General features: G+C 41.3%; 38 protein-coding genes (2 of these 38 only partly in view). 32 read left to right on the forward strand and 6 right to left on the reverse strand.

Annotation, left to right across the window (positions count from 1 at the left end; genetic code table 11):
* The 16 genes from AC07NA_RS00910 to AC07NA_RS00985 all read left to right on the forward strand — a co-directional run.
* Nucleotides 1-1,494, forward strand: partial view of a RagB/SusD family nutrient uptake outer membrane protein gene (locus AC07NA_RS00910; protein ID WP_494894863.1) — the 3' portion only. 9 nt of this gene lie to the left of the window's left edge; the window shows 1,494 of its 1,503 coding nt (coding positions 10-1,503); the start codon falls outside the window, past its left edge; its stop codon occupies nucleotides 1,492-1,494.
* A 13-nt stretch (nucleotides 1,495-1,507) separates the two neighbouring features.
* On the forward strand, nucleotides 1,508-2,617 hold the full coding sequence (locus AC07NA_RS00915) for a discoidin domain-containing protein (RefSeq protein ID WP_494894864.1): 1,110 nt from the start codon (nucleotides 1,508-1,510) through the stop codon (nucleotides 2,615-2,617).
* 36 nt (nucleotides 2,618-2,653) lie between these two features.
* A complete protein-coding gene (locus AC07NA_RS00920; RefSeq protein ID WP_494894866.1) occupies nucleotides 2,654-3,745 on the forward strand; it encodes a DUF5007 domain-containing protein in 1,092 nt (363 codons plus the stop codon).
* Nucleotides 3,746-3,766: 21 nt separating this feature from the next.
* The gene (locus AC07NA_RS00925) at nucleotides 3,767-6,919 is read left to right on the forward strand and encodes a SusC/RagA family TonB-linked outer membrane protein (protein WP_494894867.1); all 3,153 of its coding nucleotides are present in this window, start codon (nucleotides 3,767-3,769) and stop codon (nucleotides 6,917-6,919) included.
* Nucleotides 6,920-6,930: 11 nt separating this feature from the next.
* Nucleotides 6,931-8,454, forward strand: a complete 1,524-nt coding sequence (locus AC07NA_RS00930) for a RagB/SusD family nutrient uptake outer membrane protein (protein ID WP_494894869.1) — start codon at nucleotides 6,931-6,933, stop codon at nucleotides 8,452-8,454.
* 35 nt (nucleotides 8,455-8,489) lie between these two features.
* A complete protein-coding gene (locus AC07NA_RS00935) occupies nucleotides 8,490-9,212 on the forward strand; it encodes a hypothetical protein (RefSeq protein WP_494894871.1) in 723 nt (240 codons plus the stop codon).
* Between the two features lie 38 nt (nucleotides 9,213-9,250).
* Nucleotides 9,251-10,864, forward strand: coding sequence for a DUF5008 domain-containing protein (locus AC07NA_RS00940; RefSeq protein ID WP_494894873.1), 1,614 nt, complete (start codon nucleotides 9,251-9,253; stop codon nucleotides 10,862-10,864).
* A 41-nt stretch (nucleotides 10,865-10,905) separates the two neighbouring features.
* Nucleotides 10,906-12,606, forward strand: coding sequence for an alkaline phosphatase family protein (locus tag AC07NA_RS00945; RefSeq protein ID WP_494894874.1), 1,701 nt, complete (start codon nucleotides 10,906-10,908; stop codon nucleotides 12,604-12,606).
* Between the two features lie 30 nt (nucleotides 12,607-12,636).
* A complete protein-coding gene (locus tag AC07NA_RS00950) occupies nucleotides 12,637-14,073 on the forward strand; it encodes a PA14 domain-containing protein (protein ID WP_494894876.1) in 1,437 nt (478 codons plus the stop codon).
* Between the two features lie 25 nt (nucleotides 14,074-14,098).
* Nucleotides 14,099-14,929, forward strand: a complete 831-nt coding sequence (locus AC07NA_RS00955) for a PKD domain-containing protein (protein WP_494894878.1) — start codon at nucleotides 14,099-14,101, stop codon at nucleotides 14,927-14,929.
* 348 nt (nucleotides 14,930-15,277) lie between these two features.
* Nucleotides 15,278-18,394: a SusC/RagA family TonB-linked outer membrane protein gene (locus tag AC07NA_RS00960; protein WP_494895994.1), complete on the forward strand. Its 3,117-nt coding sequence runs from the start codon at nucleotides 15,278-15,280 to the stop codon at nucleotides 18,392-18,394.
* Between the two features lie 10 nt (nucleotides 18,395-18,404).
* Complete coding sequence (locus tag AC07NA_RS00965) at nucleotides 18,405-20,285, forward strand: RagB/SusD family nutrient uptake outer membrane protein (protein WP_494894880.1); 1,881 nt, start codon at nucleotides 18,405-18,407, stop codon at nucleotides 20,283-20,285.
* 19 nt (nucleotides 20,286-20,304) lie between these two features.
* Entirely contained in the window at nucleotides 20,305-21,003 is a 699-nt protein-coding gene (locus AC07NA_RS00970; RefSeq protein WP_494894882.1) for a DUF3823 domain-containing protein, read from the forward strand.
* Nucleotides 21,004-21,077: 74 nt separating this feature from the next.
* Entirely contained in the window at nucleotides 21,078-22,919 is a 1,842-nt protein-coding gene (locus AC07NA_RS00975) for a glycoside hydrolase family 2 protein (protein WP_494894884.1), read from the forward strand.
* A 32-nt stretch (nucleotides 22,920-22,951) separates the two neighbouring features.
* Nucleotides 22,952-23,935, forward strand: coding sequence for a glycosyl hydrolase (locus AC07NA_RS00980; RefSeq protein WP_494894886.1), 984 nt, complete (start codon nucleotides 22,952-22,954; stop codon nucleotides 23,933-23,935).
* 129 nt (nucleotides 23,936-24,064) lie between these two features.
* Nucleotides 24,065-24,526 (forward strand): DUF4268 domain-containing protein, encoded by a 462-nt coding sequence (locus AC07NA_RS00985; RefSeq protein WP_494894888.1) that lies wholly within the window; start codon nucleotides 24,065-24,067, stop codon nucleotides 24,524-24,526.
* 23 nt (nucleotides 24,527-24,549) lie between these two features.
* On the opposite strand, the gene AC07NA_RS00990 is transcribed toward AC07NA_RS00985, so the two are convergent.
* Nucleotides 24,550-25,230 carry a metal-dependent hydrolase gene (locus tag AC07NA_RS00990; protein ID WP_494894890.1) on the reverse strand — a complete coding sequence of 227 codons (681 nt, stop codon included), beginning with the start codon at nucleotides 25,228-25,230 and terminating at the stop codon, nucleotides 24,550-24,552.
* A gap of 133 nt (nucleotides 25,231-25,363) precedes the next feature.
* Here AC07NA_RS00990 and AC07NA_RS00995 point away from each other — a divergent pair, with 133 nt between their 5' ends.
* The 9 genes from AC07NA_RS00995 to AC07NA_RS01035 all read left to right on the forward strand — a co-directional run bounded on the left by AC07NA_RS00995 (nucleotide 25,364) and on the right by AC07NA_RS01035 (nucleotide 40,106).
* Nucleotides 25,364-26,146 (forward strand): HipA family kinase, encoded by a 783-nt coding sequence (locus AC07NA_RS00995; RefSeq protein WP_494894891.1) that lies wholly within the window; start codon nucleotides 25,364-25,366, stop codon nucleotides 26,144-26,146.
* On the forward strand, nucleotides 26,136-26,519 hold the full coding sequence (locus AC07NA_RS01000; RefSeq protein WP_345208943.1) for a DUF3037 domain-containing protein: 384 nt from the start codon (nucleotides 26,136-26,138) through the stop codon (nucleotides 26,517-26,519). Before AC07NA_RS00995 ends, AC07NA_RS01000 begins: the two co-directional genes overlap by 11 nt.
* Nucleotides 26,520-26,740: 221 nt before the next feature.
* Nucleotides 26,741-27,967 (forward strand): Pycsar system effector family protein, encoded by a 1,227-nt coding sequence (locus tag AC07NA_RS01005; protein ID WP_494894893.1) that lies wholly within the window; start codon nucleotides 26,741-26,743, stop codon nucleotides 27,965-27,967.
* A complete protein-coding gene (gene ppk1, locus AC07NA_RS01010) occupies nucleotides 27,954-29,990 on the forward strand; it encodes a polyphosphate kinase 1 (RefSeq protein WP_494894895.1) in 2,037 nt (678 codons plus the stop codon). The genes AC07NA_RS01005 and ppk1 overlap by 14 nt, the downstream gene beginning before the upstream one ends.
* The gene (locus AC07NA_RS01015) at nucleotides 29,987-30,877 is read left to right on the forward strand and encodes an SdiA-regulated domain-containing protein (RefSeq protein ID WP_494894897.1); all 891 of its coding nucleotides are present in this window, start codon (nucleotides 29,987-29,989) and stop codon (nucleotides 30,875-30,877) included. The genes ppk1 and AC07NA_RS01015 overlap by 4 nt, the downstream gene beginning before the upstream one ends.
* A gap of 9 nt (nucleotides 30,878-30,886) precedes the next feature.
* Nucleotides 30,887-31,519, forward strand: a complete 633-nt coding sequence (locus AC07NA_RS01020; protein WP_345208947.1) for a phosphatase PAP2 family protein — start codon at nucleotides 30,887-30,889, stop codon at nucleotides 31,517-31,519.
* A complete protein-coding gene (locus tag AC07NA_RS01025; protein ID WP_494894899.1) occupies nucleotides 31,509-35,120 on the forward strand; it encodes a BamA/TamA family outer membrane protein in 3,612 nt (1,203 codons plus the stop codon). The genes AC07NA_RS01020 and AC07NA_RS01025 overlap by 11 nt, the downstream gene beginning before the upstream one ends.
* A gap of 14 nt (nucleotides 35,121-35,134) precedes the next feature.
* Nucleotides 35,135-37,474, forward strand: coding sequence for a hypothetical protein (locus tag AC07NA_RS01030; RefSeq protein ID WP_494894901.1), 2,340 nt, complete (start codon nucleotides 35,135-35,137; stop codon nucleotides 37,472-37,474).
* Nucleotides 37,475-37,508: 34 nt separating this feature from the next.
* Complete coding sequence (locus AC07NA_RS01035; protein WP_494894903.1) at nucleotides 37,509-40,106, forward strand: BamA/TamA family outer membrane protein; 2,598 nt, start codon at nucleotides 37,509-37,511, stop codon at nucleotides 40,104-40,106.
* A 73-nt stretch (nucleotides 40,107-40,179) separates the two neighbouring features.
* Here the strand turns inward: AC07NA_RS01035 and AC07NA_RS01040 are convergent, their stop codons facing one another.
* Both AC07NA_RS01040 and AC07NA_RS01045 read right to left on the reverse strand, forming a co-directional pair.
* Entirely contained in the window at nucleotides 40,180-40,692 is a 513-nt protein-coding gene (locus tag AC07NA_RS01040) for a hypothetical protein (RefSeq protein ID WP_494894905.1), read from the reverse strand.
* A gap of 73 nt (nucleotides 40,693-40,765) precedes the next feature.
* Nucleotides 40,766-41,725: a glycoside hydrolase family 43 protein gene (locus AC07NA_RS01045; protein WP_494894907.1), complete on the reverse strand. Its 960-nt coding sequence runs from the start codon at nucleotides 41,723-41,725 to the stop codon at nucleotides 40,766-40,768.
* 217 nt (nucleotides 41,726-41,942) lie between these two features.
* Between AC07NA_RS01045 and AC07NA_RS01050 the strand changes: the two genes are divergently transcribed.
* Nucleotides 41,943-45,107: a ligand-binding sensor domain-containing protein gene (locus AC07NA_RS01050; RefSeq protein WP_494894909.1), complete on the forward strand. Its 3,165-nt coding sequence runs from the start codon at nucleotides 41,943-41,945 to the stop codon at nucleotides 45,105-45,107.
* The gene (locus AC07NA_RS01055) at nucleotides 45,092-45,910 is read left to right on the forward strand and encodes a response regulator transcription factor (RefSeq protein ID WP_345208953.1); all 819 of its coding nucleotides are present in this window, start codon (nucleotides 45,092-45,094) and stop codon (nucleotides 45,908-45,910) included. Before AC07NA_RS01050 ends, AC07NA_RS01055 begins: the two co-directional genes overlap by 16 nt.
* 85 nt (nucleotides 45,911-45,995) lie before the next feature.
* Here the strand turns inward: AC07NA_RS01055 and AC07NA_RS01060 are convergent, their stop codons facing one another.
* The 3 genes from AC07NA_RS01060 to AC07NA_RS01070 form a co-directional block, all read right to left on the reverse strand.
* Complete coding sequence (locus AC07NA_RS01060; protein WP_494894912.1) at nucleotides 45,996-48,203, reverse strand: alpha-galactosidase; 2,208 nt, start codon at nucleotides 48,201-48,203, stop codon at nucleotides 45,996-45,998.
* A gap of 199 nt (nucleotides 48,204-48,402) precedes the next feature.
* The gene (locus AC07NA_RS01065; protein ID WP_494894914.1) at nucleotides 48,403-50,367 is read right to left on the reverse strand and encodes a glycoside hydrolase family 97 protein; all 1,965 of its coding nucleotides are present in this window, start codon (nucleotides 50,365-50,367) and stop codon (nucleotides 48,403-48,405) included.
* Nucleotides 50,364-51,380, reverse strand: coding sequence for an aldose epimerase family protein (locus AC07NA_RS01070; RefSeq protein ID WP_494894916.1), 1,017 nt, complete (start codon nucleotides 51,378-51,380; stop codon nucleotides 50,364-50,366). Before AC07NA_RS01070 ends, AC07NA_RS01065 begins: the two co-directional genes overlap by 4 nt.
* Nucleotides 51,381-51,905: 525 nt before the next feature.
* Here AC07NA_RS01070 and AC07NA_RS01075 point away from each other — a divergent pair.
* The 5 genes from AC07NA_RS01075 to AC07NA_RS01095 all read left to right on the forward strand — a co-directional run.
* Complete coding sequence (locus AC07NA_RS01075; protein ID WP_494894918.1) at nucleotides 51,906-52,679, forward strand: SDR family NAD(P)-dependent oxidoreductase; 774 nt, start codon at nucleotides 51,906-51,908, stop codon at nucleotides 52,677-52,679.
* A 23-nt stretch (nucleotides 52,680-52,702) separates the two neighbouring features.
* Nucleotides 52,703-53,923 carry an enolase C-terminal domain-like protein gene (locus AC07NA_RS01080; RefSeq protein WP_494894920.1) on the forward strand — a complete coding sequence of 407 codons (1,221 nt, stop codon included), beginning with the start codon at nucleotides 52,703-52,705 and terminating at the stop codon, nucleotides 53,921-53,923.
* 18 nt (nucleotides 53,924-53,941) lie between these two features.
* Nucleotides 53,942-55,597 (forward strand): sodium:solute symporter, encoded by a 1,656-nt coding sequence (locus tag AC07NA_RS01085; protein ID WP_494894922.1) that lies wholly within the window; start codon nucleotides 53,942-53,944, stop codon nucleotides 55,595-55,597.
* A gap of 5 nt (nucleotides 55,598-55,602) precedes the next feature.
* Nucleotides 55,603-56,049 (forward strand): L-rhamnose mutarotase, encoded by a 447-nt coding sequence (locus AC07NA_RS01090; RefSeq protein WP_494894924.1) that lies wholly within the window; start codon nucleotides 55,603-55,605, stop codon nucleotides 56,047-56,049.
* A gap of 386 nt (nucleotides 56,050-56,435) precedes the next feature.
* Nucleotides 56,436-57,671, forward strand: partial view of a SusC/RagA family TonB-linked outer membrane protein gene (locus tag AC07NA_RS01095; RefSeq protein ID WP_494894926.1) — the start only. The gene runs 2,025 nt beyond the window's last position; the window shows 1,236 of its 3,261 coding nt (coding positions 1-1,236); the start codon lies at nucleotides 56,436-56,438; its stop codon lies off the right edge, out of view.

Genomic DNA, 57,671 nt, shown 5'->3' on the forward strand with positions numbered 1-57,671 from the left:
ATACTATATATAACCCTGATGTCGCTGGTAGTTTTTACCGGTTGCAATAAGGTGCTTGATAAAGAGTCGGTGAGGGTAGTGGCTGAGCCTAATATGTGGAACACCGTAGAAGATGCCCGCGCAGGTATTATGGGTGTTTACGCGCTTACCCGTGCAGCACTTTCAGATAATAACAGCCACTGGATATACGGTGATGTGCGTACCGGTGAGTTTATGAGCCCAAACAGACAAGATCTGAAAGCTGTACGCACTAATACACTAAATGCATCATACCCTGTAGTTGAAGCACTATCTGACTGGACAAGGTATTACGCCGTTGTTAATGGTGCAAATATTTTTCTTGAGCGTATTGCCGAGGTTAGAGCAAAAGACAAACGCTATACTGAAAATAACATGACTGTGGATATTGCACAGGTACGTTTTTTAAGAGCGTTTACTTATTTCTACATGGTACGTATATGGGGTGATGTGCCATTTATAACCGCTTCGCACGATGGGCAATTTGAAGATAAACCACGTGAGGACAGGAACAAAATACTTACATGGGCTGAGCAGGAAATGCTAAAAGCCGCAGCTGATTTGCCTTTTGCCTACAGTAGTAATGATATTCAACAACAAGGCGACTATTATAATGAAAGTAATGGCAGATGGGGTGGTGCATTGGCTACAAAAAATACAGCCTATGCAGTATTAGCCCATTTAGCAGCATGGCAGGGTGATTATTCGAACGTGGCTACCTATGCAAAGTTTGTAGAAGATAATTATGGCAGAAGCGGTGGTGGTTATACAGGTACCGCTGACCTTACCAACTCAAATGGTTTCTTCTTCAATAAAAACACTCGTCAAATGTTTGGCTTTAACTCAGATTGGGGCCATATCGATGGTTCGGTAACCGGTCACCTTGAGGAGCTTACATTGGCAGAGCCGCTTACAACCAAAAAAGTTCCGGATATCTTTATGCCTAAAGATACCATATTGAAAATATTCGATCAGGTTAATGACGAACGCTTTAGTATAGATACTTTGGGCCAGGCCCGCTTTGAGCGCTATTTTACAAACTTTAATGGTAAGTATCCTATTTTCAGTAAGTTGAAAGTAATACAAGGGGGCACTAATGACCCTAACTTCAGGTATTTTACCAGCGCGCTCATTTTTACCAGGCTTGAAGATATAGTACTGCTTCGCGCAGAGGCATTGGCTGTATTAGGTGACCAAAATGGTGCATTGAATGAATTGGTAAATGTAATGTCCAGAAGAGGCATAACCACAATTAATATAGGCGATAAGGAATTGGTAGATGTGATATTTGAAGAACGTCATCGCGAATTATTGGGCGAAGGGCAAAGGTGGTATGATATAATACGCTATAATAAAATCAAGCAAAATAACCCGGGTTTCCTTAATCTGATAAATTCAGGTGGTATTTACTGGCCGGTGTCGCGTAAGCTCCTTACACAAAATAAATTGCTAACCCAAAATCCTTATTGGAAATAAACCAAGCATATATATGAAAATGAGAACACGATATATGAGAACTTTAAAACTATTATTGGTTTTATCGGTGATGGTATCTGCCTGTAAGAAGGATGGCGGGTATTTCAATTCTACTGATGGTGATAGGAAATTTAACGGTACAACATTACAGTATTTGCAAAGTAAACCGGGGGTTTATGATTCATTACTTTCTGTTGTAAAGAGAATGAACCTGGAAGAAACACTTGCAGATAGTAACGTTACACTTTTTGCAGTTACCAATCCAAGCTTTCAGTTAGCGCTTACCAACTTAAACACTTTAAGACGCCAGTCAGATAAAGATCCTTTGTTTCTATCAAACATTGATGGAATACACTTGGATACAATGGCATCTTATTACATAATAAGAGGTAAAAAAACATCAGATTCATTGGTATTGCAAGATGGTTTGGATCTGTCGAGCGTTAGGTATGCTTACCCAATGCACGCTAAAGTTACCAGGGCATCAGCTTCGGGTTATACTGATGGCGGCCCAGAGGTTATCGAATTCAGCAACACTAAAAAAAGTAAGTTTATTCGTTTCTGGTCAACCACAACAACTGGTTCAAACAATATTCAAACTAATAATGGTATAGTTCACGTAGTGAGCCCCGATCACATCTTTGGTTTCGATGAGTTTGTGAAACGTTTAACATTCGTTCCGCCACCACCAAATTTAATCACATTAATAGGTGGTAAACTTAAAGTATTGCGTGATAACCCCGCTGGTGCTGACAATGGTGAGGGATCTAAGAAAGTTATTGACGGTGATGATCATACTAAATTCCTTGCCGAGTTACAAGGCCGTTTATGGATACAGTTTGAGTTAAATACCCCTGAAGTATCAGGTGTTTATACTCTTACATCAGCAAATGATGCCCCTGAGCGTGACCCGAGAGCGTGGACTTACGAAGGTTCACAAGATGGTGTTGATTGGACAGAGCTTGACAGAAGAAGTAATTTCTTTTTTGAAGAAAGGTACCAAACCAAAGTATTCAGATGTCCTAACACCACAGCGTACAAATTTTATCGTATAGATATAACAGAGTTAAGAAACGGCGGACTTTTCCAACTGGCTGAGTGGAGTATTAATAAAGCTAAATAAGCAATGGAATATCAAAAAATTAAAACAATTCGAAATATGCGAACATATTTTAAAAAAGAGTTTATCTGTCTCTTGTTTGCTATAGTTGCTATAAGTAGCGGCTGTAAAAAGATATTCAATTTACCTGACGAAAAGGATTACTTAAGTTCAAATGTTAACTTCAATAATAAAATTCTTGAACCGATAATAGGGCGTGCTAACCTAATGGGAGGGTTTAACGGTGATAACTCAACATCACCTATTACTTTCGAAATTATAAATGCACGTTATGGTGATGGTCGTCCGGTTACTGATATTTTCACTAAACAGCAAACTTATGTGTGGACGGCTGCTTATACAGGTTTGGAAACAAGTATTGCTGAAATTGAAGCGAAAAGAAAACTTGAAGAGCATTCTATTTTTGAAATAAGATCGTCAGGAGAATTCATTTTGTGGCCATCGGCAACTAATGAACTGTTAACGCCAAGGCCTACAGATAGTACTAACTTTCCTCAGGATACGCGCTTTTTTGATGTGAAAATCACCAATACAGGCGGTAGCACAGTTATTCGCGATCTGCAATTACGCCCTTACAGGGAGCGCCCTTACGAACCATCAAATGATTTCAATGCTTTTACCGGTGGTATAGCTCCTGATCCTAAAGCGCCTAATAATAAGAACGGACGTGATTATATAAGGCCATTTCTTAACAACGTAATAGGTGAGGTTACCGATAGGGCCCTTGTAAGTAATGATGATAGAAAAGATGTGGTGGTGTATATACGCCCTTTTACAGGCGGTACGGGCAATTCATTACGTTTCAAATTTCTCGATAAAGATTCTGTAGCTATAAACCCATCACGGTTTGGCGAAACACGATGGGATAAAATTGTGCATGGTTTTAATATACAACAAACAGATGAATATGTGCAGTATGATGTAGCTTACCCTATTCCCCTTGTTGAAATATCAACAGTTTATGCACCCGGTGGTTCAAGGGACCACGCCGAGTTCAGGTATTCGAGGATAGGGTTTGGTGGGCTTAGGTCAACATCAACGTTCGGGATAGATTTTGCCATATACAAAAAGGGCGACTGGGAAATTGTATTCCATTTTAAAACAGACAATCCAAAATTCAAGGACGAATAAGAGACTATTAAAGCCAACACAATGAGAAGACATATACTATATTATGCAATGCTTATTGTTTGCATGATCTGCTGCACAGATCTGTATTCGCAAGCACAAAACGTCACTGTTACCGGTTCTGTTATTGATAAAGCAACAAATACAGAGTTTCCGGGCGTAACGGTAGTGATGGAAAAGCCATACAAGGCACTAACCCAAACAGATGCAAAGGGTAAATTTACGGTTACTGCACCGGTAAATTCAACACTTGTATTCACGTTTATCGGTTATGTTTCGCAAAAGGTAAAGGTTGAAGCCAACATGAAGCCACAAACCATCTTTTTATCAGAAGATAGAAAGGCATTGGAGGAGGTTGTTATTGTAGCCTATCAAAACAGGCAAAAAGAAACAACAACAGGTTCGGCTGTTACTATCAGAAGTAAAGATATTCAGGATATTCCGGTATCAAACGTGGAGCAATTACTACAAGGTAAGGTTGCGGGTTTGAATATTCAAAACAACACGGGTGCTCCGGGTTTCAGGGGATCGGTTCAAATACGTGGTTTATCAACCTTAAGTATTACAGGTAGTGGTAACGAGTCATTTCTGCAACCAACTTCACCATTATATATTATTGATGGTGTACCACTGGATGCTGATAAGGCCGCAGAGTTTGGTTTTCAAACCCAAGGTCCGGGCGTTAGTCCGCTATCACTTATACCGCAGGAGGATATTGAAAGTATACAAGTATTAAAAGATGCCCAGGCAACTTCAATGTACGGTTCACGCGGTGCGTATGGTGTAATTATCATCACCACCAAACGTGGTAACTCAAAAGTGCCAAGGGTGAGATATACAGGTAACTACTTTGTTGATCAACCACCAAAATTACGTGAAACATTGGGCGGTAACTCTGAACGCAGAGCTAAAATTTCGCAGATATTGTATAATGCAACAAATATTGATGAGATCAGGAGAATAGGTTTAACATCTTTCCTGTCAGATAGTTTGAATGCTTATTACAATAACTCTACCAACTGGCAAGATGTATTTTTTGCAACTACATACAATCAAAGCCATAACGTTGGTATGGATGGTGGTGATCCTAAATTCAACTATAAAGCCAACGTTGGATATTTCTCTCAAAAAGGGGTTATCAAAAACACAGGCTTTGACAGGTATAGCTTAAACATGAACATGCAGGTTAGGCCAAATGATAAATTTGAGTTTAACGGGTTCTTGTTCGGTTCGGTAGGTAGCCAGGCAAAAGGCGATGGTTTAGGTATATTACAGTCGGGCGTTGCCACAAGTGGTCAGGCATCTTCATTATTGCCTCCTCCATCATTTTATCAGGCTTCAACAGGTGTGTTATCAGCCTTACGTACCGATAACAGCAACAGCACCCGTAACTTAAGAACTAACGTTAGTGGTCGTTACGAATTTATCGCTGGTTTAGCTATTTCTTCGAGTATCAGCTATGACTACACGTCTAATGCCGAATCAACATTTACACCGGCTGCCGCTAACGGCCAGTTTGCAAGAGTTTATGATTATGAAGGCCGCGATTACACATTGTACAATCGTAACGCTATAACATATGCTAAAACATTTGGTACCGATCATAACATTTTCGTTAACACGTTTAACGAAATTTATAAACAAGGCGCTCAGGCAGGCATTATTCGCCAGGAAAGAACACCTAACGATCAGCTGCAAGGCCCTATAGGTTATGACTCTTACTACTCAAGAGGTGGTGGTGTATTATCAACTTACAGAAATGCCACAATTGCTTCGTTTGCAGGTTCATTCTCATACGACTTTAAGAAGAAATATGTTGCTGAGTTATCTTATCGTTTAGATGGTACTTCATCAAATGGTTTAGAAAACCCATACTCTAAAAACCCTTCGGTAGGTTTACGTTGGAACTATAGTAAAGAAGATTGGTTTAAAGATGCGCAATGGTTATCATACGGTGGTTTGAGGTTAACATGGGGTCAAAACATTAACCCATCAGGTAACCTACAGAGTATTTATGGTATCTATAACTTAAACGGTAACTTCAATAACAACCCAACTATAGGTATCAATTACGATATTATACCTAACCCTTTCCTGAAACCTACTACAACCACCCAGTGGAACTTAGGTTTTGATATGGGCTTATGGCAAAGTAAAATCGAGGTTAACTTCGATACTTATTACAAAAAGGTTGATAACATATTGTTTGATAGAGGATTATCTAACATTACCGGTTTTGGTAAATTAGTTAGTAATGGTGTTGCACTTGCCAACTACGGTTACGAGTTAATGGTTACAGCGAGGCCGGTACAAACTAAAGATATCACCTGGAGCATTTCAGTTAACGGTGCTATCAACCGAGATATACTATTGAAATTACCTGCCGAATACAACGGGCAATACATACGTTTTGAAAATGGTAATTACAGACAGCACAATGTGTATCGTGTAGGTACCAACACGCTATCAAATTACCTGCGTATTAATGAAGGTGTGTATTCAAGAGATACCGATGTGCCGGTTGATCCGCTTACAGGTAAAAAATATCAAACCAATGGTAACTTCTTCCAGGGAGGTGACCCTAAGTTTAAAGATGTTAATGGTGATTATATACTTGATGACAGGGATTACGAAATTACAGGAAATTCACAGCCATTACTTACAGGTGGTTTTTCAACCAACTTTGTATATAAAAGCATTGGCTTAAACATCTACGGTACATTTACAGCGAACAGGACAATTTTAAATAATGCCCTTGCCGACCGTATGGCTATCATGAGCGATCCTTATGCTTTAAGAGCTGTTGTGCCATTGGGTAATTACAATATCTGGAGCCAGCCGGGTGATCAGGCAATGTATCCAAACTTGTATGATTATTCAAGATATGGTGCCATACAACCACTTAGGCCAGATCAAACCCTATGGCAGGAAGAAGGTACTTATTTCAAGATCAGTAACGTAACACTGTCATATACCTTTAACCGTAATTTTGTAAAGAGGTTTGGTTTTAATAACGTAAGGGTTTACGGATCAACTAATAACCTTATTACATTCTCTGGTTATTCAGGCCCTAACCCTGAAAACGTAACTACGCTTGGCCGTGATATTTCTAACGGATACCCTGTGCCGCGTACTTACAACTTTGGTTTAAACTTAGAACTTAATACAGGTAAATAAAGCAGAGGATCATGAAAAAAATTGTAATTTACATTTTAGCAATTGCAGGGGGTTTAAGTTTACCTTCTTGTAAAAAGTTTTTAGATATACAGCCCATTGATAAATTAACAGGTAACAACTTTTATCAATCAAAAGATGATGTTACAGCCAACATATACGATATGTCTCGTATCCTGTTTGGCAAGATCAATGAAACCCATTACGCCGGCGCTGTAGGCGAATACCGCTCAGGAGAGGTTTTGTATGAGCCACAGGCAGATGGCGGTGTTTCCCGTTCATATGTTGAGGTATTGGGCAGAAACGATCTCCTTACGTTGTTAAGCGGCGGCAGACCATGGGATTTTTATAATTTTCGTGCTATTACCGATTGGACAGGATATTACAGGGTAATACAAGGCGCTAATATTCTTATGCAGAAATTAGATGGCGGCATACCCGGAGTAAGTGCTAATGACGTAAAGCAGTTTAAAGCCGAGGCAGCCTTTATACGTTCACTATCTTATTTTATGATGGTAAGGCTATATGGCGATGTAGTTTATTATACTGACGCTTTCCATACAGAACCATTGCCACGTGAAAACATGGTATCGGTATTAAATAAATGTATAGCCGACCTTAAGCAATATAAAGATAACGTTCCTTTCAACTATTCCGACCCGGCATTACGAGGAGTAAGGGCAAGCCGTGGCAGCATCATTGCACTGTTGATGGAAATGAACATGTGGAATGCCGGTTTTGACAAGGCACATGCAACTGAATATTATTCTGAAACTGCTGCTTACGGTGTAGAATTAGTTACCAGCAATGCTTATAAGCTACTGCCTATTGAAGATTGGGCAACAGTAATAAAAGGCAGATCAGAAGAAAGTTTATTTGAGTTTTACCGAAGTGTTAACTATGGTGATGAAAATACAAACGTTGCGCCAATTGGCGATATGTTTTTGCACTACCCATATAAAAGACCCGAATATACCCACCGTGTAAGTTTTGCTTATTTCAGAGGTGAATACATGCAAATGCTATATCCCGGAAATGGTGATAAAAGAGCATCAATATGGTACAACGAGGATATATTTGCCGACAACGGTAGATTTATGATGACAAAATTTGCCGTTAATGCCTTTGCTACCGGTGAGGAAGACAGGAACCCTGACAATACATTCATGATTTTCAGGTATGCAGGTGAAATATTGTTAGCAGCAGAGGCAATGGCTGAGTTGACTGACAGGGATGGACAGGCTGCTGAATATTTAAATAAGGTGCGCGACAGGGCAGGTGCTCCTTTGATTAATCTTACCGGACAGGATTTAAAAGATGCTATTTTCCTTGAACGCTCACGTGAATTGATGGGTGAAGGGCATCATTATTTTGATTTGGTACGCACCAAACGGATATTGAGCAGTACCTGGTCTTACAACGTTTTAACGTTAGACAAATTTAACCGCGGTGCATGGACATGGCCAATTAATGGCAATGCAATAACCAATAATCCATTTATGGTTTTGAATACTTATTGGGTTAACGGTGGTAATTAATTAACACATACATTATAGTAGTGATGATAAAAAATATGAAAAATCTGATTATTGTTTGTGCTTGTTTGTTACTGGCGCTCAATAGCTGTAAAAGAGATAGTTATTACGAAGATGGGGGTAAGGCAGATCCAAATTTTAATGGAGATATGCTTGCTTATCTCGAATCAAAACCGGTACCTTTTGATACCATTGCACAGATAGTTAAGCTTGCCGGTTTGGAGCAAACATTTCGTAATGATGACTTTACCTTTTTTGCGCTTGATGATGATGTTATAAAAAGAACCATCGGTGATAAAAATGATTTAGGCTCGTTAAACGGACAATTGTTTTTTGTAGGCAGGGATACCGTGAAAGCGTTATCAGATATTGATTCTTTAATATGGAAGAAGTACCTGCAACGTTATATGTTTACAGGGGTAAACAGGCTTAAAGATTATCCGCAGATAGATCTGAATCTGCAAAGCCTTTATCCGGGTGGTTTATATTATTCATTAGCCGGAACTGTATGTAACATAGGTGCCGAATACGGTGATGTGAATGGTGTTAAATATTTAGGTTACAGAAACTTATCTTTAAGCTTTTTGTATGATTTATCCAACCCCGATAGTAAAAGTATCCCCGTAAGAATATCTTCGTCTGATATAAAACCTAAAAATGGAATTGTACATACATTGTCCTACGCATCAGCGTACTTTGGTTTTAATCGTAATGATTTTATGCTCGAGGTATACAATTCGGGGCTTACAACATCTAATTAAAGCGATGGTATAATTGTTTACATACAATGAATTTGAAGATGAGAAAATTAAAATTTATAATAACCATAGTTGCTTTATCCGCTGTAGCGATACAAGGGTGTAAAAAAGAGCAAACGAATTTTGAAGACCCTTATGCTGACGCTAAATCACCATTAGGTATAGAAATTAACCGCAGTTTGGCACCGGTACCTGCAAATGGTGAATCAGGTACCATAGTTACCTTTCAGGCGAAAGGCTTAAAGCAATATGAAGGCAAGTTAAAATTTATGTTTAATGGTGAAGAAGGTGAAGTTACCGAAGTTACCGAATCAACTATAAAAGTTAAGGTACCTGATGCAGGTAGTACAGGTGTTACTTCTATATCAGTATCTGATCAATTAGTTATCGGGCCCATATTCACCGTAAATGGACTGGTAAATACAGATCCGTCTTTCAGGGCAACAGCGGGTACCAACGGAGTAGTAACCCAGGCATATCCATTGGCTGATGGCAGGTATTTTGTAATAGGCGGTTTTAATAATTACGATAATAAAGGTACTACAACTCCTTTAAACAGAATTGTTAGGGTTTCTGCTGATTTTGAATTTGACCGTACATTCAGAACAGGCAGGGGAGCTAACGGCCAGCTATCAAAAATTATTGAAATCAATAATAAGTATGCTGTTTCCGGAGGTTTCAGCGGTTTCGGTTTCAGGGGTGATAATATTAGTAATATTACCACTTTAAACTTAAACGGAAGTGTAGATACGATGGGTATTAAAACTTACAGAAAACCTGGTTTGGATGATACTACCAAATATTTCCCTCGTTTTAATGGCGGTACTAATGAGTATATATCTAAGATATACAAACATCAGAACAAGATATTGGCAACAGGCTCTTTCAGGTACTATGTAACCAGAACTTATACTGAACCTAGTTACGATTTTCAACGCGACACTGTAATATTGGATAGTACAGAAATCCGTCAAATTCTTCGTTTTAATCTTGATGGCAGCCTTGATAAATCGTTCCGTTTTAACGCAACAACTAATAAAGGTTTACCGGGTGCAAATGGTCCGATAGATTCATATATGCATACATCAGGGGCTTTAAATGAAAAATTGGTTGTTTACGGAAGCTTTACAACTTTTGATTCAAACCCTGCAAACCGCCTGGTACGTTTAAACGTAGATGGAAGTATTGATAATACATTCAATGTAGGGTCAGGAACCGATAACTCAATTAATTATCTAACCTATAATAGCGTTACAAAAAAATATCTTATCACAGGTAACTTTAGGTCGTACAATGGTAAACAGGCTTTAGGTATCGCGTTGATAAATGAAGATGGCAGTCTTGATGAATCATTTCAGGGAAAATCATATGAAGGTGGCTTTTATGGCTTTTCAAAACAGTTAGATAATGGTTGGATAGTTGTAAGTGGCAGCTTCAGAAAATATGATAATGTAACACGTAGTGGCTTCATGATTATAGACAATAAGGGCAATTTTGTTCCAAAGTATAATGCAACTGGTCCGTTTCAGGGTTACCTAACGGATATTGTTGAAACCAAATCAGCCGATGGTAAAAAAGCATTACTGTTATTGGGTGGGTATTATCGCTTTGATAATCTGCCGGTTAATAACATTACCCGAGTAACCATAGAATAATGAGCAGACTGAATAAATCATTAAATTAAGAGATGAGTGATATGAAAAAATTCCAATTATTATTTCTTTTCCTCCTTGGTGCAATACTTACAACTACGATAATATCTTGTAATAAAGATTTTGTAAGAACATTGCCCGGAGATAAGTATCAGGATACAGCTACGGTTAAATATGGTAACCGTAAAGTTTTATACCTGATAGTTGATGGTGCTAGAGGTGTATCGGTACAAAACGCCAATACCCCTGTATTACACGCCTTAACAAAAAATTCAATTTACAGCTGGGTGGGTTTAAGCGATCCGGCTTCAACAGCGCAGGCAACTAATTGGGCCAGTATGTTAACAGGGGTTAAAAAAGAGAAACACCTTGTTACCACTAACGATTTCACAAACAATAACCTGCAAAATTATCCTGTTCTTTTTGAAAGGATAAAGGAGATGAGTCCAAATACGAAAATTGTTTCTTTCGCGTCGGCAGCAGCATTTAAAAATAATCTTACAGGGGGTACCGATGTAAGTGAGCAGGCTAGTACAGATGCAGAGGTTAAAGATGCTATTGTTAACAATCTTAAAACAGATACAGCCGCGTTTATTGTAGGCCAGTTTGATGATGTTAATGCTGCCGGGGCTCAATATGGTTATGATAACTCTTTTGCACCATACAAAAAGGCAATTGAAGATTTTGACGGCTATGTAGGCGAAATACTAACTGCTTTAGAAGGACGTGAAAATTATGATAATGAAGAATGGTTAATTGTAGTGGCATCAAGTGTTGGTGGTAAATTTACCATACCTGCAAATGATAATGATAATACCGTATTCAGCAATACCGAAGCAAATACATTTACTATATATCATAATACTAAGTACAAAACGCGCATTATAGGTAAACCATTTACCGGTAATCGTTATTTAGGTAAAACCGTAAGACTGTATGGTAAAGATGTAAGAGCTGAAATTGACGGTGCTGATGCTGAGATGTTTAATATTGATGATACCACCAAATGTACCATCGAATTAAAAGTTAAAAAGAATGAAGACGAGTTTTATTGGCCAAGTATATTAGGTAAAAGAGGAGAATGGTCGGGAGGACACCCAACAGTTGGCTGGGTAATTTATCTAGAAAACAGATATTGGTATTTTGAATGGAGAGGCACCAAAGATGGTGATTACCGTCAGTGCCGTGGCGGCGATTTAAGACGCGGTATATGGGAAAACGTTTCTGTAAAGTTAGAGCAACGTGGTAATCAACGATTTATACGTACCTACACCAATGGAGTTTTTAACAACGAGCTGGAAATTACAAATTCCGGAAGCCTTGCTAACCATAATAATTTAAAATTAGGTTTCTTAAATGGTAATGGCCATGGTGAACCAAACGTATACGTTAGTGATATCCGTTTCTTTAAATTCCCGGTTCCTGATAATGTTATTGCCAACTATTCTTGCGAAACATCAATTGACGAAAGTCACCCTGATTATAACTTCCTTGCTGCTTACTGGCCTGCAACAGACGGACAAGGCAGTATAATAGCCGATGTTGGCCCACAGGCACGTGATTTTAATTTGCTTGGCAACTATCAGTGGGAGGATTTTAATGATATTATTTGTCCGCCATCGGCAGCTGCTTTGGCAACGTTTGTGCCACAAACGGTGGATATACCGTCTCAGATAATAAACTGGTTTAAAATATCAAATCAGCAAAGATGGGGATTAGACAGTAGGGTTTGGTTAGATCAATAATTAAGGTTTAGAGATATAAATTACTAAATTATGAGAAAGATTAAATATAGCGTGGTTATAGGATTGTTGGCACTATTGGCCGTATCCTGTAAACAAAACAATCTTGACGATGTAAGTGTAATCAAGACGGATTCAAGAAGCGTGTCTGGTGATGGGGTATTGGCAGGTGGAATAACTAAAACCAATGAATCGGTATCTGTGCCATTCAAAATTAAATTATCAGGAGTAGCTACAAAAGCGTTTCAAATTGGCATTGCTTTAAGTGCCGATACAGTTAATCAATTAATTGCTGATGGTACATTAACTAATACTATTCTGATACCGAACGGATCAGTTGACTACCCTAATGTTGTTAATGTTGCTTTCGGGGCAAGCGAGGGTATAGGTACCGCTATTGTACGGTTAAGTGCGCTTGAGCGTAACTATGGTAAAAAACTTGCTTTCGCCTTTAAGCTGGTACTACCGGGTAAAGGGAATACGGTAACCGCTCAGAGTTCAAATATTTTGGTTGTACTTGATACCAAAGAACTTATCAAAGAAGAAGAAATGCATTATTTGTCGTTTGCTAATGCAATTAATGGAAAGCTGAATATTACCTATCAACATGGTTATGAAGTTACGCCGGCAGGTATTACTGTGCCTTTAATAGTAAACCTTGCAGGGCAACCGGCCGGCGCCTTTGATTTAAAAATCAAACTAAATGTAGATACTATTGCTACCCTTATTGCTAATAATCAAATACCTGCAAGCTCAATAAGTTTACGCTCTACAACGGTACCGCCCGAATATACTCTTGATACCGCGATACGTATTCGTACTGGGGGAAGTTCTGGCTTGGTACGTTTAATGATACCGTGGCCTGTATTTGATGCTAACATTGTGCCAAATAAAACTTTTGCCTTCGCATTAAGTATTAGTAACCCAACCAAACACGTTTTGCATCCAACAAATAGCAAAATAATTGTACTGGTTGATCCTGGTGTTGTTAAAGACAATAACTCTTATATCACAGGTAAGGGCACAGGTTTAAAAGCAGAATACTTTAGTAATAATCAAATGCTTGATTTTGACGGTAGGAAAGCAGACTTAATAAGAATAGATGAAACTGTTGATTTTGGCGATGATGCATGGTTAGATGGTATGCGATCTATAAGCCGGGATAATTTTTCAACCAGATGGACAGGCGAATTTCTTGCACCTGTAAATGGCGAGTATACTTTTTATCAAACAAGATGGGATGATGGGGCTCGTTTAATTGTAAATGGAGTTATGTTGGTTGATAAATTTAACACTGAGTGGGATCGTCCGGAACGATTTGGGAAAATTGTACTGGAACGGGGTAAACGTTATAAAATTGAGGCTCACCACCGCGAAAATGTGGGTGGCCAGCAAGCTCGTCTTGAATTTGAAGCTCCCGGTGTTGGCAGACGTATAATACCACGAACTCAATTATTCCCGGCACCATAATTATTAATATATTAATTATAATACAATGAAAAAACTATTTAGCATACTATCAGTACTGTTATTGATAGCAATGATAACAGTACAGTGTAAAAAAGATAAGAAAGTGGTTGTACAGGAACCTGATGAGCCTAAGCCAACTGCCGGTTTTGAATACGTAGTACCTGATACAACTAAGTTTTTAGAGTATCAGTTTACAAGTTCATCTACCAATTACAAAGAGATACTATGGCAGTTTGGTGATGACAGTACATCTGTTGATACTGCCCCTTTTCATAAATACGCGTTTCCGGGTATATATTATGTAACGTTAACAACACGTAACGGGCAAAATTACTCGGCGAGTAAGCAAATAATGCTTAACATTGTTGATCCTACATTTGATCCCAGAAAAGTAGGGCCTAATTACATCAGAACAGTTGGTGGGATATTTACAGTATCACGTGATAATGGCGGTGGTCCTAACGCAGGTGAAGGTTCTCTAAAAGTTATCGATGAAAACAGGGATACTAAATTCTTTCAATCAGGTTTCGCGGGAGACTTGGTTATGAAAATAGCGTTGGATACCCCAAAAGTTGCGGGCGCTTACACATTGACATCGGCTAATGACTCACGTGATCGTGATCCAAGTGCCTGGGTATTTCAAGGATCGGAAGATGATATTAAGTGGATTCCGTTACATGAAATTAAAACGGCTCAATGGGCTGATAATGAAAGAAAAGTGCTCAGGATTTTTCACTTTAATAACAAAGGTTTGGTTGCCTACAAATATTATCGCATACGTATAACACGTAATAATGGTAGCCGCGATTTTCAGTTAGCAGATTGGACGGTAAATCAAAAACAACCTAACAAATAATATAAAGTATATATACTTAACTTAATAAAAAGGGGTAAGGCTGTAAAGGTCTTACCCCTTTTTGCTGCGTATATTTTTAATTAATGTATACTGGCATTTGGTTGGAAAAAAACTATCACTACAGATAACTTGCAGTGCTTCTATTCTCGTAATATGATACTTTTTGTTGAAGTATTGATACGATTTGACTAATAGGCAAAGTGTAAAAACCCCGTAATTTACACACAAACCAAAAGTGTTAATCGTACAGTTAACGCTTTGCCAATTAAATCATTTATGAGAAAAAATCTACTACTGAAAAAGGATGTCCCCTCCTTTTCAAATGGTCTCAAAAGGAAGACCCGGCTTTTGAAAGCCCCCCTCGTTTTTTTTCTTCTTTGTTTACTATTTGCCGTTAGTCCGGCATTTGCGCAAACAAAAGTCACGGGTACCATTGTTGATGAAACAGGGGCGCCACTACCCGGTGTTGCGATGCGAGTTAAAGGTACCGAGGTAGGTACCAGCACTGATGCGCAAGGTAAATTTACCCTTTCGGTGCCTGGCTCTACAAGTGTTTTAGTTATCTCTTTTGTTGGTTATACCACACAAGAGATAACCGTTGGAACTAAAACTATAATTAACGTTAATTTAGAACCCGCAAGTGCGAATTTACAGGAGGTTGTTGTAACAGGTTACACCTCGCAAAAAAAGGAATCATTAACGGCCGCAATTTCATCCGTAACCAGTAAGGATATTGACCGTGTGCATGCCGGCGCTAACGTAAGTAATACCCTTGCCGGTAAAGTACCAGGTGTGTCGTTCAAGGCGGCAGAAGGTCGGCCGGGCGCAAGCGCTGCAATATCTATCCGTAACTATGGCCCGGCATTATATGTAATTGATGGTATTCAGCAAGATGAAGGCCAGTTTAACAACTTAGCGCCTGGTGACATTGAAAGTATTACAGTATTAAAAGATGCATCAGCATCTATTTATGGTGTACGGGCGGCAAATGGTGTTGTGGTAGTAACTACTAAACGCGGTAAGCTGGGCGAAAAAAATTCATTAAACGTTGATGCTTACACAGGCTGGCAAAGCTGGACACGTTTCCCTAATGTATTGACCAATTCATATGATTATATGAGGTATCGTGCAGAGGCAGAGGTTAACGATGTTGATAAGGGCACAACGCCTATAACGCCTGCTGAATTAGAAAAATACAAGGAAGGTACGGCATATGGTTATCAAAGTTTTGATTGGAAAGACTTTATTATTAAAAGTAATGCGCCTATTACAAATATAAATGTAAATGCAACAGGTGGCTCAGATAAGATTAATTATTATCTATCAGGAACACATGTTTTTCAAAATTCAGTATTAGGCCGCGAGTTTCAGTTTAAACGTACCAATATTCAATCAAACCTTGAAGCTAAAATAACCGACCGTATTAAAGTTGGAGTAATGATTAACGGCCGTATTGAAACTCGCGATAACCCTGGTGTACCCGGACAAGATGACTACGGTAACGCAAAATTCGCTATTTTAAGAAACACGCCACTTGAAAGGCCTTTCGCTAATGATAATCCGGAGTATATTAACGATATAAAACATAACGAAACAAACTGGGGTTATTTAACGCTTAAGAATGCCGGTCATTACCGTGAAGATTGGCGTGTGTTACAAACCAATTTTACGCTCGATTACCAGATACCTGGTATAAAAGGCCTTACCGCAAGAGGTAAGTATTCGTATTATATTGCAGATCAGTTACTTAATAATCACGAGTATACCTACAAAACGTATACTTACAATCCTGCAGAGGATACTTATCTTGCTACGGGTGGTAGTACTAACCCTTGGCGCGAACGCAGGCAGCGTAAAGTGATCAATACTACAAAACAAGCTTTATTAGAATACAACAATACTTTTGGCAAACACACAGTTAATGCCTTTTTTGTTGCCGAACGTATTGAAAATAACGATTTGAACAATTGGGTACATGCGGTACCAACTACCAATGTATTGCCATTGATATATTTCCCAACGGTAGATACTTATGATGATGCGCAAACTCAATTTAACCGTACAGGTTACGCGTCGCGTGTGAGTTATAATTACGCTAACAAATATTATTTTGAAGCATCAGCACGTAGAGATGCTTCTTCATTATTCGCGCCCGGTAAAAGGGTAGGCTACTTTCCGTCAGCATCGGTAGGATGGAGAATTACGGAAGAACCTTTTGTTAAAAATTTGCTGGGCGATAAATCTGTATTATCAGATTTGAAATTACGTGCCTCATATGGTGTGCTTGGTGATGATAGGGACGTAGTTGGAGCTTTTGCCTACATACCAGGGTATAATTACAACCAGGGAACAAATATTTTAGATGGCAATGCTATTGTTGGTTCAGCTGATAAAGGCACTATTACTACAAATGTATCATGGACAAGGAGTAAAATTACTGACATTGGTATAGATTATACCATGTTTGGCGGTAAACTTACCGGTGCTATAGATTATTTTTACCGTAAACGTACCGGTTTGGTTGCACCACGAGTTGACGTGTTGGTACCAAGCGAACTCGGCTATACTTTACCGGGCGAAAACTTAAATAGTGATGCTGTATATGGTGGTGAGTTTTCTATTGCCTACAATAACAAAGTTGGCGATCTGGGTTATAATGTAGGTGGTAATGTTGGTATTGCCCGTAATCAAAATCTGATCAGGTATAAAGAAGTTTTCAATAACTCTTTAGACAGATATTTTAACGCACAGGGAAACAGGTATTCTCAAAGATCAACAGGTTATGAAGTGATTGGCCAGTTTACATCACAGGAGCAAATCAATAATTATCCGGTTGATATTGACGGGCAGGGTAACCGCACCGTATTACCAGGCGATTTAATATACAAAGATAATAATGGTGATAAGCGCATTAACGGAGACGATATAAGAACAGTTGGTTATTCTACTGCCGGCTTACCACTAATTAATTTTGGTTTTAATATCACCCTCAACTATAAAGGGTTCAATTTGGCAGCCGATTTTTCAGGTGGTGCAGGCTATACATGGGTGCAGAATTATGAAACAAGATGGGCATTCCAAAACGAAGGTAACTTTAATACCATATTTGAAGACCGCTGGCACCGTACCGATCCATACGACGTAAATAGCGCGTGGATACCCGGTAAATATCCGGCTTTACGTTATAACAGGGGCGATTTGTCAAGCTTTAATAAAAACAGTACTTATTGGGTACACAATGTAAGGTATTTACGTGCCCGTACTATTGAATTGGGCTATTCATTACCTAAAAGTATACTGGATAAGTTAAATGTTAAAGGTTGCCGTGTATATGTAAATGGTTACAACTTATTCTCAATTGATAATCTGAGCGCTTACGGGGTTGATGCGGAGAGTAATGATGACAACGGTCTTCAATACCCGCAAACCAAAATTATAAACGTAGGTGTGAAATTATCCCTGTAAATTATTTATCATGAAAAAGAGATTTTCAATCATATTATTTGCAGCCATGTTAAGTACGTGGAGCTGTAAAGACAATAAATTTTTAGATGTTCAGCCAACTGGTATTTTAACAGTTGATCAGATATTTCAGGATGCCAACCAAACCTTATCTGTAATGGCTAACCTGTATAACAGGTATCTTGATTTTTCAACTGTAAAAGACTGGGCAACAATGGCCGATTTTAACGAGGCTTTCGTGTCAGATGGTGGCGGGTTTACCAAGAATAACAGCTGGGATTATAACAGCTGGTATACATGGGATTATAACTATGTCCGCGATTTAAATCTTTTTATAGAGAGGGCAACAGCATCAACAGGCTTGGCACAAGCTGATAAAGACAGATTTATTGCCGAAGCTCGTTTTTTAAGAGCATCATACTATTTTGAAATTGTGAAACGTGTTGGCGGTGTACCACTAATTTTAAAATCATTAACTTATGATTTTAGCGGTGATCCTACGTATCTGCAATCTCCAAGATCAAAAGAAGCAGAAATTTACGATTTTGTTATAAGCGAGGCAGAAGCCATTAAAACTATATTACCCAAACTACCAGATACTAAATCAAGAGCTACTATGGCTGCTGCATTAGCTATGGAATCGCGGGCTGCTTTGTACGCAGGGTCTATCGCTAAATATGGTGCATCAACCCCAACAGTAAGTTTACCGGGCGAAGAAATAGGTATACCGGCAAGTAAAGCCTCCGGTTATTATACTATTGCATTACGCGCGGCAAAAGAAATAATTGACGGTACTGCCGGTGCGTACTCATTGTATAAAAAGAAAGATGATCTTTCCGAAAACTTCGCCAGCATCTTTTTAGATAAAGCAAGCAATCCTGAAGTAATATTTGTAGATGATTTTAAATTAAAATCGGGTAAGGTACAAGGTTTTACTATAGCTAATCAGCCGCGTTACGGTGCTCAGGAAGAGGAGGGTGGACGTATCAATCCATCACTTAATTTGGTTGAAGAGTTTGAAAAATTAGATAATACCTATGCTCCTATACCTATTACAGATGGTAGTGGCAACCCGATTGTTTATGATAAACAAACTGATCCTTTTGCCGGTCGTGATGCCAGGCTCGCCGGTACAGTATTATTACCGAGTGCTACATTCAGAGGACTTGCTAATGATATATTTGCAGGTGTGCAATTAACCAATGGCACCGTTATAACCGCCGAAGAAAGAGGTAATCAACGAGAAGTACCAGGTAAGGGCCTCATACAGGTTGTTGGTTTCGACGGACCTATTAATGCTAAAGTATTTACCGCACAAAGTGGTTTTTATATTCGCAAATACCTTGATCCAACACCTGGTGCCGGTCAGCGTGGTGTACAAAGTGAGGTATGGTTTGTGCGTTATCGTTATGCCGAAGTATTACTTAATGCTGCTGAAGCATCATTTGAATTGGGTGACCCTACAAATGCCGCAGCATACATGAATCAAGTACGCGCCCGCGCAGGTTTAACCATTCCTTTAACTCCTGCTCAAATAACGTTTGACCGTATTGTTCACGAACGCCGTGTCGAACTCGTATTTGAAGGGCATACCTTATATGATTTAAAACGCTGGAGATTAGCGCACCAGGTATTTGATGGTAACGCCACAACGGTAAATGATTTGCTAAGCAATATAGGTAAAGCTAACAAACGTCGTACGCAACCATATGGCTTATGGCCATATAAATTAATTGATCCGAACGGACCAAATGATGGAAAATGGATTTTCAAAATCGTATTACCAAGTGAAGTACAAGGACGTGACCAATTTTTATTAGGAAATTACTACACCCGTATTAATACCAATGAAATAAGCAATAACCCTAAAATTATCCAGAATCCAAATCAATAATTTTAAATCGCTAAACAAAATGAAAATCAAATATATTTTAAGCTTTGCATTATTGGTATCTGTTTTTGCATCGTGCAAAAAGGATAACTATGATGCGCCGTCTATTACATTTAATGGTCGGGTAGTATATCAGGGAGAACCCATCAATTTAGATCAATCTGATAACTCTACAAAAATTGAACTTTGGCAACCTGGTTTTGGTAAACTTGCACCTATCGATATGTTTTTGTCGCAAGATGGGTCTTTTTCTCAGGCGCTTTTTGCCGGAAACTATAAGCTAACCATGCAACCAGGTAATGGGCCATGGATATGGAAAACTAACTCGGCGGGCAGGCCCGATACGGTATATATAGATCTTAAGGGTAACCAAAGCATGGATATTGAGGTTACACCCTATTACATGATCCGTAATCCACAGTTTACAGTAGCGGGTAGAGTTGTTACCGGTAATTTTAATCTGGAAAAAATTATAACAGATGCTAACGGGCAGGAAATTGAATATGTAAAGTTATATGTTAACAAAACTCAATTCGTATCAAACACCCGTTCAATAGTTGCTTCTGATAATATACCAGTTACAAACTTGAACAACATTAGTTTAAACGTAACGGTACCTAATATTTCACCAACACAAAATTATGTGTTTGCGCGCGTAGCTGTTAAAATTGCAAACGTTAGCAGGTTGCTTTATTCGCCGGTGCAAAAACTAACATTTTAAATAGCTTCAAACGGCCGCCTAATTGGTGGCCGTTTGTTTGAACTATAATTCCGTACTATACTTAATTCTGAACAATGAAAAAACTTTTATCCGGAACAGCTCTCTTTTTGGCCTGTTGCACCGCGAATGCCCAGCAAGGCCAGTGGCATTTAATTAAAGACAAAATTGTATCGCCATGGGCCGAAAAGGTTGACCCTAAAGCACCGCTGCCCGAGTATCCGCGTCCGCAACTGGTGCGTAGTAACAACTGGAAAAACCTGAACGGTTTATGGAGCTACGCCATCACACCCAAAAGCGACAACGCGCCTTCAAAATACGATGGCAGCATTTTAGTGCCTTATGCTGTTGAATCAGCCTTATCAGGTGTTGGTAAAACCGTAGGCAAGGATAGCGTGCTTTGGTATAAAACCACCATCAGCATACCATCTACCATAAAAGGTAAAGATGTATTGCTGCATTTTGGCGCGGTTGACTGGCAAACAGAGGTGTTTGTGAACGGTAAAAGTGCAGGTAAGCACGAAGGCGGTTTTGATCCGTTTTCGTTCAATATTACCTCATTGCTAAAAGGTGGCGCTAAACAGGAGATAACCGTACGTGTTTGGGATCCGACAGATGATGGCCCGCAGCCGCGTGGTAAGCAAGTGAAAAAGCCCGAAGGTATATGGTACACACCGGTTACCGGTATTTGGCAAACTGTTTGGATTGAAGGTGTACAAAAATCATACATCGCCTCAACCAAGCAAACACCTGACATTGATGCTCATACCTTAACGCTTAATGCTGACGTTGCTAACGCGCAGGCAGGTGATAACATTAAGGTAGAAGTGCTTGATGGTAAAACCGTAATAGCACAACAGCAATTTAACGCTAAAGAAACCACGGTTATCAAGTTAAAAAATGAAAAACTGTGGTCAACAACAAGTCCGTTCCTGTACGACCTGCATATTACCCTTGTACGTAACAACAAGGTAATTGATGATGTAAAGAGTTATTTCGCTATGCGCAAAATATCAATGGGACCTGATGCCAATGGTATACAGCGTATGCTGCTAAACGATAAATTCGTATTCCAATACGGTCCGCTTGACCAGGGATGGTGGCCTGATGGTTTATACACCCCGCCAACTGAAGAGGCTATGTTGTACGATATTGATGAGCTTAAAAAGATGGGCTTCAATATGATACGTAAGCACATTAAAGTTGAGCCTGCCCGTTATTACAATTATTGCGATAAAATGGGGATGCTGTTATGGCAGGATATGCCAAGCGGCGATTTAGGTAATGGCTGGGAAAACCGTCCGGGGATATTAGACCATGGCAGCGATAAAGACCGTACACCTGAATCAGAAGGATATTACCGTAAAGAGTGGGCTAAAATTATGGCCGATCTGCACAACTTCCCTTGTATTGTGGTATGGACTCCGTTTAACGAGGCCTGGGGACAGTTTAAAACTGTAGAGATAACCGAATGGACAATGAAAAACGATCCATCACGATTGGTGAACAGCGCCAGCGGTGGTAACTTCTACACAACCGGTCATATTGTTGATTTGCATAATTATCCGCACCCGGCAATGCCTCGTCCTGATGTGTTTGGTAAAAACCAGATATTGGTATTAGGTGAGTTTGGCGGTTTAGGTTTACCGGTAGAAGGGCATACCTGGCAGGTGAAAAACAACTGGGGATATCAGAACTTTAAAAACGCCGATGAGATGTTTAAGAGGTATTCTACCTTCACCGACAGGTTAGCCGAATTGATTCCGCTGGGATTATCTGCCGCTGTATACACTCAAACTACCGATGTTGAAGGAGAGATAAACGGCTTTATTACTTATGATAGAAAGGTTATAAAAATGCCTGCCGATAAATTATTGGAGATCCACAAGAAATTGTACAACCCGGCTTTAGTTAAATAAGTATGCGTTATTTATACAGGTTTTGTGTTCTGTTGAGTGTAATACTGCTAAGTTTTAATGCTTCGGCGCAAGACAAAGCAATACATAAAGCGCCATCGCCATTATTTCGCGACCCGATTTATGATGGCGCTGCCGACCCGATTGTGGTGTATAACCGCGGTGAAAAAGAGTGGACAATGATGTACACTCAACGCAGGGCCAACCTGCCTTTACCCGATGTAGCTTTTTGTTATGGTACAGGCATCGGCATTGCCACCTCAAAAGATCACGGGCAAACATGGGCATACCGTGGCACATTAAACCTGGAATTTGAACACGGTACCAATACCTTTTGGGCACCGGAAGTAATTTACGATAATGGCACTTACCACATGTTTGTTACCTACATTCAAGGTGTGTACAGCCATTGGGGAGGCAATGCCCGTTTGGTGCATTATACCAGCAAAAACCTGTGGGACTGGAGGTTTTTGGGCGATTTAAAACTCACCCAAAACATCATCGACCCAACCCTGATGAAGCTGCCCGATGGTAAATGGCATATATGGTACAAAAACGCCAACAGCAATACGCAAACGGCAGAAAGCAGTGATCTGGAAAACTGGAAGCTTGACCCCAAGGTAGCCATCGGTGGCCAGCCACATGAAGGGCCAAAGATATTCAGGTTTAAAAATTATTACTGGATGATCACCGATGAATGGGTAGGGCAGCGCGTTTACCGCTCAACAGATGCTAAAACCTGGGAAAAACAAGGGATGGTGTTGGATAAACCCGGTCACCGGCCGGAAGATACGCCAACAGGTGCGCATGCTGATGTTGTAGTGACCGACAATCATGCCTATATCGTTTATTTTACACATCCGGGGCGTAAAACCCATCAAGATGATGGCGGGCATGATAAAGATGGCGGCTTTACTTACTCAACCAAGCGCACCTCTATACATGCTGCCGAATTAGAATTTGAGAACGGCACCTTAGTATGCGACAGGGATAAGCCATTTGATTTTTGGTTGCCCTGATTATATTGCCCTAAAAACAATAGTATATCCGGAACGTCTGTAATGTATTTACAGGCGTTTCCTTTTTTAAAGGGCATGTAAGATAAAATGATTTTCTTTGCACTTGAATCAAATAACAAGGGGTAAACATTGTATTCAAAAGACGAAGCATCGCAACTAAAACAAGCTTTCTGGACAACCTTTGGCCAGTACATAGCGCCGCAGCCTTCTGCCGATGGTTTGCGTATTAACTGGGTGAATTATAAAACGAGGATAAAGAACCTGTTTTTCAGGATGCAGGCCGATAACAAAACGGCTATGATCGCTATAGAAATAAAACATCCCGATTTAGATATACAGGAGTTGTTTTTGGAACAGTTTAAAACGCTAAAGCTGGTTTTGGAGGATACCCTTAATGAGGAATGGGATTGGGAACTGCACGTGCCTGATGAAAATTATAAAACCATCAGCCGCATCAGTACCCAAATTAACGGGGTAAGCGTATTCAAAAAAGAAGACTGGCCGCAACTGATATCGTTTTTCAAGCCCCGTATTATAGCGCTCGATGAGTTTTGGAGCACCGCGCAATACAGTTTCGAAATGTTCAAATAACAGAAACAGCCAGTCTCTTTATATTATAATTCTATAGTTTCGTTTATCTGCGGCAATAACAACGTTTTGCCAGATGCTGTAAATTGCTCAACGGCTTTATCGGTATCAATAGTAACTGCCGGGAAGGTATTATAGTGGATACCAACTATCTTATTACATTCCACAAAATCAGCGGCATAGATAGCATCGGTTACATCCATTGTATAGTTACCGCCTATAGGCAATACGGCAAAATCAAGCTTGGCCCATAACGGGATCAGTTTCATATCCATGGTTAAAGCGGTATCACCGGCATAGTAAAAGCTTCCAGACGGAGTAACGAATACAAAGCCAAGCGGGTTACCGGCATACGAACCATCAGGGAACGATGATGAGTGAATAGCATTTACGCCTTTGACTTTACCAAAGGGAAATTCAATAAAACCACCGTGGTTCATGCCATGTACCGATTCAACACCATTGCTTTGCAACCAGCCCGCTATTTCGGCAGAGGCTACACATTTGGCGCCTGTTTTTTTAGCGATGTCTATCAGGTCGCCTACGTGGTCGCCGTGCCCGTGAGAGATGAATATATAATCGGCCTCAATTTTGGCAATCTCAACGTCTTTAGCTAAAGCGTTACCGCTGATGAATGGGTCGAACAGTATTTTTGTTCCTTCTATTTCTATAAGCACGGATGCGTGCCCGTAAAAAGTTAGTTTCATACTATTATAATATGGGTTTGTTGTTCAAACATACATATTGCGTATAGGTTTTAAATGATAAATATTTTTGTTGCTATATACTTTACTGTCGATTGACAATAAAATATACTTTTGTACCTACATCAACGCAATAATGAAATACACCCCGCCCGAATTAAGAACGGTTAACGTGATACGCTATGTAACGCCCTTGCGCGAAGGTGGCTCCATGCCTGCCATAGCCGAGGCCGATGATGAGTTTTTATACGTGCTTAAATTTAGAGGTGCCGGGCAGGGGGTAAGGGCGCTTATTGCCGAGCTGATAGGTGGCGAAATAGCCCGGCTGCTTGGCCTGCGTGTGCCTGAACTGGTATTTGCTAACCTTGACGAAGCCTTTGGCCGCACCGAAGCCGACGAAGAAATACAGGATCTATTAAAATTTAGTGTAGGGCTTAATCTTGCGCTCCATTACCTGTCGGGCTCTATCACATTCGACCCTACGGTAACCACCGTTGAGCCCAAATTGGCGTCGCAAATTGTATGGCTGGATTGCCTGCTGACTAATATGGACCGTACCTGCCGCAATACCAATATGCTGATATGGCATAAAGAACTATGGCTGATAGATCATGGCGCATCGTTATATTTCCATCACTCATGGCAAAACTGGCGCGAGCAGGCGGTGAGGCCTTTCGTGTTGGTTAAAGATCATGTTCTGCTGCCGCAGGCCTCTTTATTGGAAGAAATGGATGCCGAATTCAGGGCGATACTGACACCTGAACGGGTAGAAAATATCATTAATTTAATACCTGATGATTGGCTGGCTACAGATGTATTTGACAGTATTGCAGAACACCGCGCTGCTTACTTAGAGTTTTTGTTGACAAGGATTGCACATTCTGAAATATTTGTAAAGGAAGCACAAAATGCAAGATAGATACCTGTTTGAATACGCCGTTATCCGCATTGTGCCGCAGGTAGAAAGGGAAGAGTTTCTGAATGCCGGTGTAATTATGTATTGCGCTAAACTGAAGTTTTTGCAGGCAAAGTTTAACCTTGATGATGCCCGGCTGCAAATATTCGCCCCCAAAACTGATCTTGATGAAGTAAGGCAAAACCTTTGCGCTATCGAAAAAATATGTATAGGCGGTGCAGATGGCGGGCCGATAGCGAAGTTAGATTTGCCGTCGCGCTTTCGCTGGCTTACCGCAACACGCAGTACGGTGGTACAGCCATCAAAAGTTCATCCCGGCTTTTGTGTTGACGCCGCCGAAACCCTCGAAAGGCTTTACAACCAATTGGTTCTGTAATTAATAAGCACTCTCTTACAGTTATTTGCATATTGCTTCTTTAAGAATATGAAACAATATATGCGCAATGCTTATTTAGCCATATTAATAATATTTGCCGGTAGTAAATGTTAATTACTACATATAAAATGTATGTATTGTCAAAATGATGCACTATTAGCGTTTATTATTTAAATACACGATATTTATATTGATTTTAATACCCGAAAAACAGCCATAAAATGAATTATAAAGAGTTGCTTGATGAAATAAGAGCGTATGTGATCTCATTTTTTTCGAAGCATAATAACCCTAAATTGGTATACCATAATCTCGATCATACAAAGAGTGTGGTGGCCAATACTATACAAATAGCCAATCATTACCAACTAAGCGATGAGGACTTTTTCATCGTGGTAGCGGCAGCCTGGTTTCACGATATAGGTTATCTGGTAGATTGCCATAAACACGAGCAAAGCAGCGCCCAAACAGCTACTGATTTCCTGAAACATAAAGGAGTTGATCCGGCTGTGATAGAAAAGGTAGCGCAAACCATATTGGCAACCCAAATGCCGCAAAAACCGGTTAACTTGTTAGATGAAATACTTTGCGATGCCGATCTGTTCCATTTAGGGAACGATAATTATCGCAAAAAAAGCAAGCAGTTACGCGAGGAATTTTCTTTGCTGCTTGATAAAAAACTGGATAAGGACGAATGGCGCCAAAAATCTATCGACCTGATGCAGGGCCATCGTTATTTTACCGATTACGCGCGTTTATTGCTCGACGATCAGAAAGCGAAAAACTTGCAGGAGTTAAAGAAAAAGCAGGAAGAAGCAGTGGCCGAGCAGCCTGCAACCGAAGCGCCAATTGTACAGGCCGGCACTGTATTGATAGAGCCGCATGAAGATCACGAAAAAAAGAAGAAAGGTGACAGGCCCGAACGTGGTATCGAAACCATGTTCAGGATCAGCTCAACCAATCATCAGCGCCTGAGCGATATGGCCGATAACAAGGCGCATATCATGATCACCGTTAACTCCATTATATTATCTGCTATCATCAGTTTGGTGTTGCGCAAGCTCGATCAGTCGAGCTTTTTGGTGATACCAACCTTTTTGTTGCTGGCAGTTAGCTTGTTAACTATTACTTTCTCTATTTTAGCTACACGGCCGTCTATCCCTTACGGAGAGTTTACTCTGGACGATCTGAAAAAGAGAAATGTGAACTTGCTGTTCTTCGGTAATTTCTACCGCATGTCGTTGGATGATTACAGCAATGGTATGTTCCAGATGATGGAGGATAAAGAGTTTTTGTATGGCACGCTCATTCGCGATAATTACTCGCAGGGCGTGGTTCTTGGCAAAAAATACCGCTTGCTAAGGGTTTCGTACAATATATTTATGTTCGGGTTAATATTATCGGTGATCGCATTCCTCATTGCTTTTATACTAAATGGTCAAGCCTAACAATATATTTAACGATCGCGATCTAAGCTGGCTATCGTTTAACGACCGTGTATTAGCCGAGGCCGAACGTGATACCGTGCCATTGCTGGAGCGTATCAAATTCCTCTCGATATTCTCATCCAATCTCGATGAGTTTTACCGGGTACGTATGCCGGTGCTTAGTGCGTTGCAAAAGATAAAAAGCGATGAATACGGTAATGCCGACAACCTGCAAAAAGCAAGGCAGTTTATAAAACAACAGCAGGAGCGGTTCGGCAAGGTGTTTACAAGCACCATAATTCCGCAGTTGAAGGCAAACGGTATAAAAGTTTTTTACAATGCCAAAATCCCCGAAGGGCTTAAACAAACCATCACCAATTACTTTTATAGCGATGTGCTGGCGTTTTTGCAGCCTGTTTTTTTTAAGGACGATTCAACAGGTTTCTTCCCCGAAAATAATAAGCTGTATTTTTTGGTGACATTGAACAACGCTGACAGTGAAAATCAACAGGCCATAGTAAACATTCCATCGGATAAGCTGCCAAGGTTTTTCTCTACCGAATTTGAGGGCGAAAAGGCTGTTTTGTTTTTAGATGATATCATCAAGGATAACTTAAATATATTATTTCCAAAATATACGTTAACAGGCTGTTATAGCTTTAAAATAACCCGCGACGCGGAGCTTGATCTGAAAGACGAATACCCCGGCGATGTTGCCGAAGAGGTAGAAAAGCAGCTTAATAAACGCGACCAAGGTTTAGCTACGCGCTTTTTGTATCAGCCTGATATTCCTTTGAAGGACCTGCATTTACTGATCAGTCAGTTAGGGCTTATGGATGCAGTTACGGTTGAAGGCGGCAGGTATCATAACCTGAAAGACCTAATCGATTTTCCGGCTAAAATTCCGGCTTTGAGTTACCAGTCGTGGCCGGCCATATTATGGCCATCGGTTCCGCAGCAATCATTGCTTGAGTACCTGGACGATCATGACGTATTACTGAACGTTCCATATCAATCATACCACAATATCCTCCGGTTTTTCAGCGAAGCGGCCAATAATCCGGATGTAGAGGAGATTTATATCACACTGTATCGCGTAGCTAAAGAATCGAAAATTGTGAACGCCCTCATCAGCGCGGCTAAAAACGGTAAAAAGGTTACCGTGATGATTGAGCTGAAAGCTCGTTTTGATGAAGCCAACAATATCAAATGGGCCCGCAAAATGAAGGATGCCGGCGTGAAGATCATCTACAGTATTACTGCTTTAAAGGTGCATGCCAAGGTGGCTTTAGTGAAAAGACGCAGCGAGGACAGGATAAAATATACCGGCCTGCTGGCTACGGGTAATTTTAACGAAAGTACAGCATCGTTCTATACCGATCATATTTTGATGACATCGAACCCCGAGCTTACACGCGAAATGGAGTTGCTGCTCATCTTTCTTACCAAACGCACCAAACCGTCATCGGCAGATCAGATCGTTTTCAAGAACCTGCTGGTATCGCAGTTTAACCTGCAATGGCGCTTTTTAGAGTTGATAGACCGCGAGATCAATAATGCCCGCAATGGCAAACCCGCTTCTATCATTATTAAAATGAATAACCTTGAGGAGCAGGTGCTGATATCAAAACTTTACGAGGCATCGCAAGCGGGGGTTAAAATATCGTTGATTGTGCGCGGTATATGCTGTTTAGTACCGGGCGTGGAGGGAATGAGTGAACACATTACACTTCGCCGCATTGTTGACCGCTACCTGGAGCATGGCCGAGTATTCATATTTAACAACGATGGTCAAACGGATGTTTACCTTGGTTCGGCAGACTGGATGAACCGTAACATTTATCGCCGTATTGAGGTGTGTTTCCCGGTATACGACGCGGGCATTCGCCAGGAGATAACAGAACTGATAGACCTGCAATTACAGGATAATGTGCAGGCCGTTATGCTCGATCAGCATTTGAATAACAATCCCGTACCACAAGCAGAACCTGCCATACAATCGCAGTATGCTATTTACGGGAAACTAAAAAATAAGAACGCATGATGTATCCACATAAAACATTGATCAATAAACTCATCAGGCCTGCTATATCAACCGGTGTATTGGCATTGGTGTTCATGGGTTTTTCTTGCATGCAACAAACTAAACCTGCTAAAAGCCCCGATGGTTATAACCTGGCGACTCCGGCAAAATACGCGCTGCCTGTAAGTTTAACAGAAATATCCGGACTGGCTTTTTACAAAGGCGACCCTAAAGTTATTTACGCCCACGAAGATGAAACCGGTAAGTTGTTCTATTTTGGCTGGGGCGATAAGGAAGTTAAGCATGTGAAATTTGGCAACCATGGCGATTATGAAGACATAGCCATTTGCAAAGAGCAGGTTATTATTTTGCGAAGTGATGGTGTGCTATTCATTTTTCCGTTTAGCGAAGCCCGTGCCGGTAATATTACTCATATAAGCACCCAGGCAGATATTTTGCCTAAAGGTGAATACGAAAGCCTATACGCCGACGAGAAAACAGGCTTAGTTTACATACTGACTAAAAATTCAAAGACCGATAAGAAGCAAAAGCAGACAAACGGTTTTATTTTTAGTCTTTCGGCCAAGGGCACGGTAACTAAAACAGGCGAGTTTAGTATCCCAGTAGATGATATCGCAAATTTAACTGATGATAAAAAAAGGATAAAGTTCGCGCCATCGGCATTAGCCAAAAATACGCGAACCAATGAGTGGTACATCGTATCATCGGTAAATAAACTATTGGTGGTAACTGATGCTAACTGGAAGGTAAAACAAACCTATCCCTTAGCGCCGTCATTGTTTCCGCAACCCGAAGGGATAGCGTTTGATAAGCAGAATAACCTGTATATCTCAAACGAAGGTGGTTTAGGCAGCGGCACAATTTTAAAATTTGTATACAAAAAATAATATTCTATTATGCGGGTACTGATAAAATGGAGGTTGGCTTTTATATTGATCACTGCATCTTGCTTTGGCTACAAACAAACAGGTGCACAGGGACTTGACTTGCGGATACTTAAAGCGATCAACCCGAGCGAACCTACATCGCAGTATTGGATACAAACCAGTAATTCCATTTACTGGGCAGGTGCGGCTATACCCGTAGCCGATTTGGTATACGGTTTTGCAAAAGACAACGAGGATATTAAGCATGATGCTTATGAAATGTTGATCAGCGTGGCTACAAACATTATTGTAACCGACCTGATAAAGCGTGGTATTGACCGCGACAGACCCGGCGATAAACACCCGGATGTAATATTTCCTAATTCGATAACACATGGCAAATCATTCCCTTCGGGGCATACCAGCCTGGCATTTGCCGAGGCTACCACATTTGCCTTTCAGTATAAAAGATGGTGGGTTACCATACCGGCTTATGCCTGGGCAACATCGGTAGCCTACTCGCGCATGTATCTTGGTAAGCATTACCCTTCGGATGTACTTGGCGGAGCAGCGGTTGGAATAGGGAGTGCATTGGCAAGCAGATGGCTTAACCGGCAACTATTTAAACCCTACTACAAAAAGAAACCTACCTATGATCAATAAATTTACTCTATTAGCTACTTTATTATTGGGCAGTTTCTATGCCTCCGCGCAAGATTCGGTTAAATATCGTGTGATATTAATTGGCGATGCCGGTGAAATGGATAAGCAGCAGGGCGAAGTGATGAAACACGCCAGCGCTAAGGTGATCACCAATAAAACCACGGTAATGTACCTGGGCGATAATATTTATCCGCGTGGCATGGGTTTGCCGGGCAGTCCCGAAGAAAAGGAAACCGAAGAGATCTTGCGGTCGCAATACCAGCCATTTCGCGCGGTAGGCGCGCCTGTATACTTTGTTCCCGGCAACCACGATTGGGACAGGATGGGGCCACTTGGTTTGGCCAAAATAAAACGCCAATGGGCTTTTTTAGAAGAACAGAAAGACCCGCAATTAAAAATGGTTCCGCGTGATGGATGCCCTGACCCGGTTGAGATTAACGTAAGTGACAACCTCACTATCATCGCTTTTGATAGCGAGTGGTGGGTATATACTTATAAAAAGGATAACCCTGATGCCGAATGCGATTGTAACACTAAAGACGCGGTAATTGATAAGCTGGAAGAGCTGTTTCAAAAGAACCGTGGTAAAGTGATCTTGCTGGCATCGCACCATCCGTTTCAAACTTATGGTACGCATGGTGGCTATTATTCTTTTAAGGATCATCTGTTTCCGTTAACGGCAGCTAACAAGAACCTGTACATTCCGTTGCCGGTTATAGGTTCACTGTACCCTTTACTGCGTACACTTTTCACCAACCCTGAGGATACCGGGCATCCGCTGTATAAAAGCATGATAGCCCGTATTGATAATGTATTCAAAGGCTATCCAAACCTGGTGCACGTAGCGGGGCACGAGCATGGCTTACAGTTTATCAAAAACAAACAGAAAGTACAGGTGGTAAGCGGTGCGGGCGCTAAAAATACTTATGCCAAAAAAGGTAAGCACTCCTTATTTGCCGATGCTACTCAAGGCTATGTAACCGCCGATATATTGCTGGATAACAGCATGGTATTTACTTATTACATTGTAACCGACGAAGGTGTAAAACAAGCTTTTACCTACAAGCAGCCTTACACCCCTATAAAAGATAAAGAAGTAGCCAAGGTTAAACCAATAGCGGGCGACAGTACCGTTGTGAAAATAAGACCGGAATATAATAATGTAAGCGGCTTTCATAAATCCCTGTTCGGTAAAAACTACCGTGAGGAATGGGCAGCTGCTACAAAATTGCCGGTTATAAGAATATCGCAAATTGCGGGCGGATTAAAACCTACCCAATTAGGTGGTGGCTATCAATCAAAATCGTTAAGGTTGGTTGATAAAAGCGGCAAGGAATGGGTATTGCGTAGTGTAGAAAAAAGTCCGGAAAAGGTATTGCCGCCTGAATTGCAGGAAACCTTTGCCAAAGATTGGGTGAACGATGCCATGAGCGCGCAGCACCCGTATTCGGCATTGATAGTACCGCCGTTGGCCGAGGCAGCAGGTGTGCCGCATGCTAACCCGATAATAGGGATAGTATCTGCCGATGATAACCTGGGTAAGTATGCCGATACCTTTACCAATATGATATGCTTATTGGAGGAACGTGAGCCTGCCGGCGATTCAAAGAATACCATTAAGATGATCAAAGACCTGAATAAGGACAATGATAATACTTACGATAGCCGTGAGTTTTTACGTGCCCGCATGCTCGATCTTCTGATTGGCGATTGGGACAGGCACGAAGATCAATGGCGCTGGATACACAAAGAAAAAGACGGCAAAACAACCTACACCGCCGTTCCGCGCGACCGCGACCAGGTGCTTTATACAAACGAAGGGCTGTTGCCAAGCATTGCCTCTTTACCGTTTGTGGTGCCTACGTTGCAAGGCTTTGATAGCGATATCCCAAGTGTAAAATGGTCAATATTTAAAACGCGCTTTTTGAATATGTACCCCGCCACGCACTTTAGCTTAAAAGAGTGGATGCAGATGGCCAATGAGTTTGTAGCAGCCGAAACTGACGCGGTGCTGGAAGCGGGCTTACGCAGGTTGCCGGAGTCAGCTTATAAATTGCGCCATGATGAATTACTGAAAACGCTGAAAGAGCGCCGCGCGCATATCCCGGAAGCTATGGCCGATTACTATCGTTTTATGAATAAGATAGTGGATATACGCACCACCGATAAAAACGAACTGGTAGAAATAAAAGACGATACCGCTAAATCAGTAAACATCGTTATTCGCAAAATAAATAAGGATGGTATAGTTAAAGACACGCTGTTAAATAACACCTTTGCCGCGGGCATTACCAAAGAGATCAGGCTGTATGTAGAGGATGGGGATGATCATGTGGTCATCAATAAAAAGGAATCGCCCATAAACATCAGGCTTATCGGTAAAAAAGGCGATAAGGTATACGATGTTGTAAACTCTAACAAAAGCATCAAGCTTTACAACAAAACCAATAAGATAACTTTCAAGGGTGATTCGGGCGTATTTAATAAACATATTTCTGCCGATAGCGCCAACACTGCTTTTGAGCCTGTAAACTTGTATAATACCTTTATACCTATGGCAACCGCCGGTTTAAATGCCGATGATGGTTTTTCTTTAGGCTTGGGTTTCAGGTATATACACCAGCAAGGCTTTCATAAACAGCCATATAACTACTCACATCAGTTAATGGTGAGTCATTCATTTGCAACAAAAGCTTTCGCGGTTAAATATAATGCCGAATGGATACGGGCAATTGGAAAAGCCGACTTAACTTTGCAGGTGTTAGCAAAGGCTCCGGATAATGCGGCAAACTTCTTCGGGCGTGGTAACGAATCTGTTTTTGATAGAACGGGTAATTTTAAAAGATATTATCGCACCAGGTATAATACTTTTCAATTCGACCCGGCCTTAAGATGGCACACGTCATCGGGTAGTACATTAAGTATAGGTCCGTCTGTACAATTCTACCACCTTGATGCTGCCGAAAACTTAGGCAGGTTTATCAATAACACTTCGTTAATAGGCTCGTATGATAGCGCTACCGTTGCTAAAGATAAAGCACATGCCGGTGTAATTATAAATTACATCAGCGATACAAGGAACAATGCCATATTGCCAACATGGGGCAATGTGGTGAATATCAAAATACAGGGATATGCAGGGTTAAACAGCTACTCAAAATCATTTATTCAGATACTGCCCGAAGTAGCATTCTATAAAAGCTTAAACTCAACCTCAACTATTGTACTGGCCGATAGGTTAGGCGGTGGGGTTACCATAGGTAAAACAGCTTTTTATCAGTCGTTATTTTTGGGAGGACAACAAAATTTACTGGGTTTCAGAAACTTCCGCTTTGCCGGTCAGCACAGTGTATATAACAATTTAGAGCTCAGAATAAAGATAGGTGATTTTGCAAGTTATGTTTTACCCGGCCAATTTGGCATAACGGGTTTCTTTGATACCGGTAGGGTATGGGAAAAAGGCGAAAATTCTGATAAATGGCACATAGGTAACGGTGGTGGCATTTATTTTGCACCCGCTCGTATGGCAGTTGTACAATTGCTTGCGGGCCACTCTGACGAAGGCTGGTATCCGTATTTGCTCCTGCGTTTCAGATATTAATAATATTTAAGAAAATGCACACCGAGATACTCGAAATAAATGAAAATGTATGCGTTACCTGCCAGGTTGATACCCGGCTGTCGTTTAACGCGCTCATTAATCATCTGGAAGACAGGGTTAAAACAGAGCACCCTATAAAAGCTCAGTTCTACAAGTTTCTGTTAGATAAACTGAACCAGTTAAGCACCAGTGATATCGACATCACTATTGCCAACGTGGAAAAATACCAGGAAGTACTGGTACTCATATACACTATTTTAACACCGTTGGTAGCCAGCGAAAAGGACTTTTTCTGGGCTATGAGCACACCTGTGCCCGATAAGATCTTCTTTAGTACCGACGCCTTCTATAACTTCTATACCGATCATAAGCTACATCAGCGTGATGAGAACGAATCAACTGCCGATACGATAGAAAAGAAACAGATCCAGTTTATATATCAGCTGATACTTAAAAAGTTCTACAACTTTACATCGGCATTTAAAAACGAGAAGCTGTACACATATACCGATCCTGAAACCGGCTTGAACCGTTATTACAGCATACAGGCCGATACACAGTTTATTGATGTAAAAGTGAACGGCGAATTGCCCGAACTTGATTTTGAAGAGATTGCTACCGTAATGCAGGCCGGTAAAGAGATTGAAGTGTTAGCCCAGTTATTGCCGCTTAATAAATTCAAGCTCGAAGGTTTTACCATCATTACGATGGAGGACATTACACAAAACCACGCTATTCATAAAATAAGATCGGCACTGGTTAACCACACTTACGAGCGTGAGGCTTATACGCCAATTATCGAATCGTTACGTACACTGGCTGGTAACAGCAAGGTGCATTTCGGGTTGATGCCTTTTCTTACGGTGAATGATAAGCTGGTGGTTGATTCTAATGCCTGCGATGATAGTATACTGGTGATCGCGTCACGCAAAGCAGGTATCGACGATCAGGTGTTTTACGATCTGGTTGAGGAATACCGTAAAGATCCGAAACCGATATTCTACAACAAGATTACCGAAGAGCGTACGCACGACAGTCAGTTTCTTAAAATTATCAGCGCTGCGGGTATCTACTCATATACGCTTATCCCCATCTTTCATAATAACAAGCTGGCGGGTGTAATGGAACTCTATTCGGACCATGAACTGGTGATTGACGAAGTTTTGCTTTCAAAACTAAAAACTGCTATTCCATTGCTCGCGCAGTTGTTTAAGTATAGCATTGATGCCTTTAACGCGCAGATCGACGCGGTTTTGAAGGACAAGTTTACTTCATTACAGCCATCGGTACAGTGGAAATTTAACGAGGTAGCACTAAACTACATCCGTGAGCTGAACGATACGCAACAAATACCGGAAATTGAAACGGTGATGTTTGAAAATACCTACCCGCTTTTTGGCGCGGTAGATATCCGTAATTCAACAATTGAGCGCAACATAGCCTTGCAGCAGGATCTTAAAGCGTTATTGCTGGTATTGATAGAAACCCTTAAATCAATTAAGGAGCATGTAGTGCTCAGTTTGATAGATAAGCTGATCTACAATACCGAAGAATGGCTCATCAGGATTGGTGATTATACCAGTACTAATGATGAGATAATGCTTAGTGGCTTCTTACAAGGCGAAGTAGAGCCATTTTTAAAACACGTAAAAGAAAGCAAATCAGTAGCCACACCGGCGGTCGACGCTTATTTTGACGCGGTGAAGGAAGAAAGCGGTATAGGTTTTCAAAAAAGGAGAGAGCTGGAGGCCTCGATGCAGCTCATCAATACCTCTGTCAGTCATTATTTGGATACGGCACAGTCAACTTTGCAGGAATCGTATCCATGCTATTTCAGTAAGTTCCGTACCGATGGGGTGGAGTATGATATATACATCGGCCAGTCCATAGCGCCAGAACGCCGTTTCAGCAATATGTACCTGAAGAATTTGCGCTTGTGGCAAATACGTTCAATGGCAGATATTGCCCGTATTACGGAGGGTTTATCGCATAAAATGGAAAAGCCGTTGTATACTACGCAACTGATCTTCATTCATTCAAACCCGATAAATATCAGTTTTAGGAATGATGAACGCCGTTTTGATGTGGAGGGTGCATATAACATCCGCTACGAGATAGTGAAGAAACGGATAGACAAGGTTTTGATAAAGGGAACAACTGAACGCTTGACCCAACCTGATAAAATCGCGCTGGTTTATTTTCATCAGCAGGAAGAATTTGAATACCTCGAATACATTCAATATCTGCAAGAGCAGGGCAGCTTAACCTCCGAAGTTGAAAAACTCGATCTGGAAGAATTGCAGGGCGTATCGGGATTAAAAGCTTTAAGGGTAGGGGTTAACTATAAAAAATAGATAGATTAGGGATCAATTTTTACATTCATAAATAATGCCTGTACAATTACGTTTAAAGTTTGCAAAGCTTATCTTATTGGCAGGCATTTTTTTATTGTCGCTCCATAGCATTACTTATGCGCAGCAAAACGCGGCAGGCGATAGTATCACCATTGCTATAGCTCCCGAATACAATAAGGTAAGCAATACTCACCGTTTCTTTTTGGGCGATAACCACCGCAGGTTATGGGCTACGCCTGTAAAGATCAAGATTTTTCATATCGCTAAAGAAAAAGGCGGACTGAAGATATTACAGCTGGGCGGCGGCAAGCAAACCAAATCATTACGCCTGGCCGACCCCACCGGGCAGGAATGGGTGTTGCGTACCATCCAAAAATTCCCGGAAAATGGTTTACCAGCCAACTTGCGTAAAACGGTAACCAAAGATATTTTGCAGGATCAGGTATCGGCAGCGCATCCGTTTTCGGCCTTAACGGTACCACCGTTGGCGCAGGCTTTGGATATTCCGCATTCAAATCCGCAGATAGTTTACGTGCCCGATGATGCCGCTTTAGGCGAATACCGGGAAAAATTTGCTAATCAGGTATTTCTGTTTGAAGAACGCGAGCCGATAGACGCGGAGAAAACATACAATACGGTAAAAGCACAGGAGAAACTAAAGGAAGATAACGACAACCATGTTGATCAGAAACTGGTTTTGCGCGCCCGTTTACTGGATATGCTATTGGGCGACTGGGACCGCCACGAAGACCAATGGCGCTGGGAAAAGATAGATGAAAAGAAAGGTGCGAATCTTTATAAACCCGTTCCGCGCGACCGTGACCAAGTTTATTATAAAACTTCGGGGCTTTTCCCGTGGATAGTATCGCACCAGTGGTTAAACTCTAAATTTCAGGGTTACGATTATGAAATAAGGGATGTAAAAGGCTGGAATGTACAGGCCCGTTATTTTGATCGTTACTTTTTAAATAGTTTAAGTGAAGATAACTGGAAAAAGGAGATAGGCTACGTTCAAAATACCCTTACCGACGAACTCATCACCACAGCGGTAAAGCGGATGCCGGATAGCATTTATGCGATATCAGGGAAAGAGATAGTTGCCAAAATGATCTCGCGCCGTAATTTGTTGATGAAACAAGCTATGGAGTATTATCGTTTCATAGCCATTTATGTAGATGTACCCGCTACCGACAAGCGCGATAATTTTGCCATAGTTAACAAAGATGACGGCACTTTAGAGGTTAGTACAAACAAAATAAAAAAAGACGGTACCTTGGATCAGGTGACCTATCACCGTGTTTTTGATCCGGCTGTTACTAAGGAGGTAAGGCTTTATGGTTTTGCCGGTAAGGATGATTTTAATGTAAGCGGTACTAAATCATCGCCCGTAAAAGTGCGTATTATAGGTGGCGACGATGAGGATAGCATAACGGTAAATAAAGAACTGCACAACAAAGGCAATATTTATGTGTACGACAGATCGGATCAGCCAAATGTTGTACCCGCGTCATCGCAAGCTAAACTGCGTTTATCAAAAGATACTACGGTAAATAGTTACGATAAGCAAAGCTTTAAGTACGACAGGTTTATGCCTATTACGCTGGCTAATTACAGTATTGATAACGGCATTTTGCTGATAGGTGGTTTTTCGTACGAAAAACATGGTTTCCGTAAAGAGCCTTATGCTTTTAAACACGAGTTGTTGGCCAATTATTCCATCGGTCGTAAATCTTTCATATTTACTTACACGGCCGATTATAAGGGGATCTTCGGTAAAAACAATCTATTGGTCAGCCTGAGATCGCTTGGCCCTAATAACCTGAGCAACTTTTTTGGTATAGGTAACGAGAGTGTTTTTGTGAACGAGGGCGATAAAGAGATAAGCTACTACCGCAACCGTTACGATCTGATAACCGGCAATGTTTCCATCTACCGCGATTACAATAACTGGCGGTTTAGCGCGGGTGCTGCGGGGCAGTTTTATACCAGTGAAGAAGCCGATAACCCGAAACGTTTTCTGCTTGATTATAATCAGCTGCATCCCGATGAAAAGGTATTCGATGATAAATTATATGCCGGTTTTGTAACCAGCGCCTTGTATGATAGTCGCAATAAACCGTTGATGGCTACGCAAGGTATTTACTGGTCTACCACTATATCAGGGTACAAGGGCGTTAAGCATGCCGATAATAAATACATGCGCATCGCATCCGAATTTGGCGTTGCTTATAATCCTGATAAAGATTCAATACTGATCATTAGCAACCGTACCGGAGCGGCGACCACCATAGGCCATGCCGAATTTTTTCAGAAGGTAAAATTAGGCGGTGTGCAAAATCTGCGCGGCTTCCATACGGGCCGTTTTACAGGTGAAACCATGGCCTATAATGACCTGGAAATGCGCGTAAAGGTGCTTGATTTTAACTCATACCTGCTGCCCGGCTCCATCGGCCTTATCGGCTTTAACGATATTGGCCGTGTATGGACACCCGGCGAAAGCTCGAACGCTATACACGTAGGCTACGGCGGCGGTTTGTACGTTATCCCCGCTAAACTGGTACTGATTGAGGCGGTGTTTGGCTTTTCAAAAGAAGGTTCATTGCCTTACATCTCATTCGGGGTTAACTTTTAAGGCATTGCTTGTTTAGCACGTACTATTTCAATTTATTGTAAAAGCAAAAAGAAAAGATAGGAGTGGGCTGTCTTTATTTAATAAGAATAGCCTTTATATTATATGTTTGCTGACCTCTTTCAGAAAGTGTGATCACTCCGGAATTCGTTAAGAACTGTCTCAAAAACTCCCAACTGCTTGCGTTTACACTACCGTTACCATGCATTTCAAGGTTACAAACTATATCTATGTTACCTACTAATTCAAGATTGTTTTTAAACTCTCTTAAATTTTTCTTCATAATGAGAAACCCATAAGAACCAAGAAAGTAAGGCTTGATTTCCGGATGGGCAATCCACATGTTTTCTAATTCTGACTCGGTATAGGCAAAATGTGTATTCTTTGTATTGCCTGTTCCATAAAATTTGCTGTGAAGGATGTCATTCATGGAAGGCTTATCGCTACTACTATAAGTAGTTGCTGCAAATATGCAATACTGCGGACTGCGATCATTATGAACACTGGTGCATAGTATCGCTTTGTATTTGTTATCAGCAGCTAAAAAGCTTATTACACTTCCCCGCGATAAGGATTGAACTTTAATCATTGAATGAAACACCGGAATATTGTAGTGTAAATATGCTTAATATTTATAGTTTTCACTGCAAAATATGATCTTACTAATCCAGCAATAAAAAGCGGAATGTCTTTTTATCCACTATCATTTTAGCGGGCTTATCATTAGTGAACTTTGCCTTAATGATAGCCGTTTTACGCTTGCCTGTTTTTGAATTAGTTTCGTGCGTGTGCATTACATAATTTAAATTACCGGCTTTGTCAACAAAAAAGTCGCCATGCCCGGTACCGTTTCGCCCGGTTACTTTACGGCTTAGTATTGGGCTGTCCTTTTGTTTTGTCCATGGCCCCATAGGGCTTTTTGAGGTGGCGTAACCCACGGCATAATCAATATTACGGTAATCATTTGCCGAATAGAAAAGATAATACAGTCCGTTATGTTTCAATACAGTAGGGCCTTCGGCGATAGTCCAAGGCGTAGCAGCCGTATTTTCCCATCCAGTTTCGGAGTGTATACATTCTTTGGTAGTACTGCTGTCAATGTCTGACAGGTCTGCCTTCATCCTCGATACATAAATGCGGTTCCCATTTTTTAAACGCACATGATACAGGTATAGCTTACCATCAGTATCCTTGAAAATATAAGGGTCTATCTGTTTATCAGCCTCGGTTATACTGCCAAACTTTTTCTGTGTAAATGGCCCCAGCGGACTATCACCTTCTGCAATGGCAATGTGCTCGTTAGCGGTATAAGCCATGTAATATTTGCTTTTATGCTTAAATAATTGCGGCGCCCAAAAGCCTTCGGTACCATAACTTTCGCCTTTAATTAGTGCATGACCGTCGCGTTTACCAACAGGGCCTTTCCAGGTTTTCAAATCAGTTGAACTATATACCAGGAAACCCTTATTACTGCCGGTACCATATAAATAGTAAACGCCTTTATCTAAAAAGATGGTAGGGTCGGCCATTTGCAAAGTATCAGGAGCAGATTGTGCTTTGGCATCGATAGAAACGCATAGCAACGCGATGATGGCGAGGCAATAATTGAATGCTTTATTCATAGTGCAGTAGTCGGTGGTTTATAATTTATATTAACAATTTACCCGGTAAATTATCAATAATCAAATATGGGTTATAAGGCTTAATCATTCATCTTATTTCGTTTCAATATTTCATCAATTCGTCTCAAACAAATTAAATAACGCCCGTTAGTTTACATCAATGAGCTTTAGTGCCGCATTTCAATTATATTTGAATTACCTAAAATTCAAATAAACGTTGAGGTACAAATTATTGCTGGTGTGTTTGCTGTGCTTTTTACAAAGCAGGCTAAACGCGCAATCTTACTATTTTAGCCATTACCAGGTAGAGAACGGCCTGTCTAACAACGCGGTGATATGCGTGTTGCAGGATAGGATGGGCTTTATGTGGTTTGGTACTAAAGATGGCCTCAACCGTTTTGATGGTTACACCTACAAAGTTTTCCGTAACGATCCGGCTAATAAGCGTAGCCTGGGCAGCAACTTTATTTTTTCGGTTTTTGAAGATCATTATGGCGTAATATGGGTGGGTACCGAAAGGGGCCTGTATTATTATAACCGCGAAACAGAAGACTTTACTTTTTTGAACAACAGCCTGATTAAACCAACCCGCAGCATTATGATGGATAACGGGCATAATTTGTGGTTTGTATCCGGAGGTTTATTCAAATACACCCCTAAAACAAAGAAACTGGTATCATATACCAGTTTTTGGTCGACTTCGATTTGTACTTCGAGCGATGGCACTATTTGGGCCTCCACGCCCGATGGTATGCTGCAAAAGTATAATCCGCGGTCAAACAGCTTTTCGCCGTATTCGATGTTCAGTCACTCAAAACCTACCTCAAATAAGGCGATTGAGAAGATTTACGACGGCGGTAACGGGCACATACTGGTAGCTACATCAACACAAGGCGTTAAAGATTTTGATACCCATAGCAATACTTACACTGATATTCTCACGCAGGACGATGCCTTCGACGAGATCTACGCCCGCGATTTTGTATACCGCTCACCCAACGAACTTTGGATAGCGTCGGAATCGGGCATTTATATTTATGATAAAACTCAAAACAAAATAACCAATCTGCGCAAGCAATATAATGATCCTTATTCGCTGTCAGACAATGCGGTGTATTCCCTGTGTAAAGATAAAGAAGGCGGTATTTGGGCGGGTACATATTTCGGCGGAGCCAATTATTATCCAAAGCAGTATACCAATTTTGAAAAGTATTTTCCTAAAACCGGGCAAAACTCCTTAAGCGGCAACGCCGTACGCGAAATTTGTAAGGACAGTAATAATAACCTTTGGATAGGTACTGAAGATGCCGGGTTAAATAAGCTGAACCTTACAACAGGCAAGTTTTCGAGTTTTAAGCCTAATGGTACAAAAGCAGGCATCAGTACAACCAATATCCATGGTTTGCTTATTAATGGTGATCAATTGCTGATAGGTACTTTTGAGCACGGTTTGGATGTGATGGACCTGCGTACCGAAAAAGTAGTAAAGCATTTTAGCGCCGGGCCCGGTAAGAACGACCTGAAGAGCAACTTTATTTACACCATGCTCAAAACCCGTGAAGGCGATATTATCATTGGTACATCCTGGGGTTTATTCAGGTATAATGTAAGTGACAATAACTTTACCCATATTTCGGCCATGCCGCGAACTTCCTTCTATACCAGCATTATGGAGGATAGCAAGGGTAATATTTGGGTGGGCACATTCCGCGACGGCGTGCATTGTTTTAGCATTGAGGGGAAAGATAAGTTTGTAGTTAAAAAGCACGATTTTAAGATAGACCTTAGTGTAAGCCGTATTACAGGGCTAATAGAAGATTCGGAACAAAATATTTGGATCGGTACAGAGTCAGGCTTGTATAAATACACGCCATCAACAAAAAAAACGGTTGAATACTCTGTAAGAACAGGGTTGCCTAATGAGCTTATCTACAGCATGCTCGAAGACGCACAAAAGCGACTTTGGATAAGCAGCTCAAAAGGGTTGATGTGTATCGATATTAAAACTAACAAACTGATAAGATACACCCGCTCCAACGGTTTATTGAACGATCAGTTTAACTACAACTCTGCATTTGAGGATAGTAACGGTACCATGTATTTTGGCAGCGTAAAGGGGATGATCAGTTTTAACCCGGCAACCTTTAAGCCTGTTAGCTTTACACCGCCTATATATATTACCGGTTTCCAGGTGCATAACAAGGAGCTGGCGGTAAACCGTAACGGGTCGCCGCTTAAAAGGTCGGTATTATTGTCGCGGGAGATCACGCTTAACGATAACCAATCTTCGTTCAGTATTGATTTTTCCTCGCTTAGTTATACTTCGCCGGCCACTACCGAGTACAAGTATAAACTTGATGGCCTCGACCGTGACTGGACATTTATTAAAACTAACAGGCGTGCCTATTTTACCGAGCTTGCCCCCGGTAAATACCACTTTAAGGTAAGAGCCGCCAATAGCAATAATATTTGGCAGGATGCCGAGGCGCAGCTATACATTGAGGTATTACCTCCATTTTGGAAGAGTACGTGGGCTTACCTTACCTACAGCATCATTTTTTCGTTTAGCCTGTATTGGCTTATCACCATTTATCACGACAGGCTGGAGAACAAGAACCGTCGCAAAATGGAGGACTTTGAAAATAAAAAAGAGAAGGAAATATACCAGGCCAAAATTGAATTTTTCACCAATGTAGCGCACGAAATACGCACACCGCTAACCTTAATAAAGGGGCCAATGGAAAAGGTAATTAAACAAGCGGGAGAGATACCGGCTATTGAAAAGAACCTGCGTATAATGGATAAAAATACCGAGCGGTTACTGCACCTTACCAATCAACTGCTCGATTTCAGGAAGACGGAATCTAACGGTTTTTCGCTTAATTTTGTTAAGGTTAATATAGTTGAATTGCTTAAAGATCTCTGGAATAATTTTCAGGATTCGGCAGAGCAAAAGAATATAGATTACCAGATAATTTTGCCAAAACAACAACTGTTTGCTTACGTTGACCACGAAGCTTTCACCAAAATTATCAGTAACCTTTTGGATAACGCGCTTAAATATTGCAATTCAAAAGTTAAGCTGTCGTTACTGCCCGTTGCCGATAACGAAGACCTGTTTACCGTTAAGGTTTATAACGACGGAAAGCAGATACCGAACGAACTGCACGAGAAGATATTTGAGCCATTTTTCAGGATAAACGGACACGATAAAAAGACCGGAACCGGTATAGGACTTTCAATATCAAGGGCATTGGCCGAACTACATAAAGGAAAACTGGAAATGCAATATTCCGGAAATGAATTTAATATATTTGTACTCACACTGCCTGTACATCAATTAATTGAGTTTAACCTGAATAGCCGATGGAGAAAACATTAACTACACCTGTAAAATTTGCTGATACGGATGCTGATAAAGCTGTTATTTTATTGGTTGACGACAGTGACGAAATACTTGATTTTATATCAGATGATCTTAACGAAAAGTATAACGTTTTAACCGCGCTAAACGGGAAAGAGGCACTCGATATATTACACAGCAATATTGTACAACTGGTGATAAGCGATGTAATGATGCCAGAAATGGATGGCTTTGAACTGTGCGAAACCATTAAAAAAAGCTTTGAACTGTGCCATATTCCAGTTGTGCTGCTTACCGCCAAAACCTCGCTGCAATCAAAAATTGATGGCTTGGAGCTTGGGGCCGATGCTTATGTAGAAAAGCCGTTTTCGCTGGAGTATTTGCATGCGCAGGTAGGTAGCCTGCTACGCAACAGGAGCAAGATTAAAGAGTACTTTTCGAATTCGCCGCTGGTGCATATCAAAACCATTGCTTATTCAAAATCAGATGAGTTGTTTTTAGAGAAACTGAACGACGATATTTTCAGGAACATGAGTAATAAGGATTTGGATGTGGAACATTTGGCCGATATCATGAATATGAGCCGCCCAACGCTGTACCGCAAAATTAAGTCCATATCAAACCTTACCCCAAACGAATTGATCAATTTGGCAAGGCTGAAAAAGGCGGCCGAGTTGTTAAACGAGGGTAATTTGAAGATCTACGAAATATCTGATTTGGTGGGCTATAGCTCGCAAACACATTTCGGGCGTAATTTTTTAAAGCAGTTCGGTATGTCGCCGACGGATTATATTAACCGCCAAAACCCGGAGCAGGTTTAATATCATCAGCAATAATATTATAAAAATACGAAAGCCGGATGCTCAACACATCCGGCTTTATCATGTAATAATATAACGTTAAGGTTTAATTCGCCGCGTCAATTTGCAGTACTACGCTGGTGCGGCCCGAGTTTACGTCGGGATTGTAACCTACCGTCATCAGGAAATCGCCTGTGTAAGTTTTTGATTCGTCTAATGATGAACGGCTATCAGGATACAGGTTGATCTCTTTGATCTTGTATTTTTTGGCGGCATCCAGTCCTTTCAGGCGGATAGGCAATTTACTGCCTTCGCCATACCTGTTGTTTACCAGGTAATTGAACATCACCGCGCCCGATTTTGCTTCATTAACATACAACACCGATGCTACGCTGTTTTTACGCGGATCAGCCAAACGGTATTGATCGCCCTGCCATATAGTGGATTTTAGGGCATTGTAGTTTTTAATAGCATCCTGGCAATATTGAAGGTCTTTACCGCTTAAGTGGCTCACTACAATATCAAAACCCAGTTTACCCATCATCGCTACATCCGTACGGAACTTAATAGGTTGTTTGCCCCAATCGGTAACGTGGTTTGAGCTGCTAATGGCAGGGTAGAAGTATGAGTATTCCCACTGGATAAAGATCCGCTCCATCGGGTCGGTATTATCACTTGGCCAAAACTCGGTAAAATACTTAAGCGCGGCATAATCAACACGGCCACCACCGCCCGAGCACAACATCATAGGTACGGTAGGGTATTTGGCACGGATACGCTCAAGCACCTTATATAAGCCACGCATGTACTCAATATAAAAATGGTTTTGATTTTTTAAATGTGCCGAATAAGCATTGAACACCACAGCATTACAATCCCATTTTATGTAAGCCAGTTCAGGGTTCTTGGTAAACAGATCATCCACAATTTTAAATACAAAATCTTGCACAGCCGGGTTACTCAGGTCAAGCTCCAGTTGGTTACGTAAGTAATGCTCCTCGCGTTTAGGCTGCTTAACTACCCACTCCGGGTGTTTTTCGTATAGTTCACTCTTCGGGTTCACCATTTCCGGCTCAATCCATATACCAAATTTTACGCCGTTGGCAGTAGCTTCTTTTACTAAAGACGATACACCGTTGGGCAATTTCTTTTTGTTTTCCTGCCAGTCGCCTAAGCCTGCAACATCACCATTGCGCGGGTATTTGTTGGCAAACCATCCATCATCAAGCAAAAACATATCTACACCTAATTTTTTGGTGTCTTTTAATAGTTCGGCAAGTTTAGCTTCATCAAAATCAAAGTAGGTAGCTTCCCAGTTATTTAATAGGGTAAGGCGGTTGCCTTTGCCATCTAAAATACGATAGTTACGTGCCCAGCGTTGCAGTTTACGGCTGGCATCACCCTTACCTTTATCAGATAGGGTGTATAGGAACGCCGGGGTAGTAAATTCTTCGTTAGGTTTTAAAGTATATGCCGACGCGTAGTTGTTGATACCAGCAATGATCCGCAAATTATCAAGGTTATCCAGTTCAAGATCCACACGGAAATTGCTGCTCCATTCTACCGAGCCGTATAATACAGTGCCTTCATCTTCGGTAGCCGGTTTATCTAACGATACCATAAATACCGATGGCGCAAATAAATTGGCACGGGTACCCAATTTGGTATCAAGTGTTTTTATACCGTGGGTAAGCCTGGTTTCTTCGGGCTGCATTTCTTTGGCCCAGTCGCCGTGATATTGGGTAAGGTAATAGCTGTCGCTTTTAAGGTACAGGTTAGCCGACGCGAATTTTTGCAGCGTAACGTTACCTTTTTCCTTATGTTTAATTACGCTCCATTGCTCTACCACATCTTCTTTATAATATGATTTGTAGTATAGCGTAACCTCAAAATCATAAACAGGATCTTTCAATACGATGCTTAGCAATGATACATCGGCATCAATCTTGGTAACTTTATGGCTTACGTAACGTAAATCCAACGAGTTATTGCCATCGGCATGGGTTACAGATATGGCCGGTTCAAACAGGTTGCGTGAACCCGATGGCGTGTAGGCCGAATTGATTAAGCCCCCGGTGTAATCTGATGCCTGCCTGTAAACAGCAGGGATTTGCTCATACTCAGCCGCGGCTGATAGCTTTTTGCCAAGGTAAATAGTACCCAGATCTTTGTTTTTACTTACCTGTAAAACCAGGGCATTATTGCTTGTTTCAACCGGGATGGTAATGTTTTGAGCAACAGCGCTGTAGGTGCAGGCAGCTAAAGATAATACGCAAAAAGAAATACGATAAATAATTGGTAATTTAGATTTCATTCGATAAATATAATACTTACAATATAATTACTGTCATTGGTACGGATATAATTATTCAAGAACCATAACAGTGTATTGTAAGATAGTGATCTGTTATTTGCTTAGCTTTTTATTGGTTTATTCAATGCGTAAAAATGTAGGTAAATATCATGATTACCAATGAACAAATCTGCGATTTGCATGGACTATTCTATTATAATTATGGGTAAATATACATAGCCGCGCCGCCGCCCTTAGCTAAATTTATATCGAGTTTAGTTTTATTGGTAACCGTAACGATTTTATGAACGTAACTGGTGGCCACCTTATCGGCATCCGCCCCATCGGTATAAATATCTGCCTTATAAGTAACACCTGCCGGGAGAAACGAGAAATCAATTTTGATAGTTCTTGCTGTCCAATCCGTCATGGCGCCTACGTACCAGTTTTTGTTTTTTCTTTTGGCGATTACGGCGTATTCGCCCACTTTGCCGTCGAGCACTTTGGTTTCCTGGAAAACAGTTGGTACAGCCGAGATATATTTCATTATATCGGGATACTTTTCATACTCGGTTGGCGAATCGGACAGCATGGCGAAAGTTTGATCGAAAATAACGTACATGGCCAATTCATGGCAACGGGTACCTAATGATGACGGCAGTCCCGGATCTACAGGCTTAAACGTTTCCATTGTAGCATTGCGCATAGAGCCGGGTGTATAATCGAGCGGACCGGCTAACATCCTTGTAAACGGAAATGTTAAATGGTGTTTAGGGTTAGCGGTATAATCCCATTTTGAACATTCTTCGCCTCGCACCGCTTCATAGTTTACAATATTGGGGTAGGTGCGCTGCAAGCCGGTTGGTTTACTACAGCCATGAAAATTGACCATTAATTGCCGTTTGGCTGCTTCCTTAGCAATCAGTTCGAGCCAGCTGATGGCTTCCTGGTCGTCGCGGTCGAAGAAATCAACCTTGATACCTACTGCGCCGAGGCTTTTTATAAAATCGAGGTTCTTGCCGAGGTCTTTTAATAGTGGCGATGCCACGCACCATAAAAACACGCCCACATTTTTCTTTTTGGCATAGCTGATCAACTCGTGCATATCTACCCGCGGACTGATTTTGGTTACATCATAATTGTTTGACCATCCGGCATCCACCATCAAATACTCCAGCTTATTTTTAGCGGCAAAGTCTACATAGTATTTATACAATACGGTGTTACGGTTAGGCATGCCCGAAGGAATATCAGCACCCGGTAACATGGCATCGTGCCACCATTCCCAGGTTGCCTTGCCCGGTTTTATCCACGCGGTGTTTTTAATTACCGATGGTTTAGATAGCTTGTATATCAGCTCGTTATTAAGCAATGTTTTGTCGTCATCAGTAGCGATGATCACCCGCCACGGATAGGTCCTGGTGCCTTCTGTTTGCGCGATATAGTTTTTACGTTCTTTTACTACCGATACGAAATCGCCCCAGCTACCCATTACGGTAACTGCCGGGTATGCGGCAAAGTTACCTGCAAAATGCTTGCCCTGTTTTTGAATGTACATCCCCGGGTAATTGAACAGGTCGGCTTCGGCAACTACTACTTTAATGCCGGATTTATAAGCGAACAGTGCAGGTGTTAAAGCCCGTTTGCCATTTGCGATAGAATCGGTTGATCGATGCTCAACATAAGGCACTTCCCATGCGGTATAGTTATCTGTTTCGGGCAATATGGCAGCGGGCGCTCCTTGCAGGTTGAAATTGGCCTGCTCACTTAATACCTTTACCGAGTCTTTTAACGCGGTTACAAAACGATAGGCCACGCCCTCATTATAAGCCCGTACTATAAGCGAATACGATCCCGTAAAATCAATAGTTAACTGATTGTAATGCTCCGCAAGATTTGCAACCTTACCAAAAGGCGGATGAATCACGGTATTTACAGTGCTTGTGGCTGTCTTTTTTACTTTTGCATCTTTACCTAAAACCTCCTTATCTAAAGTAAGGGAGAGAGCAGACGGCAATAGTATGTTCGTGTTTTTATAAGCCACCGAATAAGTGATGCTATCCTTTACGTTGATACTGATTTTGAAGTTATTATCGGGCGATTTCAGCTGATATGTTTGTGCCGATACGGATGTAAAACTTAATAGGCCAAGGGCGAGGATGAGTGTGGTAGAAGGTTTTCTCATATCAGACCAAATTTGAAATTAATGTATTCGTCATATACTTTATGCTTTTTTAAAATTGGCGAGGGGAATTGAGGGTGGTTTATACTATCCGGATAATGCTGGCATTCCAGGCAGAGGCCTTCATAAGGCTGGCAGTACCGGTTATTATGATTGAGGTAGTGGCTTGCCAGGTAATCGCCGGTATATAAGAACACACCGGGATAGGAGGTGGTGACTTCCAAAAAACGGCCGCTTGTTTCGTCGGTCAGTTTGGCGGCGTAGCCGTTAGCGGCAACATCACTATCGTTTAGTATATAAAAGGAATTGATACCGCTACTTTGCTGTACTTTCTCTTTTAAAATGTCGCCTTTAAACTCAATTTCAGCCGCAGGCTTTATTTCTCCTGTCGGGATGTAATCCTCACCGGCATCTACAATGGTATCGCCGCTGATGGTTAAGCGGTGATCGAGCATGGTTTCGGCTCCCGAAAGATTGAAGTAAGCATGATTGGTGAAATTTGCTATGGTATCCTGATCGCTCACCGCCGCGTAATGGATGGATAGTTCGTTATCGTCGCTCCACTTATAAGTTACCCTTAAATTCAGGTTTCCGGGGAATCCGCCGTCGCCATCATTACTATGCAGCACCATTACCAAATGATCGTCCACAATTTCAAAGCCGAATACCCGGTAATTGAACCCGCTTGACGCGCCATGATTAGAGTTTACGCCATCATTAGCTTCGAGGTGATAAATTTGTCCGTTAAGTTCAAATTTAGCTCCACCTATACGATTGGCGAAACGACCTACAGTTGAGCCGATATAACATTTATCGTCCAGATAAGCCGCCGCATCAGCGAAGCCTAATATTACATTGCCCTGATCGCCATGTTGATCAGGCACCACTACTGATACCAGCGTTGCGCCGTAATTGCTTATCTCGGCGTAGGCACCTGTGCTATTGGTTAGTTTAAATAAATAAAGGTTTTCGCCTTTGTATGTTCCCCAATCTTTGCGGGTAATAGTTGTACTCATATTTTAATAGGCTGAAATTTATTAGCGTGCTGAATGGTATTTATAAAGCATTGAAAATATCTTATTTATTGGGGCATTGGTTGGAATGATTGGCCGGGATAAACCTACTCCAAAATAGAAGTTGGTAAAATGGACAAAATTTAAAAATACATGGATTATTTGGATCGTTAAACAAACAGGTTATAGTATGCATAAATCGTGCTTTAATTGTTAAATTGTATTTAATCGTATAATCCATTAAAAAAAAGGTATCCTCTATTCTAAAAGGTATTGCACGCAACTAATTTTGGCTTAAATCAATAAACCACGCTGAGCAATCTATTATTAAACCAATGCCAAATAAAGCAATGCTAAATCATTCAGGCTTGTTCAGGTAATTAAACAAACACGGTTATAAATTTTTAGCACAGTCATAGTGCTTAACATTTCATTGTCAGGATGTTTTGGTGGCATTGCCGGGATTTATAAGGTGGTTTAACGATTTAACAGATATTAATATTTAACAAAACAGGCATCCTAAACAATATGCAGTTATTAAAAGATAAAGTTGTTTTTTTAACAGGAGGCACCGAGGGGATAGGTTTTGAATGCGCAAGGGTTTTTCGCGCAGCCGGAGCACAATTATCCATCATAGCCAACTGCCACGAAAGCATAGAACGAGCCAATGAAAAGCTAAACGGCGATGATGTTTTGTACGTTAAGGCCGATGTTTCAAAAGGCCACGAAATAAAAAATGCCATTGAAAAAACGGTAGAACGCTTTGGTAAAATAAACGTGATACACAATAACGCAGGCATTTCTGATCCCTCAAAGCCATTACATGAAACCACCGAAGAGGAGTGGGAACGTTTATTTGATGTTAACGTAAAGGGTTTATATAATACAACCCGTTATGGCATTAGCGAACTGATAAAAACCAAAGGCAATATATTGAGCACAAGTAGTATAACTGCCGAAATTGGACAGGATATACATGCCGCTTACACAGCCACCAAGGGCGCTATCAATTCGCTTACCAAATCAATGTCGATAGATTACGCGCATTTGGGTATCAGGGTGAACGCTATTGCGCCCGCGGGTGTTTGGACACCTATGCTAAGGAACTGGAGCAGTCAGCAGCCCGATCCATCATCTATTGAAAAATACCTGGATAATATTCATTTATTGGGCTATTGCCCCGAAGCCGATGTTATTGCCGATGCTTGTTTGTTTTTAATATCGGAACAAGCCCGCTTTATAACAGGCTGCATTATGCCGGTAAGCGCTGGTGCCGAACTCGGTTACCGCACCAATAAATAATACCCCAATCAGCACAAAACATAATGATTAAAAATATACAAGTTAAAGACGTTCGTTTTAAGTTAGATGGCAATGCAGGCAGCGATGCTATACACCGCGACCCCATATACTCTTACGCCGTAACCGAATTGCAGGACGATAGTGGCCTTACAGGTACCGGCCTCGCGTTTACATTAGGCGAAGGCAATGACCTGGTTTGCAAAGCAGCGCAATTTTACGCCGAAAAATTCAGGGGGAAGGATATTGAAGAAGTAATGGCCGATTTCGGCAGTATATTTTTGCAACTGTCAAACGAGCAGCAGTTCCGCTGGCTTGGTCCGCATAAGGGTGTGGTGCATTTGGCGCTGGCATCGGTTACCAATGCCTGTTATGATCTGTGGGCCAAAAGACGGGGCGTACCGCTATGGAAATTACTGATCGACCTGTCGCCCGAGCAAATTGTGAATACGCTTGATCTTTCGTATCTCGAAGATGAACTTACCCGTGAGCAGGCGATCAGCCTTATTGCAGGGCAGCAGGACGGAAGTTTAGCGCGCCAGGCTGTTTTAGAAACCGGTTACCCGGGATATGATACCTCTATTGGCTGGTTCAATTATTCCGACGAAAAAGTGCGCGAGAATTGCCATAAGGCTATTGCCGAGGGTTTTACAGCAATGAAGCTGAAGGTAGGCTCTGCCGACCCTGAAAGGGATATCCGCAGATCGAATATTGTAAGGGAAGTAGCCGGAGATAACGTAAAGGTAATGCTTGATGCCAACCAGCAATGGAACCTGCCGCAAGCCATAGCCATTTGCGGCGAACTGAAGAAGATGAACCCATACTGGATAGAAGAACCAACGCACCCCGACGACGTACTGGCGCATAAAACACTGGCTGACGCTATTGCCCCGGTAAAGCTGGCATTAGGCGAGCATGTACCTAACCGGGTAATATTTAAAAACTACCTGCAAACAGGTGCCGCTGGCTTTATACAGGTTGACGCGGTAAGGGTAGGTGGCGTAAGCGAATTTATTACCACCAGTTTATTATGTAAAAAATATGGCGTTCCGGTTGTACCGCACGTAGGCGATATGGGGCAGTTACACCAGCATTTGGTTTTATTTAACCATATAAAACTGGGGCACGAAGCTTTATTTTTAGAGCACATTCCGCATTTGCAAAAACATTTTGTAAACCCGGTGAAGATTGAGAACGGGGTTTATATTACGCCGCAGGTACCCGGCAGCAGTTGCGATTTGAAATAATATACAGCATTTAATAAAATGATAGGTTCTCTTGATATTACTATAAGTGCCTTATACATACTGGGTATAGTGCTGGTGGGTTTGTGGGCCGGTATAAGGCATCAAAGTAAAACCAAAAACAACACAAACGCCGCGGGCGAATACTTTTTGGCAGGCAAAACGCTTCGCTGGCCGATGATAGGCTTGGCGCTTTTTGCTACCAATATATCTTGTGTGCATTTGGTGAGTTTGGCGCAAAGCGGTTTCGATACCGGCTTGCTTAACGGCAACTTTGAGTGGATGGCATCGTTCACGCTGATATTGCTATCCCTGTTCTTTGTGCCTTTTTACATTAAATCCGGTGTAGCTACGCTGCCCGATTTCCTCGAAAAACGATACGACCGTTCAAGCCGCGATTGGCTGGCTATCGTATCGGTGGTATCGGCCGTAATTATCCATATCTCGTTCTCGCTGTTGGCTGGCGGTATTGTGTTGCAAACGCTTTTTGGGGTGGATATGTATACCAGCGTGATCATCATCTCCATTCTTACCGCCATATACACGGTGGTGGGCGGTTTAACCGCGGTGGTAGTGACCGAATCTATACAAACCATTGTGCTTTTAAGCGGCGCGGTTATCATGAGCGTGGTGGCCTATAATAAAATGGGCGGCTGGGAGCCAATGGTGGAGGTGCTTAGAAACAGCGGACAAATGGATAAATTATCTATGATGCGCCCGCATGGCGATAGTAGCGGCATGCCTTGGTATTCTATATTTTTAGGTTACCCTGTGCTGGGTATATGGTACTGGTGTGCCGATCAAACCATTGTGCAGCGTGTACTGGGTGCAAAAGATGAGAACCACGCCCGCGTAGGGCCGCTGTTTTGCGGCTTTATTAAAATACTGCCCGTATTCATTTTTGTATTACCGGGACTATTCGCTTACACATTATCAAAAAGCGGTCATTTAGATATATCAGCGTTAACCAGTGTTCAGGCCGGTAAAGAGGTAGTGAACAGTAAAGGTATTTACACATTGATGATCACCCAGTTGATCCCGAAAGGATTGATTGGGGTGCTGGTTGCCGCATTGTTATCAGGCTTAATGAGCCAGATCTCGGGCGCGTTAAACTCCATCTCTACCATGGTGAGCTACGATATTTACAAACGCTACAAACCCAATGCTACGGATAAAAGCCTGGTTAAAACAGGTAAGATCTCAGCAGGTGTGGCCATGATATTATCACTGTTGTTGCTGCCATTGCTAAATAGTTACGAAAGCATCTTCAATGGACTGAACGACATTATAGCGCACATAGCCCCTCCAATAACCTGCGTGTTTTTATTAGGTGTATTTTGGAGTAAGGCATCGGCTCAGTCATCAAAATTAACCTTGTGGATAGGTTCGGCAATAGGAGTGGCGGTGTTCACGGTAAGTAAGTTATATCCTGATACTCTTATTGGTCATGTGCCTTTTATGATGATGGCGTTTTACCTGTTCTGCGTTTGTGTGCTGTTGCAGGTTAGCTTCTCATACATATATCCGGTACGGCACACTGCCGAGAGCGAAAACCTGTACTGGAAATCACCGTTCGAATCATTTAAAACTCCGGGATGGAGCGGCATAGGTAATTATAAGCTATTGTCCATCGTGCTGCTGCTTATCATGTCGGCACTGTTTTGGATTTTCAGATAAATTTTATGAAACAAACACGCTTAACATTATTAAATATTATCGCGCTAATTATTATTTGCGTTGCCGTATCGTGTACAAATACAGAGCAAACGTCATCTGAAGCGCCTGCTAAACCGCAGCGTTTTGGAATGGTAACAGGCCTGAAACCCGAAAAATTGGAATATTATAAGAAGCTACATGCCAATGCCTGGCCCGGTGTGCTGAAAAAAATTAAAGAATGTAATATTCAAAACTATTCCATCTACCTGCAAAAAATAGATGGCAAGTATTTTCTGTTTAGCTATTTTGAATACACCGGAGGCGATTTTAAAGCCGATATGAAGAAAATGGCGGCTGACAGTACCACGCAAAAATGGTGGAAAGAAACCGCCCCTGCGCAGATACCATTACCCGAGGCGGCCGCCAAAGGCGAAACATGGGCAAACATGGAAGAGGTATTTCATACCAATTGACCCACACCCAAACAATGATGCATTATTTGCTCATTAAACATACTTCAAATATGTATGATGGGGCTTGTTTTGTCTATTAAAGTCCATCTCATTGAAATTACCGTTGTTTAAATGGTATTATTTTGATTGAAAAGTTACCATCTTAATAAAATATTGTGTGTTCACATTCGAAAAATAAAAAAGGGATTGAATAATCGAATAGTCCATTATAATAAAAGAATACACCATTTATAGCCGTATCAGCTTGCTATACATTTGTTTCATAAGCCAAATAATTTTTTAGATATAAAACCAAGCTTTCATTAATGAAAATGAAGGTGCAATAAAAGTGCATCCCTGTATCTTTTTGATTATAAACTATTTATAACTAATTATTAAACCATTTTATGAAGCAAATTTACGAATTAAGTAAACGCCTCCTGGTGTTAAAAATTCCAAACAAGTATGCAGCCGGTTTTTGCCGGTTATTGTTCTTGTTAATTGTGTTTGGATGCTGTGACAGCACATTTGCGCAAAATCAAACAAAAATTACCATAACGGGTACAGTGGTTGATACTCTTGGTGTAACGGTAATTGGCGCCAACGTTGGCCCGGCCGACAAAAAAGGCCAAAGCACATCAACCGACGCGAACGGTAAATTTGTGCTTGACGTAGAGCCCGGTACCTTGCTAAGAATAACCTATGTAGGTTATACTGATAAAACCTTTACCGCATCGGCCAGCCAACGTTCGGTACGCATCGTTTTAAAAGAAGCAACCAATACTTTAGCCGATGAAGTGGTAATTACAGCTTACAGCCGTAAGCAAACCCGCGAAGCCATTGTAGGTTCTGTTACCACGGTTAAGCCCGGCAACTTAAAAATACCGGCAAGTAACTTAACCAACGCGTTGGCAGGACAGGTGGCCGGTGTTATCGCTTACCAGCCAAGCGGCCAGCCGGGGCAGGATAATTCAAACTTCTTCATTCGTGGTGTAACTACTTTCGGTTATAAAAAAGACCCGCTTATTTTAATTGATAACGTTGAGCTTACCGCTACGGATTTAGCCCGTTTACAAGTTGACGATATTGAGAGCTTTTCGATATTAAAGGATGCAAGTGCTACCGCGTTATACGGTGCACGTGGTGGTAACGGTGTTATTTTAGTAAAAACCAAAGAGGGTAAAGCAGGTAAACCGCAGATCAATGTAAGGTTGGAAAACTCGCTTTCTCAATCGGTAAAAACCCTTGACCTGGCCGATCCGATCACTTACATGAGGCTTTTCAACGAAGCTACCGTAACCCGCGATCCGCTGGCTATACGTCCCTTCACCGAAAATAAAATATTAAATACCCAGGCAACTTTAAACAATGCGCCGGGCAGTAACCCATACGTTTATCCGGCAGTCGACTGGATAGATATGCTGTTCAAAAAACGGACTTCAACCCAACGTGGTAACTTAAACCTTCAGGGTGGCGGTGGTGTAGCACGTTATTATGTTGCCGGTTCGTATACTAACGATAACGGTATTTTACGTACCGATATCCGTAACAATAATAACAACAATGTTAAGTTCCAAAATTACCAGTTACGTTCTAACGTAAACATTAACGTTACTGATAAAACAGAGTTGATTATCCGTTTA

This window comes from Mucilaginibacter sp. GW821-FHT07G05, assembly GCF_059418565.1.

Excerpts from the sequence above, each read along its gene's own strand:
- AC07NA_RS00940 (WP_494894873.1), top strand. The coding sequence starts at position 9,251 with ATGAGAAAATTAAAATTTATAATAACCATAGTTGCTTTATCCGCTGTA.
- AC07NA_RS01070 (WP_494894916.1), bottom strand. The coding sequence starts at position 51,380 with ATGAGTACAACTATTACCCGCAAAGATTGGGGAACATACAAAGGCGAA.
- AC07NA_RS00970 (WP_494894882.1), top strand. The coding sequence starts at position 20,305 with ATGAAAATCAAATATATTTTAAGCTTTGCATTATTGGTATCTGTTTTT.
- AC07NA_RS01055 (WP_345208953.1), top strand. The coding sequence starts at position 45,092 with ATGGAGAAAACATTAACTACACCTGTAAAATTTGCTGATACGGATGCT.
- AC07NA_RS00925 (WP_494894867.1), top strand. The coding sequence starts at position 3,767 with ATGAGAAGACATATACTATATTATGCAATGCTTATTGTTTGCATGATC.
- AC07NA_RS00920 (WP_494894866.1), top strand. The coding sequence starts at position 2,654 with ATGCGAACATATTTTAAAAAAGAGTTTATCTGTCTCTTGTTTGCTATA.
- AC07NA_RS01080 (WP_494894920.1), top strand. The coding sequence starts at position 52,703 with ATGATTAAAAATATACAAGTTAAAGACGTTCGTTTTAAGTTAGATGGC.
- AC07NA_RS01015 (WP_494894897.1), top strand. The coding sequence starts at position 29,987 with ATGATGTATCCACATAAAACATTGATCAATAAACTCATCAGGCCTGCT.
- AC07NA_RS01065 (WP_494894914.1), bottom strand. The coding sequence starts at position 50,367 with ATGAGAAAACCTTCTACCACACTCATCCTCGCCCTTGGCCTATTAAGT.
- AC07NA_RS00955 (WP_494894878.1), top strand. The coding sequence starts at position 14,099 with ATGAAAAAACTATTTAGCATACTATCAGTACTGTTATTGATAGCAATG.
- ppk1 (WP_494894895.1), top strand. The coding sequence starts at position 27,954 with ATGGTCAAGCCTAACAATATATTTAACGATCGCGATCTAAGCTGGCTA.
- AC07NA_RS01060 (WP_494894912.1), bottom strand. The coding sequence starts at position 48,203 with ATGAAATCTAAATTACCAATTATTTATCGTATTTCTTTTTGCGTATTA.
- AC07NA_RS01000 (WP_345208943.1), top strand. The coding sequence starts at position 26,136 with ATGCAAGATAGATACCTGTTTGAATACGCCGTTATCCGCATTGTGCCG.
- AC07NA_RS01085 (WP_494894922.1), top strand. The coding sequence starts at position 53,942 with ATGATAGGTTCTCTTGATATTACTATAAGTGCCTTATACATACTGGGT.
- AC07NA_RS01030 (WP_494894901.1), top strand. The coding sequence starts at position 35,135 with ATGCACACCGAGATACTCGAAATAAATGAAAATGTATGCGTTACCTGC.
- AC07NA_RS01025 (WP_494894899.1), top strand. The coding sequence starts at position 31,509 with ATGATCAATAAATTTACTCTATTAGCTACTTTATTATTGGGCAGTTTC.
- AC07NA_RS00995 (WP_494894891.1), top strand. The coding sequence starts at position 25,364 with ATGAAATACACCCCGCCCGAATTAAGAACGGTTAACGTGATACGCTAT.
- AC07NA_RS01020 (WP_345208947.1), top strand. The coding sequence starts at position 30,887 with ATGCGGGTACTGATAAAATGGAGGTTGGCTTTTATATTGATCACTGCA.
- AC07NA_RS00945 (WP_494894874.1), top strand. The coding sequence starts at position 10,906 with ATGAAAAAATTCCAATTATTATTTCTTTTCCTCCTTGGTGCAATACTT.
- AC07NA_RS01005 (WP_494894893.1), top strand. The coding sequence starts at position 26,741 with ATGAATTATAAAGAGTTGCTTGATGAAATAAGAGCGTATGTGATCTCA.
- AC07NA_RS01045 (WP_494894907.1), bottom strand. The coding sequence starts at position 41,725 with ATGAATAAAGCATTCAATTATTGCCTCGCCATCATCGCGTTGCTATGC.
- AC07NA_RS00950 (WP_494894876.1), top strand. The coding sequence starts at position 12,637 with ATGAGAAAGATTAAATATAGCGTGGTTATAGGATTGTTGGCACTATTG.
- AC07NA_RS00915 (WP_494894864.1), top strand. The coding sequence starts at position 1,508 with ATGAAAATGAGAACACGATATATGAGAACTTTAAAACTATTATTGGTT.
- AC07NA_RS00935 (WP_494894871.1), top strand. The coding sequence starts at position 8,490 with ATGAAAAATCTGATTATTGTTTGTGCTTGTTTGTTACTGGCGCTCAAT.
- AC07NA_RS00930 (WP_494894869.1), top strand. The coding sequence starts at position 6,931 with ATGAAAAAAATTGTAATTTACATTTTAGCAATTGCAGGGGGTTTAAGT.
- AC07NA_RS01035 (WP_494894903.1), top strand. The coding sequence starts at position 37,509 with ATGCCTGTACAATTACGTTTAAAGTTTGCAAAGCTTATCTTATTGGCA.
- AC07NA_RS01075 (WP_494894918.1), top strand. The coding sequence starts at position 51,906 with ATGCAGTTATTAAAAGATAAAGTTGTTTTTTTAACAGGAGGCACCGAG.
- AC07NA_RS01090 (WP_494894924.1), top strand. The coding sequence starts at position 55,603 with ATGAAACAAACACGCTTAACATTATTAAATATTATCGCGCTAATTATT.
- AC07NA_RS00975 (WP_494894884.1), top strand. The coding sequence starts at position 21,078 with ATGAAAAAACTTTTATCCGGAACAGCTCTCTTTTTGGCCTGTTGCACC.
- AC07NA_RS00965 (WP_494894880.1), top strand. The coding sequence starts at position 18,405 with ATGAAAAAGAGATTTTCAATCATATTATTTGCAGCCATGTTAAGTACG.
- AC07NA_RS00990 (WP_494894890.1), bottom strand. The coding sequence starts at position 25,230 with ATGAAACTAACTTTTTACGGGCACGCATCCGTGCTTATAGAAATAGAA.
- AC07NA_RS01040 (WP_494894905.1), bottom strand. The coding sequence starts at position 40,692 with ATGATTAAAGTTCAATCCTTATCGCGGGGAAGTGTAATAAGCTTTTTA.